The 56,576-nt window shown below is 61.6% G+C and carries 51 protein-coding genes and 1 tRNA gene; 25 read left to right on the top strand and 27 right to left on the bottom strand.

Annotated features, from left to right (window positions below; translation table 11 throughout):
- Positions 1–524: 524 nt before the first annotated feature.
- On the top strand, positions 525–737 hold the full coding sequence (cspE, locus tag ACW5XD_RS20895; protein ID WP_005316548.1) for a transcription antiterminator/RNA stability regulator CspE: 213 nt from the start codon (positions 525–527) through the stop codon (positions 735–737).
- A 398-nt stretch (positions 738–1,135) separates the two neighbouring features.
- A complete protein-coding gene (locus tag ACW5XD_RS20890; protein WP_456496538.1) occupies positions 1,136–3,082 on the top strand; it encodes a ligand-gated channel protein in 1,947 nt (648 codons plus the stop codon).
- Between the two features lie 31 nt (positions 3,083–3,113).
- Here the strand turns inward: ACW5XD_RS20890 and ACW5XD_RS20885 are convergent, their stop codons facing one another.
- From ACW5XD_RS20885 to ACW5XD_RS20875, 3 genes are all read right to left on the bottom strand, one after another.
- A complete protein-coding gene (locus ACW5XD_RS20885) occupies positions 3,114–4,529 on the bottom strand; it encodes a transporter substrate-binding domain-containing diguanylate cyclase (protein WP_456496536.1) in 1,416 nt (471 codons plus the stop codon).
- 174 nt (positions 4,530–4,703) lie between these two features.
- On the bottom strand, positions 4,704–6,095 hold the full coding sequence (locus tag ACW5XD_RS20880; RefSeq protein WP_456496535.1) for an ATP-binding protein: 1,392 nt from the start codon (positions 6,093–6,095) through the stop codon (positions 4,704–4,706).
- A 4-nt stretch (positions 6,096–6,099) separates the two neighbouring features.
- Positions 6,100–6,822 (bottom strand): response regulator, encoded by a 723-nt coding sequence (locus ACW5XD_RS20875; protein ID WP_011707648.1) that lies wholly within the window; start codon positions 6,820–6,822, stop codon positions 6,100–6,102.
- A 179-nt stretch (positions 6,823–7,001) separates the two neighbouring features.
- On the opposite strand from ACW5XD_RS20875, the gene ACW5XD_RS20870 reads away from it, so the two are divergent.
- From ACW5XD_RS20870 to ACW5XD_RS20860, 3 genes are all read left to right on the top strand, one after another.
- Positions 7,002–7,190, top strand: a complete 189-nt coding sequence (locus ACW5XD_RS20870) for a hypothetical protein (RefSeq protein WP_456496534.1) — start codon at positions 7,002–7,004, stop codon at positions 7,188–7,190.
- Between the two features lie 84 nt (positions 7,191–7,274).
- Positions 7,275–7,604: a hypothetical protein gene (locus ACW5XD_RS20865; protein ID WP_456496533.1), complete on the top strand. Its 330-nt coding sequence runs from the start codon at positions 7,275–7,277 to the stop codon at positions 7,602–7,604.
- A 377-nt stretch (positions 7,605–7,981) separates the two neighbouring features.
- Positions 7,982–8,332, top strand: coding sequence for a hypothetical protein (locus tag ACW5XD_RS20860; RefSeq protein WP_456496532.1), 351 nt, complete (start codon positions 7,982–7,984; stop codon positions 8,330–8,332).
- 60 nt (positions 8,333–8,392) lie between these two features.
- On the opposite strand, the gene ACW5XD_RS20855 is transcribed toward ACW5XD_RS20860, so the two are convergent.
- The 3 genes from ACW5XD_RS20855 to ACW5XD_RS20845 form a co-directional block, all read right to left on the bottom strand.
- Complete coding sequence (locus ACW5XD_RS20855) at positions 8,393–8,812, bottom strand: hypothetical protein (RefSeq protein ID WP_043141437.1); 420 nt, start codon at positions 8,810–8,812, stop codon at positions 8,393–8,395.
- A gap of 155 nt (positions 8,813–8,967) precedes the next feature.
- Positions 8,968–9,969, bottom strand: coding sequence for a sensor domain-containing diguanylate cyclase (locus tag ACW5XD_RS20850; protein ID WP_456496531.1), 1,002 nt, complete (start codon positions 9,967–9,969; stop codon positions 8,968–8,970).
- A 202-nt stretch (positions 9,970–10,171) separates the two neighbouring features.
- A complete protein-coding gene (locus ACW5XD_RS20845) occupies positions 10,172–11,095 on the bottom strand; it encodes a helix-turn-helix transcriptional regulator (RefSeq protein ID WP_456496530.1) in 924 nt (307 codons plus the stop codon).
- A gap of 57 nt (positions 11,096–11,152) precedes the next feature.
- On the opposite strand from ACW5XD_RS20845, the gene ACW5XD_RS20840 reads away from it, so the two are divergent.
- A complete protein-coding gene (locus ACW5XD_RS20840; RefSeq protein WP_456496529.1) occupies positions 11,153–11,551 on the top strand; it encodes a VOC family protein in 399 nt (132 codons plus the stop codon).
- A gap of 232 nt (positions 11,552–11,783) precedes the next feature.
- On the opposite strand, the gene ACW5XD_RS20835 is transcribed toward ACW5XD_RS20840, so the two are convergent.
- The 8 genes from ACW5XD_RS20835 to ACW5XD_RS20800 all read right to left on the bottom strand — a co-directional run bounded on the left by ACW5XD_RS20835 (position 11,784) and on the right by ACW5XD_RS20800 (position 24,276).
- On the bottom strand, positions 11,784–12,263 hold the full coding sequence (locus ACW5XD_RS20835) for a GNAT family N-acetyltransferase (protein ID WP_456496528.1): 480 nt from the start codon (positions 12,261–12,263) through the stop codon (positions 11,784–11,786).
- A 423-nt stretch (positions 12,264–12,686) separates the two neighbouring features.
- Positions 12,687–13,439 (bottom strand): hypothetical protein, encoded by a 753-nt coding sequence (locus tag ACW5XD_RS20830; RefSeq protein ID WP_456496527.1) that lies wholly within the window; start codon positions 13,437–13,439, stop codon positions 12,687–12,689.
- Between the two features lie 87 nt (positions 13,440–13,526).
- Complete coding sequence (gene recD / locus ACW5XD_RS20825) at positions 13,527–15,590, bottom strand: exodeoxyribonuclease V subunit alpha (RefSeq protein ID WP_456496526.1); 2,064 nt, start codon at positions 15,588–15,590, stop codon at positions 13,527–13,529.
- A complete protein-coding gene (gene recB, locus ACW5XD_RS20820; RefSeq protein WP_456496525.1) occupies positions 15,587–19,195 on the bottom strand; it encodes an exodeoxyribonuclease V subunit beta in 3,609 nt (1,202 codons plus the stop codon). The genes recD and recB overlap by 4 nt, the downstream gene beginning before the upstream one ends.
- 2 nt (positions 19,196–19,197) lie before the next feature.
- Complete coding sequence (gene recC / locus ACW5XD_RS20815) at positions 19,198–22,545, bottom strand: exodeoxyribonuclease V subunit gamma (RefSeq protein ID WP_456496524.1); 3,348 nt, start codon at positions 22,543–22,545, stop codon at positions 19,198–19,200.
- 248 nt (positions 22,546–22,793) lie between these two features.
- Positions 22,794–23,186, bottom strand: coding sequence for a DoxX family protein (locus tag ACW5XD_RS20810; RefSeq protein WP_043141457.1), 393 nt, complete (start codon positions 23,184–23,186; stop codon positions 22,794–22,796).
- A gap of 40 nt (positions 23,187–23,226) precedes the next feature.
- The gene (locus tag ACW5XD_RS20805; RefSeq protein ID WP_456496523.1) at positions 23,227–23,913 is read right to left on the bottom strand and encodes a pirin family protein; all 687 of its coding nucleotides are present in this window, start codon (positions 23,911–23,913) and stop codon (positions 23,227–23,229) included.
- Positions 23,914–23,943: 30 nt separating this feature from the next.
- On the bottom strand, positions 23,944–24,276 hold the full coding sequence (locus ACW5XD_RS20800; protein ID WP_456496522.1) for a hypothetical protein: 333 nt from the start codon (positions 24,274–24,276) through the stop codon (positions 23,944–23,946).
- Between the two features lie 257 nt (positions 24,277–24,533).
- Here ACW5XD_RS20800 and ACW5XD_RS20795 point away from each other — a divergent pair, with 257 nt between their 5' ends.
- Positions 24,534–25,448, top strand: a complete 915-nt coding sequence (locus ACW5XD_RS20795; protein ID WP_456496521.1) for a LysR family transcriptional regulator — start codon at positions 24,534–24,536, stop codon at positions 25,446–25,448.
- A 437-nt stretch (positions 25,449–25,885) separates the two neighbouring features.
- The gene (locus tag ACW5XD_RS20790; protein WP_456496520.1) at positions 25,886–26,650 is read left to right on the top strand and encodes a helix-turn-helix domain-containing protein; all 765 of its coding nucleotides are present in this window, start codon (positions 25,886–25,888) and stop codon (positions 26,648–26,650) included.
- Between the two features lie 154 nt (positions 26,651–26,804).
- Here ACW5XD_RS20790 and ACW5XD_RS20785 read toward each other — a convergent pair whose 3' ends face one another.
- The gene (locus tag ACW5XD_RS20785; RefSeq protein WP_456496519.1) at positions 26,805–27,599 is read right to left on the bottom strand and encodes a UTRA domain-containing protein; all 795 of its coding nucleotides are present in this window, start codon (positions 27,597–27,599) and stop codon (positions 26,805–26,807) included.
- A 234-nt stretch (positions 27,600–27,833) separates the two neighbouring features.
- Here ACW5XD_RS20785 and ACW5XD_RS20780 point away from each other — a divergent pair, with 234 nt between their 5' ends.
- The 6 genes from ACW5XD_RS20780 (at position 27,834) to ACW5XD_RS20755 (ending at position 33,129) form a co-directional block, all read left to right on the top strand.
- Entirely contained in the window at positions 27,834–28,880 is a 1,047-nt protein-coding gene (locus ACW5XD_RS20780; RefSeq protein ID WP_456496518.1) for an ABC transporter substrate-binding protein, read from the top strand.
- Between the two features lie 9 nt (positions 28,881–28,889).
- Positions 28,890–29,723: an alkaline phosphatase family protein gene (locus ACW5XD_RS20775; RefSeq protein ID WP_456496517.1), complete on the top strand. Its 834-nt coding sequence runs from the start codon at positions 28,890–28,892 to the stop codon at positions 29,721–29,723.
- Positions 29,723–30,622, top strand: coding sequence for an ABC transporter permease (locus ACW5XD_RS20770; RefSeq protein WP_456496516.1), 900 nt, complete (start codon positions 29,723–29,725; stop codon positions 30,620–30,622). The genes ACW5XD_RS20775 and ACW5XD_RS20770 overlap by 1 nt, the downstream gene beginning before the upstream one ends.
- Positions 30,615–31,391 carry an ABC transporter permease gene (locus ACW5XD_RS20765; protein WP_456496515.1) on the top strand — a complete coding sequence of 259 codons (777 nt, stop codon included), beginning with the start codon at positions 30,615–30,617 and terminating at the stop codon, positions 31,389–31,391. The genes ACW5XD_RS20770 and ACW5XD_RS20765 overlap by 8 nt, the downstream gene beginning before the upstream one ends.
- A gap of 5 nt (positions 31,392–31,396) precedes the next feature.
- Positions 31,397–32,404: an ABC transporter ATP-binding protein gene (locus tag ACW5XD_RS20760; protein WP_456496514.1), complete on the top strand. Its 1,008-nt coding sequence runs from the start codon at positions 31,397–31,399 to the stop codon at positions 32,402–32,404.
- A gap of 65 nt (positions 32,405–32,469) precedes the next feature.
- Positions 32,470–33,129 (top strand): HAD family hydrolase, encoded by a 660-nt coding sequence (locus ACW5XD_RS20755; RefSeq protein WP_456496513.1) that lies wholly within the window; start codon positions 32,470–32,472, stop codon positions 33,127–33,129.
- A 15-nt stretch (positions 33,130–33,144) separates the two neighbouring features.
- Here ACW5XD_RS20755 and ACW5XD_RS20750 read toward each other — a convergent pair whose 3' ends face one another.
- On the bottom strand, positions 33,145–34,755 hold the full coding sequence (locus ACW5XD_RS20750) for a sensor domain-containing diguanylate cyclase (protein WP_456496512.1): 1,611 nt from the start codon (positions 34,753–34,755) through the stop codon (positions 33,145–33,147).
- Between the two features lie 109 nt (positions 34,756–34,864).
- Between ACW5XD_RS20750 and ACW5XD_RS20745 the strand changes: the two genes are divergently transcribed.
- Together ACW5XD_RS20745 and ACW5XD_RS20740 are read left to right on the top strand one after the other, a co-directional pair.
- Positions 34,865–35,305, top strand: coding sequence for a DUF2214 family protein (locus tag ACW5XD_RS20745; protein ID WP_456496511.1), 441 nt, complete (start codon positions 34,865–34,867; stop codon positions 35,303–35,305).
- A 178-nt stretch (positions 35,306–35,483) separates the two neighbouring features.
- Positions 35,484–36,383 carry a DMT family transporter gene (locus tag ACW5XD_RS20740; RefSeq protein WP_456496510.1) on the top strand — a complete coding sequence of 300 codons (900 nt, stop codon included), beginning with the start codon at positions 35,484–35,486 and terminating at the stop codon, positions 36,381–36,383.
- Positions 36,384–36,460: 77 nt separating this feature from the next.
- Here ACW5XD_RS20740 and ACW5XD_RS20735 read toward each other — a convergent pair whose 3' ends face one another.
- Entirely contained in the window at positions 36,461–37,318 is an 858-nt protein-coding gene (locus tag ACW5XD_RS20735) for an AraC family transcriptional regulator (RefSeq protein ID WP_456496509.1), read from the bottom strand.
- Complete coding sequence (locus ACW5XD_RS20730; protein ID WP_456496508.1) at positions 37,315–37,800, bottom strand: GNAT family N-acetyltransferase; 486 nt, start codon at positions 37,798–37,800, stop codon at positions 37,315–37,317. Before ACW5XD_RS20730 ends, ACW5XD_RS20735 begins: the two co-directional genes overlap by 4 nt.
- A 161-nt stretch (positions 37,801–37,961) precedes the next feature.
- Here ACW5XD_RS20730 and ACW5XD_RS20725 point away from each other — a divergent pair, with 161 nt between their 5' ends.
- Positions 37,962–39,410 carry a catalase gene (locus ACW5XD_RS20725; protein WP_456496507.1) on the top strand — a complete coding sequence of 483 codons (1,449 nt, stop codon included), beginning with the start codon at positions 37,962–37,964 and terminating at the stop codon, positions 39,408–39,410.
- A 296-nt stretch (positions 39,411–39,706) separates the two neighbouring features.
- On the opposite strand, the gene ACW5XD_RS20720 is transcribed toward ACW5XD_RS20725, so the two are convergent.
- Positions 39,707–40,033 (bottom strand): YnjH family protein, encoded by a 327-nt coding sequence (locus ACW5XD_RS20720; protein WP_456496506.1) that lies wholly within the window; start codon positions 40,031–40,033, stop codon positions 39,707–39,709.
- Between the two features lie 215 nt (positions 40,034–40,248).
- On the opposite strand from ACW5XD_RS20720, the gene ACW5XD_RS20715 reads away from it, so the two are divergent.
- Complete coding sequence (locus ACW5XD_RS20715; protein WP_456496505.1) at positions 40,249–41,220, top strand: hypothetical protein; 972 nt, start codon at positions 40,249–40,251, stop codon at positions 41,218–41,220.
- 152 nt (positions 41,221–41,372) lie between these two features.
- A complete protein-coding gene (locus ACW5XD_RS20710) occupies positions 41,373–42,146 on the top strand; it encodes a substrate-binding periplasmic protein (RefSeq protein ID WP_456496504.1) in 774 nt (257 codons plus the stop codon).
- Positions 42,147–42,204: 58 nt separating this feature from the next.
- On the opposite strand, the gene ACW5XD_RS20705 is transcribed toward ACW5XD_RS20710, so the two are convergent.
- On the bottom strand, positions 42,205–42,585 hold the full coding sequence (locus tag ACW5XD_RS20705; RefSeq protein ID WP_042873285.1) for a hypothetical protein: 381 nt from the start codon (positions 42,583–42,585) through the stop codon (positions 42,205–42,207).
- A 195-nt stretch (positions 42,586–42,780) separates the two neighbouring features.
- Here ACW5XD_RS20705 and ACW5XD_RS20700 point away from each other — a divergent pair, with 195 nt between their 5' ends.
- The 3 genes from ACW5XD_RS20700 to ACW5XD_RS20690 all read left to right on the top strand — a co-directional run bounded on the left by ACW5XD_RS20700 (position 42,781) and on the right by ACW5XD_RS20690 (position 46,211).
- Entirely contained in the window at positions 42,781–44,160 is a 1,380-nt protein-coding gene (locus ACW5XD_RS20700) for a bifunctional NUDIX hydrolase/phosphatase PAP2 family protein (RefSeq protein ID WP_456496537.1), read from the top strand.
- A complete protein-coding gene (gene ydiK / locus ACW5XD_RS20695) occupies positions 44,157–45,245 on the top strand; it encodes an AI-2E family transporter YdiK (RefSeq protein WP_456496503.1) in 1,089 nt (362 codons plus the stop codon). Before ACW5XD_RS20700 ends, ydiK begins: the two co-directional genes overlap by 4 nt.
- 261 nt (positions 45,246–45,506) lie before the next feature.
- A complete protein-coding gene (locus ACW5XD_RS20690) occupies positions 45,507–46,211 on the top strand; it encodes an SDR family oxidoreductase (protein WP_456496502.1) in 705 nt (234 codons plus the stop codon).
- 95 nt (positions 46,212–46,306) lie between these two features.
- Here ACW5XD_RS20690 and ACW5XD_RS20685 read toward each other — a convergent pair whose 3' ends face one another.
- Positions 46,307–47,425 carry an agmatine deiminase family protein gene (locus ACW5XD_RS20685; RefSeq protein ID WP_456496501.1) on the bottom strand — a complete coding sequence of 373 codons (1,119 nt, stop codon included), beginning with the start codon at positions 47,423–47,425 and terminating at the stop codon, positions 46,307–46,309.
- 165 nt (positions 47,426–47,590) lie between these two features.
- Between ACW5XD_RS20685 and ACW5XD_RS20680 the strand changes: the two genes are divergently transcribed.
- Together ACW5XD_RS20680 and dhaR are read left to right on the top strand one after the other, a co-directional pair.
- Entirely contained in the window at positions 47,591–48,490 is a 900-nt protein-coding gene (locus ACW5XD_RS20680; protein WP_456496500.1) for a LysR family transcriptional regulator, read from the top strand.
- Positions 48,491–48,557: 67 nt separating this feature from the next.
- Positions 48,558–50,453 (top strand): dihydroxyacetone kinase operon transcriptional regulator DhaR, encoded by a 1,896-nt coding sequence (dhaR, locus tag ACW5XD_RS20675; protein ID WP_456496499.1) that lies wholly within the window; start codon positions 48,558–48,560, stop codon positions 50,451–50,453.
- A 92-nt stretch (positions 50,454–50,545) separates the two neighbouring features.
- Here the strand turns inward: dhaR and ACW5XD_RS20670 are convergent, their stop codons facing one another.
- From ACW5XD_RS20670 to ACW5XD_RS20650, 5 genes are all read right to left on the bottom strand, one after another.
- Positions 50,546–51,628 carry a glycerol dehydrogenase gene (locus tag ACW5XD_RS20670; protein ID WP_456496498.1) on the bottom strand — a complete coding sequence of 361 codons (1,083 nt, stop codon included), beginning with the start codon at positions 51,626–51,628 and terminating at the stop codon, positions 50,546–50,548.
- Between the two features lie 131 nt (positions 51,629–51,759).
- Positions 51,760–52,476, bottom strand: a complete 717-nt coding sequence (gene dhaM / locus ACW5XD_RS20665; protein WP_456496497.1) for a dihydroxyacetone kinase phosphoryl donor subunit DhaM — start codon at positions 52,474–52,476, stop codon at positions 51,760–51,762.
- Position 52,477: 1 nt separating this feature from the next.
- On the bottom strand, positions 52,478–53,107 hold the full coding sequence (dhaL, locus tag ACW5XD_RS20660) for a dihydroxyacetone kinase subunit DhaL (protein ID WP_456496496.1): 630 nt from the start codon (positions 53,105–53,107) through the stop codon (positions 52,478–52,480).
- A 15-nt stretch (positions 53,108–53,122) separates the two neighbouring features.
- A complete protein-coding gene (gene dhaK, locus ACW5XD_RS20655; protein ID WP_456496495.1) occupies positions 53,123–54,193 on the bottom strand; it encodes a dihydroxyacetone kinase subunit DhaK in 1,071 nt (356 codons plus the stop codon).
- A 230-nt stretch (positions 54,194–54,423) separates the two neighbouring features.
- Complete coding sequence (locus ACW5XD_RS20650; protein ID WP_456496494.1) at positions 54,424–55,782, bottom strand: NCS2 family permease; 1,359 nt, start codon at positions 55,780–55,782, stop codon at positions 54,424–54,426.
- Between the two features lie 227 nt (positions 55,783–56,009).
- Between ACW5XD_RS20650 and ACW5XD_RS20645 the strand changes: the two genes are divergently transcribed.
- Positions 56,010–56,342 (top strand): cupin domain-containing protein, encoded by a 333-nt coding sequence (locus ACW5XD_RS20645; RefSeq protein WP_456496493.1) that lies wholly within the window; start codon positions 56,010–56,012, stop codon positions 56,340–56,342.
- A 143-nt stretch (positions 56,343–56,485) separates the two neighbouring features.
- Here ACW5XD_RS20645 and ACW5XD_RS20640 read toward each other — a convergent pair.
- Positions 56,486–56,562, bottom strand: a tRNA-Asp gene (locus ACW5XD_RS20640).
- Positions 56,563–56,576 lie beyond the last annotated feature (14 nt).

Raw genomic sequence — 56,576 nt, 5'->3', positions numbered from 1 at the left:
ACATGTTCCCCCGCCCGCGATTATTCCGCCATTGTTTTACCACCCCCCCCCCCCCCGCCCCGGGGGGGGGGGGCGTTTGCCGTTAAGGCTCTGCGGCAACCAAGGAAGAGCTCTTCTCTATACCTCTATACCGCCCTTGATCAGGAACACCTCTACGCCAGTCAGAAAACAGTCACAAAAAAACCAGAGCCAATCATAGCAGGCGTCAGCGCTCAATCTCGCCAGTGAACCCCGTGGCTCATGTGACAATATGAAGTTGGTAGCACGTCGATAACCAGAAATTAATATTGAGATAAAGTTTGCTTTAACGAAGAGAGCATGTTTTAATCTCTCTCGATGGTTCGGTAGTTCAGACCTGATTATGTTAGGCAGTCATTTTAGTAAAGCAGTGATTAGTATAAGAGTTATCTACGATAGTTCTTATTAAATAATTCTCCTTCTTTAGTGCTCCCCATACGTATTGCTGACGAAAAATCATAGATTGCCAAATCTTGGCACTTAAAACACTATTTTAGGAAATTATTATGTCTAACAAAATGACTGGTACCGTTAAGTTCTTCAACGCTGAGAAAGGTTTTGGTTTCATCTCCCCGGCTGACGGCAGCAAAGATGTGTTCGTACACTTCTCCGCTATCCAGTCCACCAGCTTCAAAACTCTGGACGAAGGTCAGCGCGTTGAGTTCACCATCGAGCAAGGCCAGAAAGGCCCGGCTGCTGCCAACGTAGTTGGTCTGTAATTCAAGCAAGGAAGCCTTCACGCTCGCTAACGCCTGCAGAGAAGACCTTCTGCAAGAATTAAAAAAACCCGCCCAGGCGGGTTTTTTGTTGCCTGTGATTCAGCATTTCCCCTCCTCCCAGACTCTTTTTCCCCTCTGCTTAGCCATTCCCTTTTCTTCCGTTACCCCTTCTGCATCTCCTGATTGCCTCTAGCATGGCACCACAACCTTAATGAGATTAATTATCGTTTACACATCATCTCATGATCATTACAATGCCAGCCGACAAACGGGAGGATTATCCAATTGAACCTGCCCGGTCCGGGTTTCACGCGGGATGCGGTGAAACCACCCCCATAGATTCACCCAAAGGATGAATGCATCTTCTTACTAAAAGAGTTCAGGCCAACATGATAAAAATGCACCGCAACAAGCTGACCACGCTCATTCTCGCCGCCCTCGCCTCTCACGCCTATGCCGCCGAACAGGAGGTCATGGTCGTGACCGCCTCCGGCTTCCAGCAGAAGATCGAGGATACCGCCGCCTCTATCTCGGTGGTGACCCGCGAACAATTGGAAAAACGTGCCTATCGCGACGTGACCGATGCCCTGAAAGACGTACCGGGCGTGGTGATCACCGGAGGTGGCAGCAGCAGCGACATCAGCATTCGTGGCATGGGCTCCAAATACACGCTGATGCTGGTGGATGGCAAGCGGGTCGACAGCCGTGGCACTCGCCCCAACAGCGATGGCCCTGGCATAGAGCAGGGCTGGTTGCCACCGTTGCAAGCCATCGAACGGATCGAGGTGGTGCGTGGCCCCATGTCCTCCCGTTACGGCTCGGATGCCATGGGGGGCGTCATCAACGTCATCACCCGCAAGACTGCCAACATGACGGCATGGCAGGGGTCGCTGCATGCCGACTCCACCTTCCAGGAGAACAAGGACTCCGGCGACATCTTCCAGACCGATGCTTACACGGCCGGCGCGCTGGTGGATGGGCTGTTGGGTGTGCGCCTGAACGGTCAACTCTCCCACCGTGGCGAGGATCAGTTCCAGAACGGTTTCGCCGAGCAGGAGATGCGCAGCGGTACCGCCGTCTTCAGCCTGACCCCGGACGAGCACAACCGCTTCGATTTCGAGGCCAGCCGCGGCCTGCAGGATCGCAACCGCACACCGGGCGAATCCCTCTCGGCCAAGTCAAAACCCAGCCTGAGTACTTACGAGCGCACCAACTACGCCATCACCCACGACGGCCGCTACGACTTCGGATCCTCCACCAGCTATCTGCAGCGGGAAGAAAACACCAACCCCGGCCGCCAGATGAAGATCATCAACACCATAGCCGATACCCATACCCAGTTTGAGCTCGGGGATCACTACCTGAGCGTGGGCGGCCAGTACCGCTACGAGGATCTGCAGGATCAGGGCAACCAGCTCAACGTGGCCAACCGCGCCAATCAGCTGACCCGCTGGAGCTGGGCGCTGTTCGTGGAAGATGAGTGGGCACTGACCGACACCTTCGCCCTGACCGGCGGCGTGCGCATGGACAGGGATCAGAACTACGGCACCCACTGGAGCCCGCGTCTGTACGGGGTCTGGCATCCGGCCGAATTCTGGACCTTGAAGGGCGGTGTTTCCACCGGCTACCGTTCACCGGATCTGCGTATGTCGGCCGCCAACTGGGGCCAGGCCACGGGGGGTGGCACCCAGGACGGCATGCTGGTCGGCAGCCCGGAACTCAAGCCGGAAACCAGCGTGAGCCAGGAAATCGCCCTGCTGTGGGATGGTCAGGAAGGACTGAGCACAGGGCTGACCCTGTTCAACACAGACTTCGAGGACAAGATCTCCGAGATCCGCCGTTGCAGCAGCAAGAGCGATCCCTCCTGCACCCTGAACGGTCACACCTATGACTTCATCAGCGACCGCATCAACGTCGACAAGGCGAACATGCGCGGGGTGGAAGGGACGGCCAACTGGACCATCAATGAAGATTGGTCGCTGGCCTCCAGTTATACCTTCACCCAGTCCGAGCAGAAGAGCGGCCCGATGGAAGGCAAGGCACTGAACCAGATGCCGCGCCACATGTTCAACACCACGGTCGACTGGCAGACCACAGAAGAGGTCGGCCTCTGGTCGCGGGTCAACTTCCGCAGCAAAACCTCTGATTACCTGAGCCGGGTCAAGATGGCAGAGGGCACGCCTTCATACACCTTCTTCGACACGGGTCTGGTCTACAAGGCCAACAAAAATCTGAATGTGACCGCCGGCATCTACAACCTGTTCGACAAGACGGTGGATTACACCAGCTTTGGCACAGTGCTGGACGGTCGTCGCTACAACCTGGGGATGACCTACAACTTCTGATGATAAGCCGCCGCCCACCCAGGGCGGCGGCCTACTCTTCTGTCGCGTTCTCCTTTTCCTCGGCATAACAGGCCGCCTGCCAGGTATTGCGCCCCAGCGATTTGGCGCCATACATCAGCCTGTCTGCCTGCAACAACACCTGTCGACCATCGGCTTTGACGCCATCCGGCACCCAGACCGCCCCGGTACTGATGGACAGTCCCAGCTCGCCGGCACTGGTCTGCAACTTGCGCAGACTCACTTCCCGACCTATCTGGCTGGCCCAGCCCTGCAGCGCAGCCATATCCGCCATCGGCAGGCTGATACAAAACTCCTCCCCCCCGATACGGGCAAACAGCGCCTCATCCGGCAATACCAGCCGTACCCGTTCGACCAGCGCCGAGAGCACCTCGTCACCGACGCCGTGACCGAAGTGATCGTTGATCCCCTTGAAGCGATCTATGTCGAACAACAGCAGGCCCGAGGCCTGTCCGCTGGCTAGCCGCAACTCAAACTCGGGCAGAAAGGCGCGCCGGTTCAGGATCCCCGTCATGGAGTCCGTGCCGGCGAGGCGCTCAAGCCGTGCATTGGCCTGGATCAGCTCGGCGGTACGGCTCGCCACCGCCCGTCGCAGTTGAACTATGTAGACCAGCAGCACCATGCCTCCCAGCGCCAGCAACCAGGGCCAGAGGTGGAGCGGATAGACGGTCTCGATATGCATCCATTTGCGGATGATCCGCTCCCGATCCGTCTCACTGATGCGAGCAAAACCCTGTTCCAGCGCCTGCAACAGGGCCTGATTGCCCTTGGCGACGGCAAAACGGATCTCGTCGCTGTAGAGGTGGCGCACCGGGATGAAACGGGTAGGATCCACCGAGGTGTAGATATAGAAGTTCGCCACCTGCAGGTCGGCGATGAAGGCATCAAGCTCGCCGCTGAAGGCAGCACGCAGCATGGCGTCGTTGTCATCGAAGGTGCGCAGGCGAGTGGTGGGGAAGTGCTTGCGGGCGTAGTACTCCTCATAGCCCCCCGTCACCACCCCCACACTCTCGTGCTGCAGGTAGTAGTTCACGTCCGACCCGCGCAGGGAGTTGGCGAAGAACAGTTGGGCATCGAGATTAGAGAGCGCCGGGCCATAGTCATAGAGCGGATTGCGCTCCGGCGACCAGAGCAGGCCGCCATGCACATCGGCTTTGCCGGTACGCACCAGGTCAAGCGAGGTCTGCCAATCCACCAGTTTGAACTGGACCGGGCGGCCAGTAACACGACTGTATTCGCGCCAGAGATCGATCAGCAGGCCATCCGGCTGCCCCTCCTCATTGAGGTAGGAGAAGGGTTGCCAGGCCTTGGAGTTGGTCACGATCAAGGGTTTGGGGGCTGGCGTCGCCCAGGCAGGCAGCCACAGCAAACAGAGCAGGAGGCAGCATCCACTGCGCACCCGCCATCCAGAACCAGAAGAGACCGCCATTCCTGCACCAACCTTGCTATTGGCCGTCTATGCGGCCATCAATTATCACCATCTTCAGCATAGAAGAACAAGCATGACCGAGTATGAAATTGGCGTGATTTCAGTCAGATAACAGCAAGATAAACATGGGGAGGGCACCTGGTCGGCGCCCTCCCCACATAGATGTCATGAGGTTCACAGCGGCAGGCTGATCCTTGCCTCCAACCCACCCTGCGCGCGGTTGTGCAGAGTCAACTCGCCACCGTGCTGATGCACCAGGGTACGGGCAATGGAGAGCCCCAACCCCACGCTGCCGGATTCGGTGTTGCGGGCCTCATCGAGCCGCACAAAGGGCTTGAACACATCCTCCAGCCGAGCCGGATCTATGCCAGGCCCCTCGTCACAGACCCGGATCAGCAACTCACTGTCGGTGCGCTCAAGCGACACCTCGGCGCTGCCGGCGTACTTGATGGCGTTGCCGATGAGGTTTTGCAGTACCCGGCGCAGGGTATTGGCGCGGCAGGCATAGACCTGCTTGCCCTCGGCCAGGCAGGTGACCGGCTGGCCGGTGTCGGCATAGTCATCGCACAGGCTCTCCAGCAGGCTGACCAGATCCAGCTCCCGGGTCGCCTCCTGCTGCCCCTCCTCCCTGGCAAAGCTGAGGGTCGCCGCCAGCATCTGCTCCATCTGTTGCAGGGTCTGCTGGATCCGCTCCTTGTCCTCTCCCTCGTCCAGAAACTCGGTGCGCAACCGCAGGCTGGTGATGGGGGTGCGCAGGTCGTGGGAGATGGCCGCCAGCATCCGGGTTCTGTCCTGCACGAAACGATCGAGCCGGGTGTGCATGCGGTTGAAGGCCTGGATGGATTCGCGCACCTCGGTCGGCCCCGCTTCCCGCAGCGGCTCTATGTCCTCGCCACGGCCGAGCCGATCCGCGTTGGCGGCCAGTTGCTTGAGCGGCAGGGTGGCGCGGCGGAACAGCCAGATCATCAGGCCGATCACCAGACTCGCCACCAGCATCAGGTTGAGGGTGGTCTGCCAGGACCAGCTGGCCGACTCTTTGTCCACCAGCGAGCTGAACTGCAGCCAGCCACCGCGCGGCAGCTGGATGGAGCCGTACAGCCGCATGTCCTGCGGTGGCGGCATCCCCTTGCGATCCTTCATCATCCGGCTGTGGTGCTGCCAGGCACGGCTGCGCTGGGCATCCTGCTTGAGTTCGGCGCTGATCTCCACCATCAGGGTCGAGGGGTAGCCCAGCCGGGAGCGCACCAGCTGCTCGAAGCGGGGGCTGCGGTTGTCCGGTTGCAGCGGCTCGTCCGCGATGCGCAGCAGCAGGGTCTCGCTGCGGCTCGCCTTGATGATCTCGTCATAGAGGGAGGGGGGCGAGAGGGCCAGCAGCCGCACCACGGAGACGATGCGCTGCATGGCGTTGCGGCTGTTGATGTAGCCGAGCGCCTCCTCCCGATCCGTACGGTAGATCTGGATGCTGAGCAGCTGGATCAACACCAGCCCGGCCAGCGCCACCAGGATGATCTGGCCGGTCAGCCCCTTGGGCCACAGTTTCGACCAGCCACGCTTGAGGATCCCCACGGCCTTATACCTGGGTCACATCGGCGGCGAACAGGTAACCGCCGCCCCAGATGGTCTTGATCAGCTCCGGGTTCTTGGGATCCCGCTCCAGCTTGCGCCGCAGCCGGCTCACCAAGGTGTCGATGGCCCGGTCGAACGCCACCGCCTCGCGGCCACGGGCCAGATCCAGCAGTTGATCCCGGCTCAGCACCCGCTGCGGCCGCTCCAGAAAGACCCGCAGCAGGTCGAATTCGGCGGTGGAGAGGCTCAGGCCCACCCCTTCCTCATCCACCAGCTCGCGCCGGTTGATGTCGAGCAGCCAGCGATCGAAGCGCAGATCCCGGGTCAAGGTCTCGGCCGCCGGCTGCGGCTCGACCTGGGTGCGGCGCATCACCGCCTTGATGCGGGCCAGCAGCTCGCGCGGATTGAACGGCTTGGCGAGGTAGTCGTCGGCCCCCATCTCCAGCCCTATGATGCGGTCGGTCTCCTCCCCCATGGCGGTGAGCATGATGATGGGCAGGCTGGACTTGGCCCGCAGCTCGCGGCAAAGGGTCAGGCCGTCTTCTCCCGGCATCATCAGATCCAGCACCAGCAGATCGAACTCCCGCTCCTCCAGCAGCCGCTTCATCTCCTTGCCATCCCGGGCACAACTGACCCGCAGGCCGTGTTGTTCCAGAAAACGCTTCAGCAGATCGCGGATCTCGCTGTGATCGTCGACCACCAGAATGTGGGTGCTGCTTTGGTTCATGAGGCCTCTCCTGTTAGAGCTGGCACGAGTATACGAAAATCTGCCGGACGGTTTGTGTCAAAGTGTGCCAGATCAGCAAGATGCCACACTCTGCTACAAAAAAGCGCCCGTTCGGCAAAGTTCAGACACAAGGCAGTTGTTTACTGTGGGTACCCCATAGCCCCACGAGGAGACAGGCCATGCTGGCCCTCACCACGCCCTTCATACTGGCCTATGCTGCCAGCGAAGCCCTTGCCAGAACCGCAACCGGCAAATCGCGCCAGCCGGATAACACCACCAGTCGGGTACAGGCACCACCATCGGATGCCAACAGCACCACATCGGCCGAGATCCCCCCGCCCGGCGGGAAACACTTCCCTTCCCCATGATGCGACACAGCGCTGCCTCTGAGCTGTGCCTGACACCATGGCATACCACGCCGGCATCCTTCGGCGAGCCATACCAAGGAGACAATGATGATGAAAAATACCCTGGCCCTGTTCATGCTGGCCGGACTGGCCCACGTCGGCATGGCACAAGCCGCCATTCCGGCTGACGTCAGCGCCGCCCCCGGCCTGCTGTTCGTCAATTGGCACGATGACGCCAGCAGCAGCAGCGCCAACCCGACCCTGATGATCCGCAACGATTCCGGCGATGTGCTCAAGCAAGTACCCGCCGAGCTGAAAGGGATGCAGCAAGTCCGTCTGCCGATGCGAGTTCAGGGCAACCTGACCCTCAGTCTGGACAACGAGAGCAGCAGCTATCGTATGCCTTATGGCATCGGCAGCGGCCGCCAGCGCTGACCAACTTATTAATTAACCTGGTAGTTTTACTACCACCATGATGCAGCCTGACTCGCAACATACAAATACTCCACCAGAGACACTCTCCGGTGGGGTATTTTTATTTTCTGCAACCACATGACATATATGTCGACTAATGGCCACTGATTATTTTACCAACCAGATTAATGCTGGCTTTTTATGGTAACGGGCCTATTCTCGATAACTGGCGCACATTATTACCGACCCGATTTTCGTTAACGCTGAATACAAGGTCCCCGTGTCACACTCTGCTACAAAATAGGCTCCAGCTGGCAAAGTTCAGACACCAGTCTGGTGTTTACTTAAGGTCAAGGCGAGCAAGCCGAACCCGAACTCAATCCGCAAGGAGATAGACCATGAAAACCCTGACCAAAACCCTGCTGACCGCTACCCTGATCCTTGGCCTGCCGCTCGGCGCCTATGCCGCCAGCGAAGCCGTCACCACCGCCCAGCCCGGCATGATGACCGACTGCCCGATGGACGGCAGCGGCATGATGGGCGGCAAGCACCATGGCGGCCGCCACGACAAGATGGCCCGCATGCAGAACATGACGCCGGAGCAGATCCAGAGCAACCTGCAACAGCGTTATGACAAAATCCAGGACCCGGCCAAGCAAGCCGAGTTTGTAAAGAACCTGACGCTGCGTGCCGATGGCATGACCAAACACGCCGAAGCGATGAAGCAGTTCGCCGAAGCGCACCAGTAAGCGTATCGCCAGCATGAAAAAGGGGCCCGAGGGCCCCTTTTTCATGCACGTCGTTCAGACTCAGGCCTTGGCTTTGTCGGCCAGGTTCAGGGTCTTGACGGTTTCGCCTTCAAACTTGATGACGACACTCTTCTGAGCGGCTTCGGCATCCTTGAACAGGGTCTTGGAGGTCTCTGCCAGCATGGGCGATACCTTGTTCAGGGCGCTCAGGTCATAGGTCCACACTTCCAGACCGGCTTCGGTCTTGGTGCTGGCCGGGGCGCCCAGCTTGTCCTTGATGGCCTGCTTGTTGGAACCGCCTTCCTTGATATCCAGTGCCTTCTTGATCGCTTCGTTGGAGGCGCTGTCCATGGCGGTACCGGCCATCTCTTTGGCACTGCTGGTGACGCTGCTGGTCACTGTATCAGTCAGGGAATCCATCAGGCCGGCGTGGGCGAACAGGGGCAGTGCAGTCAGGGCAATCAGGATGCGCTTTTTCATCGATTCATGTCTCGTGGGGATTAAAGAGCGCGCATCAGACCAGTGCCCTCAGGCGGAGTCAAGGCAATCGATCGGTCAATACGCATTCGGGGGGGAAAAGAGAAAAATCCGACGACAGGCAGACCGGGGGCAACCCGATGGCCCCACGGATCCGGCTATTCGCAGATCTGGTTTTTGCCCGCCAGCTTGGCCTGATAGAGCGCCCGATCCACCCGAACCATCAGCTGGTCCATGGGCTCGTCCGGCAGGTATTCGGCCAGCCCGAAACTCAGGGTAATGTCGAGGTGTTCGCAGACCCGTGACCGCACGATCAGCTCTCGCAGCTTGTCGGCAACCAGCCTGCCATCGACCAGACCCGTATTGGGCAGCACCACCATGAACTCGTCGCCGCCCCAGCGCGCTATGAGGTCAATCTCGCGAATGTGCGTCCGCACCAGCGCCACTATGTTGACCAGTGTCTGATCCCCGGCGCTGTGGCCGTGGTTGTCATTGATCTGCTTGAAGTCATCCACGTCCATGGCGATGACGGAGAAGGACTGATGAAAGCGCCTGGCGCGCTCGCACTCCAGCTTGATGACCCGCTCCAGCCGATAGCGGCTGGCTGCCCCGGTCAGGGTATCCGTCTCCGCCAGTTGGCGGTTCTCCTCCGCCTTCTGCTGCAACACCCCGTTGAGCCGCACCAGCTCGGCGGTACGCTCGGCAATCTGTTGTTCCAGCGACTGGTTGCGCGACTCAAGCTGTTCATACAGCAGCTTCTGGGCATGGATATTGCGATGGGCGCCTATCATGCGGGCCACAGAACCATCCGGGTTGCGGGCAATGACGCGGCCACAATCCTCAATCCAGATGAAGAGGCCCTCCCGGCTGCGGCAACGATACTCGACCCGATAGTCGGCTGCCGCGCCACTCAGATAGGCATCGAAGCAGGCCATCACCCGATCCATGTCATCCGGGTGGATCACGCTCTCCCAGGTGAAGACGTTGTTGCCAAGGGAGTGGGGCTCGTAACCCAGCATCTGATACCAGCCGGGGTTGCGATAGACAAAACCCGTGTTGGCGTTCCAGTCCCAGATCCCGTCGCTGACCACCTCCAGAATGCCGTGTACCACGGCTTCGCTGACGTCCGAGATCCTGATCGTGTCACTGTCTTGCAGCATAGAGACCATCCTTGCCCTCTAGCCCCGCCGACGCGGGGGATTCAAACCTGATTATTGGAAAACGACAACGAAGAGACGACAACCATGAAGCGCAACCCAATATCTGCTTGTCGGCACACGCCCCACCTCTGGTTAACAGAATTATCGGCCGCTATCAGGTTCGTATGAACAACAACAGTAGCAACCAGTGTGGCTCAGGATCTCACCCTTGTCCGGTTTTAAATCCGGGATGATGCAGGCTGCGATAATGGCTGGGAGCCAGGCCATGCTGGCGTTTGAAGGCGGTGGAGAAGTGGTACTCGTTCTTGAAGCCGCACAGCTGGGCCAGCTGCTTCACCGGCTCGCCGCGACTGGCCAGCAGCAGAGCCGCCCGCTGCAACCGCAGCCGTTGCAGCAAGGCCATGGGAGCCAGCGCGAAGTGCTGCTGGCAGAGGCGATAGAGCTGGCGCTGCGAGAGATGCAGCACATCGGCCATCCGCCCTATGTCCCAGCACTCGGCCAGCGATTCTTTCAGCATCAGCTCGAGACGCAGCGCCAGCCGCTCGCCGCGACTCTGCCCCTCCCCCTTTTGCAGCAGGCGGCGCAGATAAAAGCCGAGCTGTTCTACCAGCAGCGCACTGAGCAGCGGGTCCTGGTGGCGCTCCTGCTCCGCATAGAGGTTCTCCAGGGTGTGCAGCAAGCTGGCCTGCTGGGAGGTACAACCCAATCTGGAGTGGCTGGCGAAGGCATCCCAAGGGGAGTCCTTGTGCAGCAGCAGCCACACCAGATCCCAGCCGCCGCCCGGCGCTGACGACGATCTATCCGGCAACTGCGGCTCAGGCAATTGATAGCAGAGCGGTTCCCCCGCCGGGATCAGGGCCCACTCCCCAATCTTGAGTCGCTCGAGGCGATCGCCTATCAGCACTGCCCCCTCGCCCCCCAGAGTAAGCAGAAAACAGTGCACGTCCGTCAGGCGGCGCTCGATCCGGTAGTGGCTGCGCAGACATGAGTAACCCGCCAGCCACACCTGCTCTTGTGCAAGGGCGGGCAACAGGCTGTCACAGCAGATCTGCTCGCGGCAGTCAGGGGAGACGTCAATGACTTCAGGATTGGCAGTTTCAGACATCATCAGGACGGGCTCAGCCATGTCGAACATTCAAGGACCAGCATAGCATTTAGGGCATCAAGTCATAGGAGACCAGCCATGCACATACATCACGTCGCCATCTGGGCGCAGGATCTGGAAGCGCTCAAGGCATTCTACTGCACCCTGTTTGGCGGGCAGGCGAATGAGCGATACCACAACCCGACCAAACAGTTTTCATCCTACTTCGTGCGCTTCGAGGGGGGTGTCAGTCTGGAGCTGATGCACAGCCCTATCCTGTTTCCGGCAGATCTCAGTCTGCCGCACCCGTTGCAGGGGCTGGCCCATATCGCCTTCTCCCTCGGCAACGCGGAGGCGGTAGACAAGATGACGGCGCGCCTCAAGCTGCTCAAGGGCACCGAGGTCAAACACCTGGACGGCCCCCGCTGGACCGGCGACGGCTATTACGAGAGCACCTTCCTGGATCCCGAAGGCAACCGACTGGAGCTGACCATCTAGCCCCTTGATTGGCCCCTCACCCAAAAGGAGAGGGGCTAAAGCAGCATCGAAGATATTCTGACCAGCCACGCGAGTTAAATTAACGAAGCGTAAGCGGAGCTGGTAAAGGCGACCTTTATCCCCTTCTCCCGTTTATTAAAAAAGGAGGAGAAGGGCTGGGGATAAGGGGGCAGGTAAGTAGCGTATTTCTCGATAAACATTGGGCTGAGCCTGCGAAGCCCAATAGCAGAGTTTACTTTTCCAGTTCAAGTCGATAAAAATCCGTCTCTGCGTGTTTTGGATTGTGGCGAAAGAATACCCAGCCAAAGCGCAGGTAATGGTTCAGCGCCCGCAAGTTGGTACGACTCACTGAGAGCACGACCCATTTACAACCCGCCCCCAGCAACTGCTGGCGGATATAGGCCTGCAACTCGGCGGCCAGACCGCTGCCACGATATTCGGGGAGCAGATAAATCAGCTGCACATAGCCGGTCTCGGCTTCATCGGAAAAGCTGCGAAACTCCAGCTGGCCCACCAGCTGTTCACCCGCCCAGACATGAATGTAGTGCCATTGCGCTTGCCCCAGCCTTTCGCGGATCCGCTCCCGATAGCCGTCGATAAAGTCGGCAAATCCATCATGGGTATGAAAGCTGCAAAAATAGGCATCCCTGCGTGCCTGCACACAGAGCTCGTAATCCCGCTCCAGATCGATGGTGTTAAATTCAAGTCTCAAGCAATGACATCCTGTCGTGTGTAGGTAGGGTGTAATAAGCGAAGCGCATTACATCTTTTGGCAGAGAAATATGGACGGTGCAATTCACTTCGTTCATTGCACCCTACCCGATTGTACGAAGCGGGAGAAATGGGCTGTGTGGCAGTCCGCGCCCCTCACCTTGGCCCTCTCCCAAAGGGAAAGGAGATCATCCAGTATCGGAGATACAGCGCTGGCAATGGCGTGTGAATTCTGGATATAGCCACGGAGCCAAATCTCCCTTCTCCTCTTGCGGGAGAAGAGTTGGGGATGAGGGGTAGGAAAATAATATCTTTCACGGTAAACATTGGGCTTCGCTACGCTCAGCCACAACCTACATAATCGGTAGATTGTGGCTGAGCCTGCGAAGCCCAACATAAGAGAGAACCTACAAGCCATGAAAAATCAGAATGGAATATCATCATCCCATACATAAAATTTATTTCTAACATCAGATATTTCATTTCTAATCTTTTCTATTTCATCAAACTTTGCATCACTTACAATTTTATTTTCCAGTGAGTTCAATGCTTTATCGAGATTGGTAACAACCCTCCCAATATAATCTCTTTGTTCTGAATCTTGCGCTGACAAGCGTTTATTGGAATGTTCCAATTGTGTAATAGAAAGACTTAACTTATTGTTCTCAGCGCGGAACTCTTTCGATTTAAGTTCGAAGTCAGAAAGCAATTTAGAATACTTGCCCTTAAGGTTTATTATTTCACGAATGAGCTCTAATTTTTGCTCTGCCCATAGTTCTAGCTCCTTGTCCTTTAACTTAACAACATATTCATCTGTTGACTCAATTTTTGCACACACCGTCTCCTTTCTTCTAATAAAGGCGTCTTTCTGTGCTTTATTGCTATTTCTATCTCTAACTTTATCAATGCAATTATCATGTATAAAGCTGTAGATCGTATTTAAAAAAGGAAGTATTACTAAATATCCGACAGATACTGAAAATGGGATTAATAGATCATCTGTAAACCCCCAACTTTTGCTCTTTATAATGTCAAGCTTCCCTTGGTTACTTTCCAATATAAACCTAGCCACTCCATTTATATTCAAAAACATCCAAGACAAGACGAAAGCGCCGATAATAGGATTGTTTAGTCTAGATGTTGCATTATCTTTCAATGATTTAAGTAAATCCTTCATCAATAACCTCTAATCTGAATCGATTCATGATAATGAGTAGCAAACTTAATTTCCCATGGCGGTAAATCCCTTTACCTCTGCCATCAATCACTCCCCCAACCTCTCCGCCAATCCGGAATAACGCTCGGTTTTTTTCCGAACCGCTTGGGCCAGCAGGGCGCGATCGCCGTAGAGATCAAGGCGGGCCTTGGCGCGGGTGATGCCGGTATAGACCAGCTCGCGGGTCAACAGCGGGCTGGGGCTGTCGGGCAGCACCAGCACGGTATGGGCAAATTCCGAGCCCTGGGATTTGTGGATGGTCATGGCGTAAACCGTCTCGTGGGGGGGCAATCGGCTGGGCAACAGGGCGCGCAGGGTGCCGTCCGGCTGCTCAAACCATACCTTGAGCCGCCCGGTTTCATCGGGCAGGCAAAGCCCCATATCGCCGTTATAGAGGCCGACCCCGTGGTCGTTGCGCACCACCATCACCGGGCGACCGGCATACCAGTCCCCATCGCGGGCAATCAGCCCGGCCCGTGACAGGGCCAGTTCGAGCCGCTCGTTTAGCCCCAGCACCCCGAACGGGCCATCGCGCAGGGCGCAGAGGATCTGGAAGCTGTTGAATGCCTTGAACACGGCGGCGGGCTCTTCCCCCGCGCGGGCCGCCTTCAGATAGCTGCCGTAACCGGCCACCCCCTGGGCAATCAGGGCATCGTAGGCCTCTCCGGCCCAGGGGTGCAGGCTGATATCGGCAAAGCCCATGCCCCAAACTGCCTCCACCGCCGTGGCATCGCCGCTGTTGCAGGCGCGCGCCAGCTGGCCGATGCCGGAGTGTTGATCAAAGCGCCAGCTCTTGGAAAGCAAACAGAGGCTGTCGCGCACCGGTGCCCCAGCGGGCGTACCCTGCAAGCGGTAGCCGGTCTGGCGGGAGAGCCAATCCGCCTGCGCCGGGCTGATGCCCTGTTCGATAAAGCTGCAGATATCGCCGAGCACGGCCCCCGCCTCCACCGAGGCGAGCTGATCCTTGTCGCCGAGCAGGATCAGGCGGGCGTGGCTCGGCAGTGCATCGAGCAGGCGCGCCATCATCGGCAAGTCGACCATGGAGGCCTCATCCACCACCAGCAAGTCGAGGTGCAGCGGGTTGCCCGCGTGGTGGCGGAACTGGCTGCGCCCCGGGATCACCCCGAGCAACCGGTGCAAAGTGCCCGCTTCGGTGGGGATCGCCTCCACCCACTCGGGGGGCAGATCGAGGGCCTGCAGGGCAGAGCCGATACTCTCGGTGAGGCGCGCCGCCGCCTTGCCGGTGGGGGCCACCAGCCGGATCGCCGGTGCCTTGCCTGCTTGCAGGCCGGTCTCCACCAGAATGGCGAGCAATTTGGCGACCGTGGTGGTCTTGCCGGTACCGGGGCCACCCGAGATCACCGCAAAAGGGCGCGCCGCCGCGGTGGCCGCCGCCAGCTTCTGGCCGTTGCAGCAGAGCGCCTCGGGCACCAGCGCATCCAGCTTGCCAAGATCGCTCGCCGCCTGGGCGCTGGTCAGCAGCCCTTCGATGGCGGGCCAGTCCACCTCGCTCGGGAACACCAGATCGAGATACTTCTCGATAAAGTGGCGGGCCGAGAAGTCGGGGGCGAGACGGGCCTTGAGCAGCGCTCCAAACACCAGCCCGTAGTCGCGGGCAAACAGCCGCGACAGGGCCGGGGCTATCTCCGGCCATTCGGCGCGTTCACTCAAGGCGCGCAGATGACGGGCCACCCCTTGCTCGTGATCGTGGTAGCGGGTGAGGTAGAGGCGCCCGTGCCACAGCCGCAGCGGCCAGCGCGGGGCGAGCCCCTCATCCTGTTCGGTACCAACCAGCGGGCTTGCCGCAAACAGGGCTGGCCAGCGGGCAGGATCCGCCAGATCCAGCAGCAGATCCCGACTCTGCTGGGGATCCAGCCCGAACGGGCGCAGGGATCCGGCTGCCAGCATCTCAAGCGGCAGGCAGACATGGCCGCGCCCCAGCTCGAAGCAGGCGAGCGCCGCCCCCAACACCAGCTCGGGGCTGCTGCCAAGATCGGCCACCAGCTTGGCAAATTGCAGATCCAGCTGGCGAATGCGCCCCGTCAGTGCCAATGCTTTCAACCGTTCGATCATGATGGCGCTGGTCGCTGTGCTGATCATGGTGTCGCTCATGCCTCTACCTCACTCAATGCTTGGGATCCCGCTGCTGGCGGCTCACTGCCTTCGCTAAACAACCGATCCAGCCCCAGCACCAGTTCACGGCTCGGGCGGGTATGGAAAATGCCCCCCTGCGGCATGCCACGCAGGAACAGATAGAAGACGCCGCCAAAATGCTGCTCGAAGTCGTAGCCCGGCAGGCGCAGGGTGAGCAGCCGGTGCAGCGCCAGCGAGTAGAGCTGGTATTGCAGGTCGTAGCGGTGCTCCGCCATCGCCCGCTCCAGCGCCGGACGGCTGTAATCGGCGGGGCTCATGCCGAGGTGGTTCGATTTGTAGTCGAGCAGATACCAGCGCCCCTGCCACTCGAACACCAGGTCGATAAAACCCTTGAGCATCCCCTGCACGGTGGCAAAGCCGAGCGGCTTGTTGCCCCGCGACAGAGGGTCGTGCTGCTGGCAGAGGGCGGTCAGCGTCGGTGCCGTCACCCGCCCCATGGGCAGGAAGAACTCCAGCTCCACCTGTTTGCGCTCGGGGGCCAGATCCCGCAGCCGCACCGGCTCACCAAAGCCGGTTTCCAGCGGGGTATCCAGCACCGCCTCCACCTGCTGTTGCAGCACGGAGGCCCAGCTTTCGTCGAAGCCATCCTGCGCCAGCAGGGCGGCGATATGCTGCGCCAGCGAGTCGCCAGCGGCGTTCTGAAAATCGATGGTCTCGAACAGGCTGTGCAGCAGGGTGCCGGGGCGCGCGCCCTTCGGGAAGGTGAAGATGGAGGGCTGGGGCGCCTCCTCAGGTTGTTCCGCAGCCAGTGCGGCCGCCTCGGTCACTACCTCGTCATCGAAACCGGGATTGGCGAGCACGCCCTTGCTGTGACCGTGACCCTGCGCCGCCAGACCGGAGTAGGAGCTGATCCACCAGTCCCGCTCAAGAGAACCGGTAAAGCGGCGCACCTGCGGCTCGCCCAGCTGCTCCTCCTCTGGCGGCAGCGGGGCCGGACGGGTGAGCGAGGGCTCACAGACGGCCACCCCGGGCAGCGCCTGCGCCAGCTCGGTCAGGGCTGTCGCCAGCGTGGCGGCATCCCCCTCTTCGCCCTTTTGCAGCAGGTAACCGATGGCGGTGTGGTGCAGCTCTGTCTTCTCCGACTTGCCGTTGCCCGAGCGCACCGGCGCCAGCCCCAGCCAAGTGGCGTAAACGCCCCGGGTCAGCGCCACGTAAAGCAGCCGCAAATCTTCGGCAAGGCGCTCCTTGTCCGCTTCGGCCAGCGAATGGTCGGCGCCGGTCAGGTCGAGAATGGTGCGATTGCCCGCCTCGTCAGCCTCGTGATAGAGCGGGGTCTCGGCGGTTCTGTGGCTGCAGATGAAGGGCAGGAACACCAGCGGGTACTCCAGCCCCTTGGATTTGTGGATGGTGACGATCTGCACCAGCTTGCGCTCGGATTCGAGGCGCAGTACCTGCTCCGCATCCTGACCGTTGGGGCGGCTCACCGCCTCCCCCAACCAGCGCAGCAGGGCATATTCCCCGTCCAGCTCGCTGCTCACCTGTTGCAGCAACTCACCGAGATGGAGGAAGTTGGTCAGCCGCCGCTCGCCGTAGGGGCTCGCCAGCAGGGAGGAGGCGAGATTGCGCCGGTGCAACAGGGCCCGCAGCATCGCCAGCACGCCACGGCGATGCCAGATCTTGCGGTACTCCATAAACTCCTGCACCGCGCTCTCCCACGCCCGCTCGTCCGATGCCAGCGCATCAAGCGCCCTGGCATCCAGATCAAACAGGCCAGTCGCCAGCGCCGCTCGCAGACTGCGCTCCTCGCTCGGGTTCTGGCAGGCGTGCAAAATCAGCAGGATCTCCCGCGCCTCCACCTGCTCCAGCACGCTCTCGCGGTTCGACAGATAGACGGAGGCGATGGCGAGCCGCGCCAACTCTTGCTGCACCAGCTTGCCCTCGGCGCCAGTGCGCACCAGCACGGCGATATCTCCGGCCTTGACCGCCTTGTCCCCGATCAGCGCCTTGCCCTCGCGAGCGAGCGTCAGCAGGCGGTGGATCTCGGCGGCGGTGGCCCGGGCCATCTTGCTCTGGTAATCCCCCCGATTGAAGGTGGGCTGGCCGGTCAGCTGCCAGCAGTGGAGCACAGGCGCGGGGGCGCCATCGAGCAGCAGCGCCTTGCTCTTGCCCTGCGCCTCCACCGGCAGGAAGGGGATATCCGCCTCGTAGATAAAGGGATCCTTGGCCCGTTCGAACAGGCCGTTGACCGCCCCCACCAGCGCACTGCTGGAGCGCCAGTTGCGCCCGAGGGTGTAGTGGGCGCTCACATTTCGCCGCGCCTGAATGTAGGTAAAGATGTCGGCGCCGCGAAAGCCGTAGATGGCCTGCTTGGGGTCACCGATCATCAGCAGCGCCGTGTCTGTGTGGCCGCCGTAAAGACGGTGGAAGATGCGGTACTGCTGGGGGTCGGTATCCTGAAATTCATCGATCATCGCCACCCGATAGGTGGCGCGGATCCGCTCACAGAGCCGCTCGCCCAGGCTGGAGCCAAGCGCACCATCGAGATCTTTCAGCAGGTCATCGAACGAGAGTTGATGGGCTTGGCGCTTGCTGGCCTGCATCCGGCTGCGCACTACCTTGGCCGCCCGTTGCAGGATAAGGTCGCGAATACCGGGTCGGCTCGCCAGCAGCTCGTCGATCTGGCTGAACAGTGGCAGGGTTGGTAACTCCTTCCCCTTGCTCAGCTTGGCTTCCAGGGTTTCCTGGCCGAAGCGCTCCAGCTCCTTGGGCAGCGCGTAGCCGCTCCCCTCGTCCTGCGCCCAGTCGCTTATCTTGGCGAGCCAGCCCTCGTAGTTTTTGCCGGTATAGAGCTTTATCTGCCCCTCGGTCTGGCGGCGGATCTCGTCTCCCTGTGCCAGCCAGGCATCTTTCACCGCCCCGATGCGGGCCATGGCCGCCTGATGGCGAGCGGCGAGGGTTTCATTCCCCAGCGTGGGGTGGATCTCCAGCTCGCTGTTGTCGAGCCAGCTGCCCATCTCCCGCAGCAGGGCGGCGGGGCTCGGCCAGAGCGCGCGCACCGAGCTGGCGAGGGTCTTGTCCACCGGATAAAACTCGGCGCGCCAGTAGTCGCTCACCGCCTGCAGCCTGAGCTGGCTGTCGTCGGTGAGAAATTCGGTTTCAAAGAGGGCGCCCGACTCGAAGGCGTTCTGCTTGAGCATCCGCTGGCAGAAGCCGTGGATGGTAAAGACCGCCGCCTCGTCCATCTGCCGTTCGGCGGCCAGCAGGCGACGGGCCGCCAGCTCATGATCCTCCACCTCGTCCAGCAGCTGGGCCAGCAGGGTGTCACTGCTATGGCCGCGCATAAAGGCGAGCCGCGCCTCGTGGATGCGGCCGCGGATCCGCCCGCGCAGCTCGGCGGTGGCTGCTTCGGTAAAGGTCACCACCAGGATCTCGGTTACCGACAGCGGCCGTTCGTGGGCACTGGGCTGGCCCACATCGGCGCCCTCCTCGATCAGCGGGCCGTGGCCCAGCAGCAGGCGCAGGTAGAGACCAGCGATAGTGTAGGTCTTGCCGGTACCGGCGGAGGCTTCGATCAGTCGTTCACCATGGAGGGGAAAACGCAGGGTATTGAGTGAGTTAGCCATGATTACATCATCTCCATGGTAGTCAGCAGCGGGGTCAGGTGTTCACGGGCCAGCGCCTGCAACTGCCCCAGCACGGCGTCGTCGAGTTCGGGGAAGCAGCGGGCAACGTAAGCGTCTTGCCCTTCCCCATTGATCATCCAGCCACCGTTGAAACGGGTGAGCGCCGCCTTGTCGGCCGCCTCCGGCTTGTCCGGATCCTTCTCGATCGCCCTGAGCCACTCCCAGGCGGTGTTGGGGAAAAACGGCAGCGGCCGCTTCATCCCCTGCGCCCAGAGCGCCACCAGCGCCGCCAGCTTGGGCCGCGCCTCGTCGGCAGCGAGCTTGGCTAACCGCAGACTCTGTTTGGCATCGAACAGCAGGGTGTCGCCGGGGGCGCCGCTCAATGAGAGACAGAGGTGCTGGATCCAGCCCAACAGCAGATCCTTGCCGTTGAAGCTGCCGGGTTTGACCACCAGCAAGCGCCCTTTCTGGGTGTCGATCCACCCTTGCAGCTGGCCCTGGGTCAGGGAGATGTCGATCTCCACTGCCTGCTTCTCGGCAACCCAGGGGCGCAACCGATCCGCCAGCTTGCCCATCTCGGCATCCAGATCGTCCAGCAGCAGGCTGCCGAACCACCCTTGCGGCAGTAGGCCGGTAAGCTGCAACCGCTCGCGCCGCACTGAACTGTCTCCCTCAACCAGATGGGAATCGAGCAGCAGCGCCTTGAGCTGGTAGTGCTGCAGGCCATCCAGCTCGAACGGCTCGCTGTCCTCGATGTTGGCCTCGTTGAGTTCAAACCACACCTTGAGGCGGCGGTTGAGAAAATACTTGGTGGGCTGACGATAGAAGCGCAGCAGCTCCGCCAGCTCCAGCCCCTGCTCCTTGCCCCATTCGGGGGGCAGCGGCAGCTCGCCGCTTTGGAAATTGGCGGCGCCGCGCACCGGATTGAGGGCGGGCAGCCAGTCGGCGGCATAGGTAAAGAGGCGTGAGCCCGCTTCCGGGTAGAAATAGTTGCGACTGTAGGGGGTGAGCGGGTGCGCCACCATCAGGTGCTTGAGCAGCCGCTTGCCGGAGGTCTCGTCATCGAGGCTCTCATCCCCCGCCAGCACGAAGCCCTGCCGCACATAGTCGATCAGTTCCGCCAGCAGTACCGACGGCACTTTGTCGCTGTTGTCCTGAGCGCTGAAGCCCTGATAGCTGATATAGAGCCCCTGCTGGGCGCTCAGCAGCGCCTCAAGGAACAGGTAGCGGTCATCATCACGACGGGAGCGATCCCCGCGCCGCGACGCCACCGCCATCAAGTCAAACCCCATGGGGGCCAATGTGCGCGGATAGACGCCATCGTTCATGCCAAGCAGGCAGACCTGCTTGAAGGGGATGGAGCGCATCGGCATCAGGGTGCAGAAGTTGACCTGACCGGCGAGGAAGCGCTGGCTGGAGCGGGACTCTCCCAGCACGCTGCCGAGGTAATCCTGTAACAAGTCGGCGGTAATGGGCTGCTCGAAGCGGGCCTCGCCAAGCTGGCTCTGCCAGTCTGCCAGCTGGCTGCGAATAAGCTGAAGCTGACGCTCTTCATCCTCGTCGGCCAGATAGAAGCGCTCCAGCAGCGCCAGCAGGCAGGCATTCCACTGTGCCAGCGGCTGCGCCTGTTGCAGGCGGGGCAGGAATTCGGCCAGCGAGTCGACAAACCAGGCGAGCTTGCCGAGCGCCAAGCCCTGCTGACCCTCGATATCGGCGTAGGGCAGGATACCCGCCACCGGCTCGCCATCCCCCATGGCAAAGCCGAGCAGCATGCGGCGCAGGCCGAACAGCCAGCTGTTGCCGGACATGGGCGGCAGCTCGAAACGGACGGGGTAGCCGTCATCCAGCCCCCAGCGGATACCGGTCTCCTGCACCCAGACCCGCAGCTGGTTGAACTCGTCGTCATCCAGCTCGAAGCGGCGCAGCACGGCGGGCACCTCGAGAATGGCGAGCAGTTCCCCCGCCCCGAAGCGAGCGTTGGGCAGTCTCAGCAGGGCGAGGAAGCTTTGCAGCAGCGGGCTCTCCTGACTGGCAGCACGATCCGAGACCGCGAACGGGATCTGGCCCCGCGCGCCAAACACCGCCTGAATATAGGGGCCGTAGCTGTTCACATCCGGCATCATCACCACCACATCTTTCGGGGTGAGGGACGAGTCCTGCTCGAACAGTGCCAGCAGCCGGTCGTGCAGCACTTCCAGCTCGCGCATCGGGCCATGGCAGGCGTGGATCTGCAAGGATCCATCCGCCGGATCGAGCGGGCTCTTGTGGTGGCTGCTGTCGAGATCAAACTGACCCTCGCCCCGCGAACCTAGCTCCAGCACATCCTTCTGGATGGCGCGCAGCAGGCTGACATTGCCCTTGGCATCCACCTCGTCGATATCGACGAAGGCCTCTATTTGAGGCACCTCCAATTCCATCAGCTGATGCAGGTAGTCGCGCCCCAGCTTGCCCATGGAGGCGAGCAGCGGGTTGGCGGGCCCCTGCAATGTCTCGATATCGGTGCCGGGTTTGAGCTTGTTCTCCAGGCGCGCCAGCGTCTTGCGATCCAGCAGATCTCCCCAGTAGTAGCGGCAGGGGTTGGTAACGAACAGGTGCACCTCCACCTCCGGCCGGCTGCCGAGGGCCAGCAGCGCCTCCACATAGCGCGGCGGCAGCGCCGAGATGCCAAACACGAACACCCGCTGCGGCAGCTTGCCCGGCAGATCGGCGGTGCGCGCCAGCTCGTGGATAAACTCCTCGTAGAGGTTGGCGCGATGGTAGCCGCTCGGGGAGAGCGCCAGGGTGCGGGCCACCAGCTCGCGCCACAGCTCCGGCTGCCAATCCTGACCGCTCACCCCGGCCAGCTCCTGACTCCCTGTACCGACCAGTCCCTCCCCCTCTTCCCAGCGGGCGATCCAGTCCGGCCGGTACACCAGATACTGGTCGAACAGATCCGCTACCTTCTGGCAGAGCTGCCACAGCCGCACCTGTTCTGGATCCCCGGCAGGATCGTGCTCATCCCCGCCCAGATAGGCGGCGAGCGGTGCAAAAGTGGGACGATCGAGCAGGGCGGGCAAAATGGTCATCAGCTGCCAGCTCATGGATCCCTTGTTGTAGGGGCTCTGGCGCGGGACGTCCGCCAGCACCTGGGTGAACATATCCCAGATGAAACTGGCGGGCAGCGGAAAGTCAATATTGGCGGCGATGCCGAAGGCCTTGGCCAGCTCCAGCTTGAGCCACTGGGCCATGCCCGGACTCTGCACCAGGATCTGCTCCCGATCGAAGGGGTGAGAGAGAGGGGCCTGCCGGATATGGTTGACCAGCAGCTCCTTGAGCAGATCCAGCTGATTGGAGTGGTAGAGGGTAAACATGGACGACTCCCGCCAATTCACAAGAGGGGATGAGCGCCGGAAAAGACGAGCCATTTCCGTCACTTCACAGGAGTGGGAATTGTCGGGGATCGGGGGGGAAGATGCAAAAGGCGCTTGCGGCCAGCGACAGGCAAGGAACGGAATCATGAGGGGCGCCGCAGATTTGGCTTCCCCTTTCTCACAGATAGAAAAAAGCCGGTGCAGTTGCACCGGCCAAAAGGCGTTGGAAAACTTGAATCTTCAGGGCATTACCAGTTCTTGCCGAGACGGGCATCCAGACTGAAGGCCCCTGCACCGGCTGCCGCCAGGGCCAGAAAACCACCGGCCACGGAGACGTTCTTCATAAACATCAGCATCTGCATCTGATCCGCAGGCTGATAGTGGAAAATAAAGGCGGCCATCAGGGTGAAACCGGCCATCAGCACAGAGATGCTGCGGCTGAACAGACCCAGCATGATGGCGAGGCCACCACCCAGCTCCAGCAGTATCACCAGCGGCAGAATGAATCCGGGCACGCCCATGGCTTCCATGTAACCCTGGGTACCGGCATAACCGCCGATCTTGCCCCAGCCCGCAATCACAAACATCAGTGCCAGCAGTACGCGACCCACCAGCAGTGCCACATCTTTCATCTTGTCCATTTCAAACTCCTCGTTTTGTGTCACATCACCGCTGACTGCTTCAGGGTAGGTCAAATAACAGGGCTTGGCTGGCACTCATTGCCACCAGATCCCATTTGGGTTCATCACGACTCAGTACCCCGTCGCCGGGTCGGGCAGCCAGACCGTTGGCGGTCAACTCCCCTGAAATCATCTGCAGGTAACCGTGTCGGCCGGCCAGCGCCCAGGCGAGGCTCTCGCCGGGTTCAAGCTGCAACCGCCATACGCGGGCCTGCTGGCGGATCCTGAAGGACCCCGCTTCGCCGTCCGGTGACGCTACCAGCGTCATGCCCGGTTGGGCTTCAATCTTCTTCTGCTGATAGCCGGGTGGCGTGCCGAACTCGTTCGGCTCGATCCAGATTTGCAACAGGGAGAGCGGCTCGGTCTGCGAGGGGTTGTACTCGCTGTGCCGGATGCCGGACCCTGCGCTCATCAGCTGGAAATCCCCCGCCGGGATCTGCTCGGCGTGGCCGAGGCTGTCCTTGTGCTCTATGGAGCCTTGCAGCACGCAAGTCAGGATTTCCATGTTGGCGTGAGGGTGGGTCGCGAAACCGCCACCCGGTGCCACCAGATCCTGATTGATGACCCGCAGCACCGAGTGCCCCATCCAGTCCGGGTCGTAGTAGTGCCCGAAGGAGAAACTGTGGCGCGCATCCAGCCAGCCGAAGTTGGCTTTGCCGCGCGCTTCTGCGGCTCTCAATGTCATCATGATGTGCTCCTCACGTACCGATACGGTTGATTAACGCTGCTTGCCGCTACCGATGCCGAACGGAATGCGGTAGTCGCTGCTCTGATCCCCGAGGCTCACGGTCAGTGTGCCCTGAGTGCGGCTCGGGATCTGCACCTGCTGGCTGCCAATCAGGTTGGCATGGACCGATGCCAGCACATCGCCAGACTCGTCACGCACTTCCAGCATGGGGTTGGCTTTGCCATCCACGGCGGCGGTCGCGTTCCAGTTCACAAACAGCACACCCGGGGCGGCGTTGATGTCGGCTGGCACGGCAGCCTGGGCGAAACCGGCGGTCATCAGGCCTGCAACGGCCAGCATCTTGATTACGTTTTTCATGTTCATTCACTCTCTTGGTTTTTATGTCATTGCCAAGGCCGGTTCGGCCAGAATCAATGCATCCATGCAAGAGGTTATTCAAATAGTGTGTTGTTCTTTCACCGACATCAGACATCACTCTTTGTGATGTCATAGCCCGGAACTACTGTTTATTTGGCCGCTTGACCTTCCTGCCTAAGCGTTGATTGAATATTAAAGACACTTGGCCTAACTTGTTAGCGAGATAAACTGGCAAACATGTTCAAAAAAATTGAAGGTATGAAATGGCCAAGGAATCGAACAAGGAAAGGGCGCTGACCCTGGAAGCCATCCGGGTGCTGGATGCCATCGATCGCCGTGGCAGCTTCGCGGCGGCGGCCGACGAGCTGGGCAAGGTGCCCTCGGCGCTGAGCTACACGGTGCAGAAGCTGGAAGACGAACTGGACGCCATGCTGTTTGATCGCAGCGGCCACAGAACAAAGTTTACCCCGGCCGGTCGCATGCTGCTGGAGCGTGGCCGGTTGCTGCTGGAAGCGGCCGAGCACCTGGTGGGCGAAACCCGGGCACTGGCCCGCGGCTGGGAGACCGACATCACAATAGCCGTCGATGCCCTGGTGCCGCTGCAGGCCCTCTATCCCCTGGTCGAAAGGCTGGCCGAGCTGACGGACACCCGGCTGAGGTTTCGCGCCGAGGTACTGGCAGGCAGCTGGGAGTGTCTGGAAGATGGCCGGGCCGACCTGCTCATCTCCTCCCTCAATCCCGACATCATGATGACCGGCATCAAACATCAGGCGCTGCAGGAAGAGGTGATGCTCTATGTCGCCCACCCGGATCACCCGCTGCACCAGGAGCCAGAGCCCTTGGCGGACGAAACCCTGCGCCGTTACCGCGCCATAGCGGTAGCCGACTCTGCACTGCGCAAGCCGGTGCTCACCTATCGCCTGCTCGACAAGCAGCCGCGTCTCACCGTCAGCACCATGGCGGAGAAACGCGATGCCCTGCTGGCGGGGATAGGGGTCGGCACCATGCCGCTGAGCTGGATAGAAGAGGACATCAAGGCGGGCCGCCTCAAGGTGATCAGCCCAGAGTATCGTCACCAGATCCAGGTCGTGCTGGCCTGGCGGCGCGATACCATGGGCAAGGCCAAGAGCTGGCTGGTGCGGGAGATACCCAAGCTGTTTCCCTGCAAAGGGGAGTAAGGCCGGGGAGCCTCAGGCATGACGGATGGAGGCGGCGCTCGCCTCCGCTTGACGGCGGGCGCAAATTCGGGGAAAAGAAAAAGCGGCCCTCTTGCGAGTTCCGCTCAATGCCAGGAAAGAATAAAAACCTTTCGGTTTAAAAAACCCTTAAATTGGAAGCAAACAATCGATTTCTCAACCAGGAAGGTCTTGAATCCGATTCGTTTTGAATTATGCGCGATGTTTTATGCGCCACCAGCAAAATGTTGAATGGTTGAAGGATATGCACCGCAGAGTATCACTATCTGCACCCTTAACCCTTGACTGGTCTGGCCATTTCAACCGATTACGCCGGGTTTATTTCCTCTGGTTTTTTTAAGTGTCAGTATCTGAGCCCGCAACGACAAAAACTCTCAGTTTCTGACACAACATAAAGATGCAGATAAAGGAATAGTTGCATGACCTACAGCCAGACCCTGGCCAACAATATTCTCGACACCCTGAAGAAGACCCTGACCGACAAGGGGATCCGCTACCAGACCCTGGCAGAGGCCATGGGGGTCTCCATCGCCACCGTCAAGCGGATGATGAACAAGCCCTCCCTGCCGTTCGATACCCTGCTGGAGATCTGCCATCTGGTGGGACTCTCGTTCGAGGAGCTGCTGGACCGCACCCAGGATGCCCAGAGCCGCCGCGCCGTCTTCACTCAGGAGCAGGACGAGGCATTCCACAAGGAGCCCGGCCTCTACGCCTTTCTCGCCAACATCTTCTGGCGCGACAAGACCCTGATCGATCTGAAGCGGGAGTACGGCCTGACCGATGCCTCCTGCTACCTCTATCTGCGCAAGCTGGAGAAGCTCGGCATACTGCAGCTCGGCATAGACAACAGCTACCACTTCCTCATCAGCGAGCGCATCAGCTTCGAGCAGCACAGCCGCTTCGCCCGTCAGCAGGCGCGCCAGGCCATGTCCGTGCTGGGGGACTACCTGGTGGAGAACATGCACAAGTCCAACAACTACATGGCGCTGTGCCAGCTCCATCTGGACGAGCCCGAGGCGATGGCGCTGATCGAGCGGATGAAGGAGTACTGGCACCAGGAGCTCAAGCTCAACCGCCCCGCCATCGGCCAGCGCGAGGGCAGCAAGACCTACACCATGTCGCTGCAGCTCGCGGACTGCGGCTACCAGAGCTTCGATGACCTGATCCCCAATATCGACAACTGATCCCGGCGGATCCTGCAGGATCCGCCCATTTTTGTTGGCCCGAACGTTAGCTTGACACCGGCCATTCCGACCGTCTTGCAGCCATCGGATGCTGCGCCCGTGTATCGAGACAGATACGGATCGCCACTGTGCCCGCCAGAGCGCTGGATATTCCCTAATCGGCGAGCGGGGTTTGCTGCAGTTTGCCTGCGACCGGCTGCAATACTCGTGTATCCAGACAGATGCGGATCGCATCCGGCCGCCAGTGCTCGATATCGCAATCCACCAGCGCCCCCCGTTCGTCATAGTTGACCCGCACCAGCCGCAGCACGGCGCTCCCCTGTGCCAGGTTGAGGGCGCGGGCGATGGCACCCCGTGCCGCCGAGGGGGTGATCTCGATGCTCGCCCCGCCCTGGCCTATGCCATAGCACTGCTGATAGAGCTCGGTGAGGGAGCTGGCCAGCGGCGCGTTAGCGATATCGGGGAAACGGCTGGCCAGCAGGTGGTGGCTGACATGCAGCACCGGGCGGCCATCGATCAGCCGCAGGCGGCAGATCTCATAGAGCGGAGTAAAAGGATCCAGCCCCATCCAGCGGCACAGCTCGCTGCTGGCAAGCTCGCTGCCATGGGCCAGTACCCGGGTTTCGGCGGTGCGTTGCTGCTCGCCGATCCACTGGTGAAAGTGGGTATGGATGGCGGGATCGTAGGTGAGGCGGGGCGGTGCCACGAACCAGCCGCGCCGCTCGGCCCGGTAGATAAGGCCATCCGCTTCGAGGCTGGAGAGCGCCTCCTTGATGGTGATACGGGTGGTAGCGAAACGCTCGCTCAGCGCCCGCTCGGCGGGCAACTGCTGTCCGGCCCCCAACTGGCCGCTGCCGATATAACGGCGCAGGGTCTGGCAAATCTGTTCGCACTTGGAGGAGATGCGGCCATCGGCCACCCCCTGCTCGCTCAACCTCGGCTCGGTCACGCTCTTATCCCTGTTGCTTATTCAGAAGACGGGTGGCTGGCGTCGCCCTTGTTGGCTCAGTCCGTATTGGAATAGTCCAGCCTCACTCGGGTTCAGAGTTGTAACCGCTCAGGATGACAGCGGCGTGACAGGATGACTGTCATCAAACTGCCATCAAAGTGCCCCGCCACCGTCATATTTCCCCTCTAGCATCCCTTTCGAACCTTAACTGACCTAGTCCAGAGGGATGGGATGATGAAAAGCGTGATCGCAAGTGCACTGGCCCTGGTGGCCATCAGCCAGCCACTGTTTGCCGCCGAGAACATTGCGGATCTTGAGAAAGCCGCCCGTGGCGAAGGGCAGCTCAACAGCATCGGCATGCCCGACAGCTGGGCCAACTGGAAGGATACCTGGCAGCAGCTCGGCAGCATCTACGGCATCAAGCATCAGGATACCGACATGAGCTCGGCGCAGGAAATCGCCAAGTTCGCCGCCGAGAAAGCCAATGCCACCGCCGACATCGGTGACGTGGGCGGCGCCTTCGGCCCCGTAGCGGTCAAGCAGGGGGTCACCCAGCCCTACAAACCCTCCACTTGGGCCGATATTCCCAACTGGGCCAAGGATGCAGACGGTCACTGGATGCTGGCCTATACCGGCACCATCGCCTTCCTGATCAACAAGGATCTGGTCAAGACCGCCCCCACCAGCTGGCAATCCCTGCTGGGCGGTGACTACAAGGTGACCCTGGGTGACGTCGGCGTCGCCTCCCAGGCCAACAACGGCGTGCTGGCGGCGGCTTATGCCACCGGCGGCAGCGAGAAAAACCTCAAGCCCGCATTGGAGCTGTTCGGCCAGCTGGCCAAGCAGGGCCGCCTGTCGCTGAACGACCCCACCATCGCCAATATCGAGAAAGGCGAGGTGGAAGTGGGCGTGCTGTGGGACTTCAACGCGCTGAACTATCGCGACCAGATAGACCCCAAGAAGTTTGACGTGGTGATCCCGAGCGACGGCTCCATCATCGCCGGCTACACCACCATCATCAACAAGTGGGCCAAGAACCCCAACGCCGCCAAGCTGGCGCGGGAGTACATTCTCTCCGATGCCGGCCAGATCAACCTGGCTCGTGGCTACGCCCGCCCCATCCGCAGCAATGTGGTGCTGCCGGATGACGTCAAGGCCAAACTGCTGCCAGCCGAACAGTATGCCAACGCCAAACCGGTCAGTGACAACGCAGCCTGGGAGCAGAGCTCCAAGGCCCTGCCGCGCCAGTGGCAGGAAACCGTCATGATCAACATGCAGTAAGGGAATCCAGTGCAACACAAGGTGATAGTGGTACTTGTGGATGGCCTCTCTGCCGAGGTAGCCCATTGCATGGGCTACCTCGCAGGCATGGTGGAGGCGGGACAGGGTCTGCATGCAACCCTGAGCTGTGCCCTCCCCTCCCTCTCCAGGCCCCTCTACGAGTGCATCCTGACTGGCATGTCACCAGTGATGAGCGGCATCACCCACAACGGGGTTAGTCGACTCAGTCAGCATGACTCCATCTTCCACCTGGCTCGGACGGGCGGCAAACGTACTGCAGCGGCGGCCTACCACTGGGTGAGCGAGCTCTACAATCGCAGCCCCTGGCTCGCACCACGGGATCGCTTCACCCACGACGAGCAACTGCCGATACAGCATGGCTGCTTCTACTGGGATGACGGCTACCCCGACAGCCATCTGCTGATGGATGGCGAGTGGCTGCGAACCCAATATGACCCCGATTTTCTGCTGATCCACCCGATGGGGGTGGACGATGCGGGTCACCGCTTTGGCCTCGATTCTCACCAGTACCGCAATCAGGCGCGCCGGATGGACAGTCTGCTGGCCGACCTGCTGCCCCAGTGGCTGGCACAGGGCTATCAGGTGCTGATCACCTCGGATCACGGCATGAACAACGACCTGAGCCACGGCGGTACTTTGCCGGAAGAGCGCACTGTGCCGCTCTGGCTGTTTGGCGATGCCTTCATCAGCCAGTGGCCGGCCGGCCCCGCGATGCAGCAGACCCAGCTCTGCGCCCTGATGGCCGATCTGCTGGGCGTGCCCCACGACAAGCCGATCAGCCCTCCCCTGCTCAAGGCAGCCTTCTTGCGCGAGGTACACTGATGATGCCTGCAACGACCCGGACCCCGACGGCTCAACCCACGGCACCCCTGCGCAGGATCCGCCGCCACTGGTTGCCCGTGCTGGTGCTGCTGCCCTTTGCTCTCTTGATGATCCTGTTTCAGCTCGCCCCCATGGTGTGGGTACTGGTGGGCAGTTTTCAAACCCCGGAGGGCTGGGGGTTCGATTACTATCGGGAGATCCTGGGTTCCCCCTTCTACCTGCAATCCTTCACCAACTCGCTGCGTATCGCCGGCATCGCCAGCCTGGCGGGGCTCGCCATCGGCGCCCTGGGGGCGGCCGCGCTGCGCCAGAGCGGCGAGCGGGTAAAACGGCTGTTGCTGGCGTTTGTTACCATGACCAGCAACTTCAGCGGGGTACCGCTGGCATTCGCCTTCATCATCATTCTCGGCATCAACGGCGCCGTCACCCTGTTGCTCAAATCCTGGGGCTGGATCGACGGCTTCAACCTCTATTCGGGGTCGGGTCTTATCCTCATCTACACCTACTTCCAGATCCCGCTCGCCCTGCTGCTGCTCTACCCGGCGTTCGATGCATTGCAGGATGACTGGCCCCAAGCCGCCGCCCTGCTGGGGGCCAGCAGAGGGCAATATGTATGGCACGTGGCGCTGCCGGTACTGACTCCGGCGCTGCTCGGCACCCTCATCATATTGTTTGCCAACGCGGTGGGCGCCTATGCCTCTGCCTACGCCCTCACCACCGGCAACTTCAATCTGGTGACCATACGAGTGGCCAGTCTGGTCTCCGGCGACATCTTCCTCGAGCCCAACATGGCAGCGGCGCTGGCGGTGATCCTGATGGTGCTGCTGGGGGTAGTGACAGCCGCCAACCAGTGGCTGCTGAAAAAGAGCTATCTGAACAAGGGGCAATCCCATGCATGACCTGACGCCGCGCTGGCCCAAGTGGGTGCTGGGGGCGCTGGTCGCCACCCTGCTGCTGCCGCTGCTGGCTACTTTTCTCTACTCCATCTCCACCCGCTGGGGGGCGACCCTGCTGCCGGACGGCTTGACCCTCGACTGGTATCTGCAACTGTGGGGCGACCCGCGCTTTCTCGCCGCCTTCGGCCGCAGCCTGTTTGTCTGTTTCGCCACCCTGTTGCTGGGGACGCTGGTGCTGGTGCCCACCGTGCTGGTGGTGGCCTACTACTTCCCCAAGCTGGATCCCTGGATGAACCTGCTGATCCTGCTCCCCTTCGCGGTGCCGCCGGTGGTCTCCTCGGTGGGGCTGCTGCAGATCTACGCCGACGGCCCTCTGCCCATCGTCGGCACGCCGTGGATCCTGGCGGGTGCCTGGTTCACCATAGTGCTCCCCTTCATGTACCGGGCGCTGGCCAACAGCCTGCAGGGTGTGCCGCTGAAAGATCTGATGGATGCCGCCCATCTGCTGGGGGCCAGCAGTGCCCGCGCCTTCGCCCTAGTGGTAGTGCCCTGTCTGCGCAAGGGGTTGCTGGCGGCGCTGTTTCTGTCGCTCTCCTTCCTGCTCGGCGAGTTCGTGTTCGCCAACATGCTGGTGGGCACCCGTTATGAGACCCTGCAGGTCTACCTCTACAACATGCGCGCCACCTCGGGCCACTTCACCAGCGCGCTGGTGATGAGCTACTTCCTGCTGACCCTGCTGCTCACCTGGGCGGCCAACAGATTTCATCGGTGATCCAGATGTTTCATTTAGAAGTCAATCAGTTGCACAAATCCTACGGTGACACCAAGGTGTTCGAGGGGATTGAATTCGGCATCCGCAAGGGGGAGCTGGTGACCCTGCTCGGCCCCTCCGGCTGCGGCAAATCCACCCTGTTGCGAGCGTTGGCCGGGCTCACCGCGGTGGATGGTGGTCAGGTGCGGGTGGCCGGTGAGGACATCACCTGGCAGGCGCCCCAGAAGCGGGGCATCGGCATGGTATTTCAGAGCTACGCCCTCTTCCCCAACATGACGGTATGGGACAACGTGGCCTTCGGCCTCAAGATGAAGCCTCAGCCGGGACGGGAGCTCGCCACCAGCGTGCAGGAAGCGCTGGAACTGGTGGAGCTGACCGGCTTTGAGCGCCGCTACCCGGCCGAACTCTCCGGCGGCCAGCGCCAGCGGGTCGCCCTGGCCCGCGCTCTGGTGGTGCGGCCAAGGATCCTGTTGCTGGACGAGCCGCTTTCGGCCCTTGATGCCCGCATCCGCCGCAGCCTGCGCTTGCAGATCCGCGAGATCCAGCAGCGACTTGAGCTCACCACCATCTTCGTCACCCACGATCAGGAAGAAGCGCTGACCATGTCGGACCGGGTATTCCTGATGAACAAGGGATCCATAGTGCAGAGCGGCACACCGGAGCAGATCTACACCCGCCCCGCCAGCGAGTTTGTGGCAAGCTTTATCGGCAACTACAACCTGCTGAGCGCGGAGCAGAGCAAGTCACTGTTTGGCCCGCACGCCCATGCCAGGCTGGCGCTGCGGCCGGAGTCCATTGCCTTGCTGCCGGCTGGGGTGCAGAGCCTTGATCCCAGCCTGCCGGGCGTCATAGCCCAGCAGCAGTTGCTCGGCAACGTCATTCGCTATCAGGTGACATGCGAGGCGGGGCTCTTGACGGTGGACTGTCTCAATCGCTCGGCCCGCGATCTGCTGCCGGTAGGCACGGCTGTCACCCTGGTGGTGGCCCGGGATCAGCTGTGTGAGGTAGCATAAAACCATGAACGACTTTCTTTTTTCACCCGGTATCACGATGCCGGTAGCCCACGCAAGGAGCAAGCATGGCACTGGCACTGTTTGATTTGGACGAGACCCTTATCGCGGGGGATTCTGCCAGTCTCTGGCTGGAGTACATGGTGGCCGAGGAGCTGGCTCCGGCAGACATGATTGCCGAGGAGCAGGCCCTGATGTCCCTCTACCATCAAGGCAAGATGGACATGCATCAGTACATGGCCTTCACTCTGCAACCGTTGGCAGGCAAGTCGCGCCAGTGGCTCGACCCGCTCTGTATGCGCTTTGCCGAGCAGGTGCTGCGCGATCGTATCTACCCCGAGGGGTTGGAGCGTATCGAGTGGCACCGCCAGCGTGGCGACGAGCTGGTGCTCATCTCCGCCTCCGGCGAGCATCTGGTGGCGCCGATGGCGCAGATGCTGGGGATGGATCACTGCGTCGCCATCCTGCTGGATGAGGAGGAGGGAATGCTGACCGGTCAGACTCGCGGCACTCTCAGCTTTCGCGAGGGCAAGGTAGCCCGCATCAATCAGCTCTTTGCCGGAGACGACGACCTCTGGCAGGAGAGTCATGGTTACAGCGACTCCCACAACGACCTGCCGCTGCTGCGAGCCGTGACTCATCCCCATGCGGTCAACCCGGCTCCCGGTCTGCGGCAGGTCGCTGCCGAACACGACTGGCCTACCCTCGACTGGCAGCTGACCGGCTGAATGAAGAAGAGGCCCTCAGGCCTCTTCGTTACTTAACCGGCTGCCTGTTGGCAATATTGCCTCTTCAGCCATCGGCGCCTGCGGGTTGCCCAGGTAGATGCGGTTCTTGCCATCACGCTTGGCGCGATAGACCTCGGCATCGGCCACCTCCAGCAGCGTCTTGCCGTGCGCCACCCCATGGCTGGCCACCAGCCCGCCACTCAAGGTGAGTTTGAGGCCAGGCTCGCGCCAGTCCAGTGACTCCACCCCCTTGCGGAACTGCTCCAGCAGCATCAGGCAGAAGTGGGTGTCCGGATTGACCATCAGCACCACCAGCTCCTCCCCGCCGTAACGGCAGACCCAACCATGATCTCCCAGTAACCGCATAGCCAGCTTGGCCACCCGCTTGAGCACCACATCCCCTGTCTGGTGACCATAGTTGTCGTTGACCCGCTTGAAGTCATCGAGATCGACCATGGCCAGACAGAAGGGCTGCTGTTCGAGCAACAACCGGGTCAGGCGTTCGTCGAAGAAACGGCGGTTGTAGAGACCGGTCAGCTTGTCCAGATTGGCCTGCTGGCGGGCCTCGTGATAATCCTTGCTCGCCTCGGCCAGCTCGGCGTAAACGTGCTGGAGCTCCCGCATTCCGCCCTGGGGCACATCATCGGGTTGGGTCCGGCTGGCCCGGATCATGGAGGCAATCTCGTCAAGCATGCGGCGGAAATAACGAGACCACACCAGCGCCAGCACGAAATAGAGCACACAGGCCAGCGCCACCAGCAACTGCACGTTGAGGGAGACCCTGTCGATCGCGGCCTGCACGCTGGCCGCCGGTTGCACGCTGATCAGCACCCAGTTGCGCTCGGGCAACTGGCTGTAGGCCACAAACAGCTGGGAGGCCTTGTCCAGAAAGATGCCGTCTTCCAGGCTGAAACGGGAGAGCCACTCAGGATGGGCCATGGGCTTGAGCAACTGGGCGGGATCCGGGTGCACCAGCACCTCGCCGGAGTGGTTGACGATCATCTGGTAACCGTTGTCGGCCTGGCGGTTCAGCTGGGCCGAAAAGGGCGCCAGAATGGCATCGACCGCAAACACTCCCTGCACCTTGCCGCTGGCATCGGTCAAGGCCCGCGCCAGGGCGATCACCAGATTGCCATTGGTGTAGTCGTAGTAGGGCTCGGTCCAGACCATCTTGCCCACGTGCTGATTGGCCAGCTGATACCAGGGGCGCACTCTGGGATCGAAACTGGCATCTGCCTCCCACTTGGGATAGATCAGCATCTGGCGCTCGGCCGTGCCGACATAGATGTAGATCAGGTCGGCCATCATCCCTTTGTAGAGCCGCCACTCCTTCAGATAGGTCTCGGTATTGTGCAGCCGGGGACCGCTGATATCTTCCACCTTCACTTGGTCGTAGATAAGCGTAAACTGCCGTTCCATCTCGTGGAGATAGGGTTCAATGAAGACGTGACGCAACTGGTGATTGGTGGCGAGCAGACGCTGCTGCAACTCGTTTTGCAGGCTGCGTTCCATGTGCAGATAGTAGATGGCGCCCAGCATCAGTACGGGAATAAACAGCAGCAGCAACCCCAGCCGCATCCGGGCAACCAGGGACCAGGTTTTCTTGGAGACAACACGCTTATCCAACCCGGACTCCTGCTACCGTCAGACATGATGTAGTGTCAGAATATCAGCACCACAGGATGGCGTCCAAACGGAAGCTGGTTATGTGCTCAATAAGAGGTAATCGACACGGATGTTGAACCCGGATCTGCTGATGGCGCTGCACTATTGCGCCGTGATCACCCTGACCGGGGCCATCACCTCGGAGTATTTCCTGTTCAGACGTGGCATGTCCATCGAACAGGTGCGCAAGCTGCTGCTGGCCGATGGCCTGGCGGCGCTGGCCCTGCTGCTCATTTTCATCACGGGCGTGTTGCAGGTACTTGCCCACCCCGAGCAGCCCGCCGTGCTGCTCGCCAACCCCGGCTATCGCACCAAGCTGCTGCTGTTTTTCCTGATGGCTATCAGCTTTGGCTACCCTAGTCGTCTCTTCTATCGCTGGCGCCGCTCCCTGCGCCAGGGCCGGGCCCCCATGGTCTCCACCCAGCAGCAGTTCTGGGTGATCTGGATCCTGCGCGGCAACCTCTTGCTGCTCGCCCTGATCCCCCTGCTGGCCAAACTCGCCAGTAGCTGAAGGCCATCGCCACTGAACCGCAATAACGGCTGTTTCTCAGCCGGGCGTGCTGCTCGCCCTCCCCTCCCTTGCTGGCCAAACTCGCCGGCGCTAAAGACAAATCCCCCTGCACACGGTTATCTTGAAGGCTGGCGCTTTGCGGAACGGTCCTGCCCGTCCGTCTTTCAGGGATGAATCTATGCGTTCGAACATGATGTTATTGATGGCCGCCGCCATCTGGGGACTGGGCTTCGTCGCCCAGCGGCTCGGAATGGACCACATGGGGCCCTACACCTTCAACGGCCTGCGCTTTCTGCTGGGGGCCCTCTCTCTGCTGCCGCTCTTGTGGTGGCTCAAGTCACGACAGCCCACGGGTCAGTCCGGTGATCGGCGCCTGCTGCTGACCGGAGGCCTGCTCGCCGGGGTCGTGCTGTTCAGCGCCGCCTCCCTGCAGCAGGTGGGGCTGCTCTATACCACGGCCGCCAAGGCGGGCTTCATCACGGGTCTCTACATCATTCTGGTGCCCGTCATCGGCCTGGCCCTGCGCCACAAGACCGGGGCCAATACCTGGATCGGCGCCCTCATCGCCATGGCGGGGCTCTATTACCTGAGCGTGACCGAGGAGTTCACCATAGGCTACGGCGACCTGTTGCAGGTGATCGGTGCCCTGTTCTGGGCCATCCATCTGCTGGTGCTGGATCACTACTCGAGCCGGGTCGCACCGATCCGCCTGGCTGGCGTCCAGTTCCTGGTGTGCGGCCTGCTCAGCCTGGGGGTCGCCTTCACCATGGAGACGCCGACCATGAGCGGCGCCATGGCGGGTTGGCAGGCACTGCTCTATGCCGGTCTGGTCTCGGTCGGTATCGGCTACACACTGCAGGTGGTGGGGCAGCGCGGTGCCCATCCGGCCCACGCCGCCATCATCCTCAGCCTGGAGACAGTCTTCGCCGCCATCGGCGGTGTGCTGCTGCTCGGCGAGACTCTGGATGAACGCGCCATGGTGGGCTGCGCCCTGATGCTGGCAGGCATGTTGATCTCCCAGATCCGCCTGCGCTGGTGGTGGAAATCGCGTCGGGACAAGGTGCCGAGCCAGCCCTGATGCGGCGGGCATGCCGGAACGCCAGTGACTCCAAACAAAACGAGGCGCCCAGGGCGCCTCGTTTTATTGCCGCACGCCTAGCGCACGCTGGAGCAGAAGCTCACGTCGTCGCGCAGGGGATCGTTGCTCACGCTGTGGTAGAGCTCGAAGCAGGGGCCGCTGCCAAACTCCAGCCCGGCAGCCACTATGTCACCCACATGCTCCTGCCAGCGCGGCCCGTACTGGTTGCGATCGGTGATGAGGTAACGGGACTGGGCATAACGGCCAGCCGGGATGAGCTGGGTCTCCACCTCGCCCTCGCCCCGGGTCTGGGGTGGCACAGTGATGCCGATGTCGGTGCGGCACTGGGCCGGCGGCGTCACCTCCGGGTTGTCGTGGTAGATGAAGATCCACTCCCCGCCCTCCAGCCCGCGCGCAGCGGCCCACTGGTGCAGGCGGCCGCAGACGGCATCATAACCCTCGCCATAGGGACCGGTGACCCGCACATAGGCCAGAGTGCGGGCGTCCATCTCGACAGTTTTCATGGTGTTGCTCCTTGCTGATGAGTGGCCTTCAGCATAAGGGGACGAGCCTTCCCATGCGTGTCCATCCTTGCTCTCCAGGTGTCCATTCTTGCTCTTGTCACTGCGAAACGCGCCCGGTGTGCAGCCATAGTAGCGACGAAAGGCCTTGGCAAACGCCTGGGAGCTGCCTAGCCCCGCCCCCAGCGCGATGGCGGTGATGCTGGCATCGGTGTAGCAGAGCTGCCAGGCCGCCCGCTGCATGCGCAAGCGCCGGCACATCTCCCCCGGCGCCTCGCCCGCCACGGCGGTGAACACCCGGTGAAAATGGTAGAGGGAAAGACAGGCCCGCTCCGCCAGCGCCTCGATGGAGAGATCCGGATCCTGCTCCAGCGCCCGCAGCACCGGGATGAGCCGGCGGCGGTAGTCGATCATGGCCGGATCCTCGCCATGTAGAGGGCATCCACGTACTCACCCTGGCGAAAGGCGTAGCCACGGGCCAGCCCCTCCTCGACGAAACCGAACTTGCGATAGAGCGCCAGCGCCCCCTGATTGTCGGTGTAGACGGTGAGTTCGACGCGTTGCAGGTTGAGCCAGTTGTCGGCCATCTCCAGCGCGGCTCCCAGCAGAGCCGAACCAATCCCCTTGCCAGCCCAGTCATCCCGCACCCCCATGCCAATGCCGGCCACATGCTTGCGTCTGGGGTTGGGCTCCACATGCAATGAGATCTGGCCTACCAGCAGGCTGTCGACCTCGGCCACCAGCGCCACCACGCTGCCGTTCTCCAACCGCGTCTGCCAGACGCCCAGAGTCGGATAAGGCAGTTGCAAGGTGCCCGCCTGGGCATTGGGCATGGCGTAGAGATCCCGCAAGGCGGGGGCATCGGCGGGTTCGGCATGACGGATCTGGATCTGCATAGGGGCTCCTTTGGCAAACCCTCATCATGCCGTATCACCGGGGGCCGGTCATCCCCCCGTCACACTCATTTGCGATGACTATCAAAGGGCGAGGGAAGACCCATTGGTCTCGGGGTTTTTCCTTGTTATAGAATCAAGGCTCACCAACAAGGAGAAGCACCATGAACGACAAGACCCTGCACAGTGCCAATGGAGCCCCCGTTGTCGACAACAACAACAGCCTCACCGCCGGTCCCCGCGGCCCGGTGCTGATGCAAGACATCTGGTTGATGGAAAAGTTGGCTCACTTCGATCGGGAACGGATCCCGGAGCGGGTGGTTCACGCTAAAGGCTCGGGCGCTTACGGCACCTTTACCGTGACCCATGACATCAGCCAGTTCAGCAAGGCGGATCTGTTCAACGCCATCGGCAAACAGACCCCCGTCTTCCTGCGCTTCTCCACCGTGGCCGGTGAGAAGGGCGCAGCCGATGCCGAGCGCGACGTGCGCGGCTTCGCCCTCAAGTTCTACACGGAGCAGGGCAACTGGGATCTGGTGGGTAACAACACCCCTGTCTTCTTCATTCGCGATCCGCTGAAATTCCCGGACTTCATCCATACCCAGAAACGGGATCCGCGCACCAACCTGCGCAGCGCCACCGCCGCCTGGGATTTCTGGTCCCGCCATCCGGAATCCCTGCACCAGGTCACCATCCTCTTCAGTGATCGCGGCATCCCCAAGAGCCTGCGCGAGATGAACGGCTATGGCAGCCATACCTTCAGCTTCATCAATGACGCCAACGAGCGCTTCTGGGTCAAGTTCCACTTCAAGACCGAGCAGGGCCACAGCTTCTATACCGATGAAGAGGCCGCCAACGTCGTCGGTCAGGATCGGGAGACCAGCCAGGCCGATCTGTTCAATGCCATCGAGCAGGGCGACTTCCCGCGCTGGAAGGTCTATGTGCAGGTGATGCCAGAGGCCGACGCCCAGACCTACCAGATCCACCCGTTCGATCTCACCAAGGTATGGCCGCACAGCGACTACCCGCTGATCCCGGTCGGCGTGCTGGAGCTCAACCAGAACCCGGACAACTACTTCGCCCATGTGGAACAGGCGGCGTTCACCCCGGCCAACGTGGTGCCCGGTATCGGCTTCTCGCCGGATCGCATGCTGCAGGGACGACTCTTCTCCTACGGCGACACCCAGCGCTACCGCCTCGGCGTCAACCACGGTCTGCTGCCGGTCAACGCGCCGCGCTGCCCGTTCCACCATGGCGCCCATCGTGACGGCGCCATGCGAGCCGACAGCAACGGCGGCGCCAGCCCCAACTACCAGCCGAACCGCTTCGGCACCCAGCAGCCGAGCGAGCAGCACGAACCTGCACTGAGTCTGGAAGGCGCCGCCCTGCACTACGATTTTCGCGACTACGATAGCGACTATTACAGCCAGCCGGGCAACCTGTTCCGCATCATGGACGAGGGCCAGCGTTCGCGCCTCGCCGCCAACCTGGCGCGCTCCCTCGTCAATGTGGAGGATGACGCCATAGTCGCGGCCCAGCTCAAGCACTTCGAGCAGGCCGACCCCGAGTACGCCAAGCGGGTCGAGCTGGCACTGGCCGCCTTGCAGCGCTAAGCCGCAAACACACAATAAAACGGGGGCCTGGGGCCCCCGTTTTCGTTATGGTTGTGCGTGATGAATAAAAAACGGAGCCCAAGGCTCCGTTTTCACTGCTGTATCAATCCCGGACGGAACGCGCTTCGCGCTCTTCCCGCTCCCTTGCCAACAGGCGTTTGTACCACCAGCTACTGCGACGACGTTGTGCATTGGAAGAGCGACGAGCCATTTCTTAGGTTCCAGCCAAGAGAGGAAAAGAGCCGCATTATGCGATAGAGATCACGCCCATGTCTTTAGCTGGATCAAGAAAAGCCTCACTGGCCCACGGTAATGGTACTGCTCGTCGCCGCTTTGCCGGCTACATCCGACGCCCTTTCAGATTCACGCCAGGCCAGTGGCCCGTTGCTCTCCAGCGCGTTTTGCGGGGCGCACTCCAGCCAGCTGTCGCCCTGCTGGATCCTGGCCCCCAGCGAATATTTCTGATCCTGATACCAGCAGACTCGCTCCGGCAGCGAGCCCAGTGGCAGCACCAGTTCGGCTCCCACTTCCGCCCGCTTCGGCTCTGCCGCCACGCCAATGCCGGTCGCCCCGCCCAGCAGTGCCAGCAACAGCCAGCCACCTACCCTCTTGCCCAGATACATGATGTCACTCCTTGCTAGATAGAAGGTTCAGGCGACCGGAAACGGCGCAAACTTGATTAATAAACCGCACGCCGACTGGCATTCCCAAGCCAATATGATAGCCTGCCAGCGCCTGCTCACGCCCATCAAAAACGGCGCAGGAAAACCCCGGTGGATTTGTCGGTTCTCGACGAATATAACCTTATTAATCAAATCGTTATTTGGATGTTATCCCAATGCGTATCATGCCGTTGCTCCAGGCGGCCTGCCTGAGCCTGATGTTGTCCGCCTGCGTCGCCCCCCTCTTGATGATGAGTCCCACCAGTCAGTTGATGTGGGCCCTGCTCAAGCCGCTGGTCGGTTTCGACCCCAACGAAGCCAATCTGTTCGAACAGCCGATGATCAAGGATCGGATGACCAGCATTCTGGGTCCCAATTACGACAGCACCATGCAGTTGCTCAAGACAGCCAACGAGCTGCAGCAGGAGGGTCCGCTGTTCTACGTGGTCTCCCGCTACGCCCCCGTGCCGGACGTGGCCAAGCAGGCCGGCATGGTGTGGAACTCACAGACCAACCAGATGTCCGTCATGCTGCTCAAGGGCGATGGCACACCCCAGGTCTTTGGCGAAAACCTGGCCGCGAGCGCACCGACCTGGCCAAGCGAGATGCAGAACTGGCAGGCTCAGGCCAACCCGACGGCCACCGCACTCTCCGACGCCAACAAGACGTTGGCCGGAGCCGGTGCCACTACCTCGGTACTCGACAGTGTGCTGGGCTCGATCCAGCAAGGTGCCAGCAAGACCATGACAGATACCACCAAGCAGGTGGTCGGCAGCGCCACCGCCTCGGCCCAACAGCAAGCCAGCAAGACCGTGACAGATACCACCAAGCAGGTGGTCGGCAGCGCCAGTGCGACCGTGCAGCAGCAGGCGACCAAGGCCGTGACCGAACCCGCCAAACAGACGGTCAGCAGCGCCAGTGCGACCGTGCAGCAGCAGGCGACCAAGGCCGTGACCGAACCCGCCAAGCAGGCGGTCAGCAGCGCCAGCACCACAGTGCAGCAACAGGCCACCAAGGCCGTGACCGAACCGGCCAAGCAGGCGGCCAGCAGCGCCAGTGCGACCGCAACGATGGCGGCAGATTCGGCCGCCAAGGCCGAGGCCGCACGCGCCGCCGCCGAAGCCGAGATGGAAGCCCTGCTCAAGTAAGCCACACCGCCACAGGCCATCGCAGGATGGCCTGTTTTCCCTCCCCCATTGCTCACCGCCCAGCCACACATCCTATCCGCACAGCGGAAACCATGAACTTCTCGGCATAGCCCCCTAAACTGGAAGGACGCTTTGTTGCAAGGAGTGCTGCCATGTCGCGTCTGCTCAGCCTGATGCTCTGCTGTTGTCTCGGTGCGGCCCTGCCCGCCTCGGCATTCACCTATTACTCCGAGCAGAACATGCCGTTCAACGGCCAGGATGAGAAGGGCAACAGCACCGGCCTGGCGGTGGAGTTGCTGAGACTGATGTGGCAGGAGATGGGCGAGCCGGAGCAGCCCATTCACTTCATGCCCTGGGCCAAGGCCTGGTACCTGCTGACCCAGCAGCCGGATGCGGTGCTGTTCACCACAGCCCACACCCAGGCGCGGGATCCCCACTTCCTCTGGGTTTGCCCCATCAGCCACTCGCGGGTCTCTCTGGTAGGCCGCAAGCGGGATGCCCCCAAGGTGACCGGCAAGGCGGACCTGGCCAAGCTGCAGATCGGGGTCATGCAGGCGGACGTGGGGGAGCAGCTGCTGCTCAACCGGGGCATCAGCCCCGCCAACCTGATGTCGGTGGAGCGGATGGATCAGGTGGTGCGCCAGCTCATCATGGCCCGCACCGATCTGGTGGCCGGCAACGAGGTGATGCTGTTCCATCAGGCCAGACAACTGGGCTTTCCATCGGACACCTTCGTCACGGTCGCCACCCTGGCGGATCAGGACAACTGCTTCGCCTTCAACCCGGCGGCCGACAGACAGCAGGTCGCCCGCCTGCAGCAAGCGCTCGACAAGGTACGAAAAGGAGATGCCTTCAAACGGCTGCTCGCCCGCTATCAGGATGTGGTGCAGTCCCCGCCGGCGGACCAGCTGCCACTGATCGAGTAAGTAAAGATTCAATGCAAACAGGCCACCCCGGGGTGGCCTGTTTCATGGCGTCGTCTGCTTACTGGAAGTGGTTGTCGTGCTCGGACTTCTTGGTCTGGGCGCTCTCGCTGTGCTCGATGGCGGTACGGATGAGATCCACCCCGGCACGGATGATCAGCACGCCCATGTTGACCAGCTTGACGCAGACCCACATGAAGGTGATGAGCAGTATCAGCTTGAGTACCGTCTGGAACGCCTCCAGGAAGTTCTGCTCCAGCTGACCGGTGAGGCCGCTGGCGCTGGTCATCAACCAGGTGTAGACCTCGCGCACGAACGGGATGCGACTCGGCATCTCCAGCACGTCCAGGGCGGCGGGCAGGGCCTGGAAGATGACTATGCTGCCGAACAGGATCAGGATGACGCCGATGGCGATGCCCAGAAAAAAACCAAACTGTTTCATGGAAGGTCCCAAGGTTTGCTGCATGAAAATAACATAGCTGCCAATACTAGGGACTGCCTCACCACAGGGCAATCCTTGTCCGCAGGCTGGGCCAGAGCCAACCCCGCCATCCGGTGGACCCCAGGCAGGAAACCATTGCCCAACTATCTGATTTCTGTGACCCTTGCGCCCATAGTCCTCCAACTCTCAGGCACCATGTTCCGCTCCTGTTTTTTACTGCTTTGCACCCTGCTGCTGACATTGCCGGTCGCGGCCGCCCCCACGGCGGCCGTCTGCGTGGTCAAGCATCAGCAACAGCTGCTGCTGGTGCAGGACAGGGTTTCCTCCCGCTACAGCCTGACCGGCGGTTACATAGATGCAGGAGAGACCCCCCGACAGGCAGCGCTGCGCGAGCTGTTTGAAGAGACCGGCCTGCGAGGCCGGATCATCGCCGAGCTGGGGCCATGGCAGCGCGCCGTCCTGTTTGCCTGCCAGACCCTGGAGCCCATCCGGGCGCAGACAGACTCGGGCTTCGTCTCCCTGCTGCAGGCGCCCAATCTGGGCGGCGAGATCCTCAACGCCAGGCTGATAGCACCATCCCGGCTGCCTGATGCACAGCGCCGCTTTCCGGCGCAGCTCGACTGGCTGGCCCCCCGGCTGGCCGACATCCCCGACAGCCCAGTGCTGTGGCTGCCGGATTTCAGCGGCGAAGGCCATGCCCTGCACCGGATGGAAGTCCCGCTGATACAACGCTTGCAGGGCTGGATCGGGACCAGTGCGCCCTGGCTCGACGCCAGCAATCTGTTTGGTTCAGCCGCCTTTCAGCTTGCCCTGCTACCTTTGCTGCTGCCACTGCTGGGCTGGCCCCGTCTGCGTCAACTGTTGCTGGCCATGCTGACTCTCACCCTGCTGGTCCAGCTAGTCAAAGAGGGCTTCGGCTGGCCCAGACCCTTTCATCTCGATCCCGCGCTGGCGCAAGGGAGTGCACAGGGGTTTGGCATGCCAAGCGGTCACGCCGCCTCGGCGTTGCTGTTTTGGGGCCTGCTGCTCAGGTGGTACTGGCCCTCCGGCGTCTGGCGCGGCGCCGTGCTGGCACTGCTGCTGGCGGCTCTGACCGGGTTGGCCCGGGTCTGGCTCGGCGTCCACTTCCTGTCTGATGTGGCGGCGGGACTGCTGCTGGGCGGTCTGATGCTGGCGATCCATCCCAGCTTCTCCGGCATGGCGATCAGGACGTGGAGCTGGGCCGGACTTACCCTCGCCTACGCACTGGCCGCCTGGTGGAACCAATCCTCGGTGCTGGCAGGCCTGGCCATGTTCAGTCTGGGTTTGACCCTCGGCATGCCGCTGCCATTGTCGAGGGAGCGGCGAAAACCCTGGCACACCCTGGCGATCACCCTGTTCGGCGGCCTGCTCCTCGGGGTACTGCTGTGGGCGCTGCCATTCTGGCTGACCAGCTCCTGGCTCATCCTGCTCGGCCAGTGGCTACTCTATTGTTGCCTGGGGCTCTGGTTGAGCGCCGGCCTCTGGTGGATACTCTCACTCATGAACTCTGACCCGCTACCCAAGGGCTCCGGCCCCGACAAGGGATTGCTATGAATATGAAAAAAGTGGATTTGGCCAAGATAACTCTGGGGGTACTGTTTCTCAGCATCCTCATCATCTCGTGCTTTATGGTACTGCGCCCCTTCCTGCCCGCACTGGTGTGGGCCACCATGATCACCATCGCCACCTGGCCGCTGATGCGGATGGCCCAGCGCCTGTTGTGGGGCAAGCGCGCCCTGGCCGCACTGTTGATGACCAGCATTCTGCTGCTGATCTTCGTCATCCCGCTGTTCATGGCGCTGGCCAACCTGGCAGAGAAGGCGCCCATGCTGATCGATCTCGGCACCACCATCAGCCATTCACCGCCGCCCGAGTTGCTCTGGCTGCAGCAGATCCCGCTGGTAGGCACCAAGCTGTATGAGTTCTGGCAGCAGATCCTGGCGAGCGGTGGTCAGGTGCTGTTTACCAAGCTGGCCCCCTATTTTGGCCAGACCGCCCGCTGGCTCGCCTCCCAGGCCGGCAATCTGGGTTTGCTGTTCGTCCACTTCTTGCTGACCGTTGCCATTTGCGGCCTGCTCTACCACTCGGGTGAGAAGGCAGCTGACGGGATCCGCCGCTTCGCCCACCGCCTGGCGGGGGAGCGCGGTGACAACGCGACCGTGCTGGCCTCCCAGGCGATCCGCGCCGTGGCCATGGGGGTGGTGGTGACCGCCCTGGTGCAATCCTCGGTAGCCGGGGTCGGCCTGCTGATTGCCGGCATCCCCTACACCATGATCCTGGTGGTGGTGATGTTCCTGCTGATCGTGGCCCAGATCGGTCCCTTTCCCGTGCTGCTGGCCTGTGTCGGCTACCTCTACTGGAGCGGCGACACCACCTGGGGCACCTTCCTGCTGGTCTGGTCGCTGCTGGCGGGCACCATGGACAACTTCCTGCGCCCCTTCCTCATCAAGCGTGGTGCCGATCTGCCGCTGATCCTCATTCTGGTGGGGGTTATCGGCGGCTTGCTGGCGATGGGGATCATCGGTCTCTTCATCGGCCCGGTCGTACTGGCGGTGGGGTATACCCTGCTGGATGCCTGGATCCGGGAGGGCGAGCAAGTTGCCGTCATAACGCCGGCCACGATCCTCAAGGCCGATTGAACCACTTCATCCGCCAAAAACGCCGCCCACCGGGCGGCGTTTTTATTGGCTTCAGTCAGTGGATCGTCTCCATGCCTCAGCCATGAGCGGCAGCGAGGCCATGGCTGACAAGGCGCCGGCCGCGGCACCATCCCCATCATCGAACCAGGGTTCGAATCTGAACGCCAAAATCCGAACCAAGGTACGAATCCGCCGCCTCCCTCCTCTACTCTCCCCTGGCTCATACCGACACAATGCGGGTTCACTCAGGAGGTACACGACATGAACGAATTGAGAGCAAAACGCGCCCTGATCAGCGGTGGCGCCAGTGGCATAGGGCTGGCTATCGCCGAGGCGCTGGCCGCGCAGGGGATCGAACTGGTGCTGGCTTCTCGTCGCCAGCCCTTGCTGGAGCGAGAAGCGGCACGCCTCAGCGCACAGTACGGTGTGAGAGTCCTGCCGCTGGTGCTGGATATCTGCGACAGCGCCCAGGTACGAGCCCAGCACGCCCAGGCCAAGGCCCTGCTCGGCCCCATCGATCTGCTGATCAACAACAGCGGGGTCGGCAGCGACCATCTGGTGCAGGACCTGCCGGAATCCGAATGGGACAGGGTGATGAACACCTGCGCCAAGGGCAGCTTTCTGCTGACCCAGTCCTGCCTGCCGGACATGCTGGCCCATCAGCACGGTACCATCATCAACATCGCCTCCCAGGCCGCCAAAAATGGCTATGCCAGGGCCAGCGTCTACTGCGCCGCCAAGTTTGCCGTGCTGGGGTTTGCCAAGGCGCTGCGGGAAGAGGTCCAGCACCAGGGCATTCGGGTGCACACCCTCTGTCCCGGTCTGGTGCAGGTGCCGCCACCAACCTGCCCGGGCGATCGCAAACCCGGCTGGTTGCAGGTCGAGGATCTGGCCGAGGCCGTGCTCTACACCCTGCGCCAGGGTGCCCATGTCCAGCTCGACGAGATCGGCATGACAGGGATCTGAGGTTATCGGCGGCCTGACCATCTCGCCACCCGGGCGGACACGCTTGTTGACATGGGGCGTCGCAACGCCCCGGGTCATGAGTCGATAGAGGAGGTTCAGGCTGGTTGGTGCAGAGTGATGCAGTGAATGCCGCCGCCCCCGGCGGCCACCGGATCAATGTTTATCTGTACGATTTTTCGGCCGGGGTAGAGACGGGCCAGCAGATCATGGCAGTAGCGATCTGCCGCCTTGTCGCCAAACTCGGGGACGATCACGGCGTCATTGATGGGCAGATAGTTGATATAACCGGCGGCAAAATCCCGGCTGCGGCTGAAGCGGTTGTCCCGTCCATCGAGCGGTGGTGGCAGGATATGCAGCTCCAGCTTGTTGCCGTCCGCATCGGTGGCCTGCTTGAGGATGGCCAGGTGCCGGCGAGTCACCTCGTAGTCGTGGGATTCCGGGTCGTTGTCCAGATTGACCACCACCACCCCGGGGCGCACGAAGCGGGCGTAAAAGTCGACGTGGGCATCCGTGATGTCCTTGCCCCTGACGCCCGGCAGCCAGATGATTTTGCGCACGCCCAGATTGGCTTTGAGCTCCGCCTCCAGTTGCACCTTGCTCACCCCTGGGTTGCGGTTGCTGTTGAGCCAGCAGCTCTCGGTCATGATGGCGGTGCCGTTGCCATCCACCTCGATGCCGCCTCCTTCGCCAGTCAGCTTGCTTTGCAGATAGTGAGCATCCGCCTGCCGGCTCACCAGTTCGGCCACGCCAGCATCCTGCTGGTGCTCCTGCTTGTCGCCCCAGCCGTTGAAGTTGAAATTCACCAGCCCCAGCTCCCCCTCCTCGTTCTGGACGAAGACGCCGCCGGTATCCCGCAGCCAGATGTCGTCCAGCGCGGCAATGACGAAGCGGGTGTTCTGCTCGCCGCAGAGCTGGCGGGCCAGCGCCTCTTCCTCCTTCCGGCAAAGCACGCTCACCTCGGTATAGGGCGTCATGGCCTGAACCAGCCGCCCTATGGTGGCCTGCACCTCCTTGTAATCACGGCCCCAGATATCGGCGCTGGCGGCAAAAGCGACCCAGACCCGGGTCTGAAATGTCGACTCCTCCGGCATGTAGAAGCGGGCATCGGCCGGGCTGGCGACGGTTGCGGCGGCATTGGCCCTTGGCAGCGCGCCCAGCCCGGCCAATGCGCCGAGGGCGGCCAGCTGTTTCAGAACATGGCGACGGGATGACATGAGATAACTCCTGTGAAAACGGGCTCCCACCTGAGAGGCCGGGGGAACAGAAAGAGGAACAAAACAAACGCTGTTAATCAGATCACGCTGAGTAATAGACTAGCCGCCGCGAGGATGGCGGACAAACGATCGATTTTCGGCATAAGTGATAAGCGGAGCTAATCAATGATGTTCAAACACTGGCCCCCGCTCAATGTGCTGCGGGGCTTTGAGGCAGCGGCCAGACTGGGCAGTTTTCATCAGGCGGCGCAGGAACTGCACCTGACCCAATCCGCCATCAGCCAGCAGATCCGCTCGCTGGAGGAACTGCTCGGCCAGCCGCTGTTTCACCGGCAGGGGCGCTCGGTCGTTCTGACCGATGCGGGGCAGGATCTGCTGGAGACCATCCAGAGCGTGCTGTTGCAGCTGGCGGTGGGGATCCAGCGGCTGGAGCAGTACCGCAAACCGAACCAGCTGGTGCTCAACACCAGCACCGCCATCGCCCGCCACTGGCTGCTGCCCCGACTGGGGGAGTTTCATCGCCAGCATCCCGACATCGATCTCTGGCTGTTCACCAGCGACGAAGAGCCCGATATGGTCGAGCAGAGCATCGATCTCGCCCTGCGCTGGGATCTCGGGCCGCAGGCCGAGTGTCGCCATCAGCAAATGGTGGCGGATCGCTTGCTGCCGGTCGCCACCTCCACCGTGCTGGCGCAGCCTGTGACGGAGCGCACCACGCTGCACGGTGAGCGGGAACTGGATTGGCATCACTGGACGCTAAAAGGAGGAGAGGATCTGCAGCTGCAAACTCGGGGACTCAATTTCTCCGATCCCGGTCTGCTGCTGGAGGCGGCCAGTGCCGGACTCGGCGTAGCGCTGGTGAGCGAACTGCTCTCCCGTCCCGCTCGCCAGCAGGGGCAGCTGTTGCCGCTCTCCGCCCGTCGGGTCAAGGGACCGCAGTGGAATCTGCTGGTGCATCAGGAGAGCGAGGCGATGCCTGAGTGCCGCGCCTTCTGCCACTGGCTCGATCAGCAATTTGCCGATGGTGAACCTGACCGGGATGAAGACGGGGTTGCCACCCTCTGAGGCAGGTCACTGAATCTGCGGGGGGAGCATGGTTAAATGACGGCTTCTCCTTTTGCCGGACATAGCTGTGACCACGCCATCTCACCTCCAGCCGCTCCAGCCCTGGCCCGATTATCTGCAGGCCTCCTGGCTGCGCTGTGCCCACCAGACCAGCCAGATCCTCTGGCATCCACCCCATAGCGCCAAGGGGCAGACCCTGCAGAGCCTGCGCCAACGCAAGCGGGATCTGCTCACCACCGGCGAGATGGCCCTCGAAGATCTCTACGAATTTATGGAGGGGCGCCCTTGCGCCCTGCTGCTCACCGATGAGAGCGGCTGCCTGCTGGCCCGCACCGGCCATCGCGAGACACTGGCAGAACTGGAGGCGCTGGGCTTTGGGCTCGGCGCCTTCTTCAGCGAGGGGCGCATCGGCACCAATGCCATCAATCTGGCGGCGCTGGAAGGGATACCCCTCTGCATCAGCGGCGCCCAGCACTTCAACCAGACCCTCCACCCCTGGCACAGCTGCGCCAGTCCGGTCTACAACAGCAATGGCCGTCAGGTCGCCATCATGGCGCTGGTCTGCAAGGTGGAAGAGGCAACGACGGGGGATCTGGCGCTCACCGTCAGCGCCGGTCGCGAGCTGGCCCATCTGCTGCAGATGGAGACCCTGATGCAGGAGTCCCAGCACCATCTGAGCGAGCTCTACGCCCTGCTCGATGGCATGGATGACGGTGTGCTGGCCTGGGATCCGCAGGGCAGGCTGCGCTACCTCAACGGGCTCGCGGCCAGTCGGCTGCGACTCGATCCCGCTCTCTGCCTCGGCCAGCCGCTGGAACAGCATCTGCTGTTGCCCCAACGCTTGCAACTTGCCATCCGGGGCCAAACACCACTGAGTCACGTGGAAGTGACGCTGGAGCGTGCCGGCGAGTTCATCAATGCGCTGATAAGCCTCAAGCCACTGCCCGGCCCGGACGGGGTCGGCTTCATCGCCCTGCTGCACCCGCTGGACAGGCTCAGGGCCATCAATCAGCTGCGCCAGGCGGTGCCCGACCTCTCCGCCCTGGTGGGCGAATCGAGCGCCATGCGCAAGCTGCTGCGCCATGCCCGCCAGGCGGCACGCAGCCAGGGCCCCATGTTGCTGCGTGGAGAGGAGGAGGTAGGCAAGGCCCAGCTGGCGGAGGCCATTCACTTCGCCAGCGAACAGGCTGCCGGGCCGCTTATTACCCTCAACTGTCAGGCGCTGCCGAACGATCGGATGGCGCTGGAGCTGATGGGTTCCGACGAGGCGGGACAGGAGCGAGCAGGCAAGTTCGAACTGGCTCACGGCGGCACACTCGTGCTGGAGCAGGTGGAGTGTCTCTGTGCCCCTATGCAGGCGGCGCTGCTGCAACTGCTAAAGACAGGCCGCATCCAGCGCTTCGACTCGGCCCGCATCCTGCCGCTGAAGGTGCGGATCATAGCGACCAGCAGCGCGGCGCTGGAGCAACGGGTGCAGGAGGGACAGTTTGGGCGCCAGCTGCTCTACGCCCTGCAGGCATGCGAGCTCTGGCTGCCGGGACTGCGGGAGCGCGGCGCCGACTTGCCAGCCCTCATCAGCCAGCAGCTGGCGGCGCAGGGACGCGAGCCGGTGCGCCAGTTCAGTCCGGCGGCCCTCGACTGCCTGCTCGCCTACCCCTGGCCCGGCAATCTGGGGGAACTGCGCAGCGCGGTTGAATATGCCCTGCTTCACTCGAGTCATGAGCTGATCCCGCCGGAGGCACTGCCCGCCGCCATTCGGCACGGTTATCGGCTGGTGGAAAACGAGGTGGTGGGGCAACCGCTGCTCACCCTGGCCGAGCTGGAGCGTCAAGCCATCTTGCGCTGCGCTCACGCCTGCAAGGGGCAGGTGAGCCAGATGGCCCAGCATCTGGGCATCAGCCGCACCACCCTCTGGCGACGGCTGAAGCTGCTTGGTATAGATCCCGCCGACTATCACGGCTGACGCTGACCCGAATTGTCGCCAACCGGCCCGCGAAAATGAAACGGCCCCGCAGTTGCGGGGCCGTTTTATATGCAAAGTAATGAGCGATGCGGTTACAACCCTAGCTGGTGGGCGGTGACGATGGCCGCCAGCACATCCTCGGCGGTGACCCTGAACGGCATGTTGTGGATGGTCTCCCCCTCGGCGGTGGAAGCCTTGGCCACCTCCATCAGACGCGCCATGTCCAGCTCCTTGACTCCCATCATGTGCAGGTTGGTCGGCAGGCCGATCGCGCGGCAGAAGGCCAGCACGGTGTCGATCTCCGCCATGGGCGCATTCTCCAACACCAGCTGCACCAGGGTACCGAACGCCACTTTCTCGCCGTGATAGAGGTGATGACACTCGGTGAGCTGAGTCAAGCCGTTGTGAACGGCGTGGGCGGCAGCCAGCCCGCTGCTCTCGAAGCCGATACCGCTCAGATAGGTGTTGGCCTCGATGATGTTCTCCACCGCCTTGGTGCAGAGCCCCTGCTCCACCGCCAGCTTGGCCTTGTAGCCATCGGCCAGCAGAGTCTTGTAGCAGAGTTCGGCGATGGCCTGGGCCGCCAGGGTAGAGGCGCCACCGGCCATGGTCTTGCAGCCGGAGACTTTGTTGGCACGCGCTTCGAAATAGGTGGAGAGCGCATCCCCCATGCCGGAAACCAGCAGCCGCACCGGTGCACGGGCGACCACGCCGGTATCCATGATGACCATATCGGGGTTGGTCGGGATCATCAGGTATTCACTGAATTGCCCTTCCGGGGTGTAGATGACCGCCAGCGCACTGGTGGGAGCATCGGTGGAGGCAATGGTCGGCACTATGACCACAGGCACCTTCTGATAGAAGGCAACCGACTTGGCGGTATCCAGCGTCTTGCCGCCGCCGATGCCGATGACGACGTCAAACGGCGTCTGGTTGCAGCGAGCCCGCAGCCGGTCGATCTCGGGACGAGAACACTCGCCATTGAAGCAGTCAAATTCGGGCTGGATACCTGCCTCATGGAAGCTGGTAGCCACGGTGTCACCGACCAGCTTGGTGACGAAGGCGTCCGCCAGGACGAGCGGCTTGGCGCCGAGTGCCTTGACGTAGTTGCCTATGTTGGCGAGGGCCCCGTTCCCTTGTACATATTTGCTGGGGCTGATGATGATACGGTCCATTTTCTATCCCTCTCTTTTCTTTAAGAATGGGGCGAAGGGGCGGCCATGCCGGGGAACCCTTCGTCTTGAGTGGCACGTCAACCTGCCCATCGAGCCGGTGCCGCGCCTTGAAACAGGCTGGCGAGCGGCGATCAGTCGCCGAAGCGCTCAAGGGCCAGCTGTTTGAAACAGGTCAGGGCGGCGTCGGCATCCACGCCACGGGCCAGCAGGGTGAGACTCTCCCCGTGACGCACGTTGAGCATGGCGAGCCGGGTCAGGCTGCGGGGATTGGCCTCTTTATCTCCCTTTTGCAGTTTCAGTTCGGCGGCAAAGGGCTTGAGGGCCGCCACCAGCCGGGCGGCGGGGCGCACATGCAGGCCATGGGGGTTGTCGACCACCACCTCGCAGCGCAACCAGCCCTCGTCGGCTACCGGTGCGGTGTCAGTGGCTGCCAGCTCTGCGGTGGCAGGCAGCATCGCCTGCTTCAGGCCCAGGGAGCTGAGCGCTTCGGCTGCCACCTCGTCGAGGCTCATACCGGAACCGGCCGCCACCACGGCGGCCAGAGTACCCTCGACCAGCGGGGCCGGGCAGAGCCGCACCCGGGCACTCAGCTCGGGGGGCAGCAGTTCGAGGGCGGTTTCGGCGCTGAGCAGGGCACTGCCCAAATCCATCAGTACCAGCACGCCGCTGCCGTCGTCCGCTTCTTCAATCGCACTCATCACGGCGATGGCATCTGTGCCGATGGGGTGGTCGGGGTCATCGACCCCGGCCGCCAGCAGCAGGCGAGCCTGGCTACCCAGCTGGTCGGCCAGCGCTTTCAATCCGGCCGCCAACATGGCGCTGTGAGAGACAACTACGATTCCGATCATGTCATAACCTCGCTCTGTCACGCAGGGCGGTCAGTAGCAACAGGGTCGAGGTGGCCCCGGCATCCTGATGGCCGATGCTGCGCTCGCCCAGATAGCTGGCCCGCCCCTTGCGGGCCTGCATCTGTATGGTGGCCTCGGTGCCAGCCGCAGCGGCTGCCACCGCCTTGTCCAGCGCCTCGGGCAACGGCAGCGCCTGCTGCTGCGCCTGTTGCAGGGCGGTCAGCGCGGGCCACCAGGCGTCGCACATGGTCTTGTCGCCTGGCTCGGCTCGACCGCGAGAGACGATCCCCTCAATGCCATCACTCAACATTTTGCCAAGCTGTTCCAGAGACAAACTCTGGCAGGCGTCCGTGCTGGCTGCAGCCCGAATGAAGAAGGTGCCGTAGAGCGGGCCGCTGGCACCGCCAACCGAGGAGAGCAGTGTCATGCCGGTGGTTTTCAGCACCTGGCCAATATCCTTGTCCGCCACCGCTGGCAGCTTCTCGGCAACTTTGACGAAGCCACGCTGCATGTTGAGACCATGGTCGCCATCGCCGATGTCGGTATCCAGCGCAGTGAGATAGTCACGCTGCTCGGTGAAGATGTGCTCGCAGTCGAGCAGCCAGTTGACGATTTGATGTTTGCTTAGCATGAGAATGAGGGCTCCTTAGCAGCCACGACGCAGGGCAGGTGTATGAACGGGAGCATCCCACAGGGTCATCAATTCATCATCAACCTTGAGCAGGGTGATGGAGATGCCAGTCATGTCGAGGGAGGTGCAGTAGGGACCAATCAGGTTGCGCACCAGATGGATGCCTGCCTCTTCACACAGGACCGCGAGGCGACCATAGACACCGTACAGTTCTGAAATCGGGGTGCCACCCAGGCTGTTGACCAGCGCGATAACCCTATCACCCTTGTTGAGCTGCTCGATAAAGGTGTGCTCTTCCTGCCAGCTGCCGGAGGCTCTGTCCCAGTGGCGCAGGGTGCGGCCATAGGGGGTGTTGTCAGCCAGTTCGCTGAACATGTCGCCCACCAGGGTATCGAGATCGGTGAAGGGGCGGCGCGCTATGCCGGGCTCACCGTGGATGCCCACACCAAACTCCATCTCGTTATCCGCCAGGGTGAAGGAGGGTTTGCCGGCAGCAGGCACGGTACAAGCGTGCATGGCGACACCTATGGTGCGGCTCTGGTTGTTGATACGACGGGCCAGCGCCTCGCAACGAGCCAGGTCGTAGCCGGCTTCGGCTGCGGCGCCCACCAGTTTTTCGCACAGCACTGTGGTGGCGACGCCACGGCGACCCGCGGTATAGAGGCTGTCTTTGACCGCCACGTCGTCATCGATCAGCGAGAAGCCTACTTTGATCCCGTCGCCATGCAGCAGCTCGACTGCGGTCTCGAAGTTGAGCACGTCGCCGGTGTAGTTCTTCACCAGAAACAGCACGCCCGCACCGCCATCAACGGCCTGACCGCACTCGTACATCTGATCCGGGGTTGGGGAGGTAAAAATCTCGCCGGGGCAGGCGCCATCCAGCATTCCTTTGCCCACCAGACCGCCGTGCATCGGCTCGTGGCCGCTGCCACCGCCGGAGACCAGCGCCACCTTGCCCATCACGGGGGCGTCGGCGCGGGTGATGTAGTGGGGCTCGATACGGACCTTGAGCTCAGGGTGGGCGGCAGCCATCCCCATCAGTTGTTCACGGACCACCGCATCGACGGCATTGATCAGTTTCTTCATGGCTCACTCCTTGGCTTGCCACCGCACGGGTGGGCAAATGGTTGATGGAGCCAGTCTAACGGGATAAAGCGGGAGAAAAATGACGGCCTGTTCGGTTCGGATTTGAAACAGGAGAAGAGTCATTGATGTTTCAATATGAAACCGTGCAAGGCAAACGAGAGGAAAACTGCAGGCGGCCTCACAGCCATGAAAAGGGCCCCCGCAGGAGCCCTTCTCGTTAACCGGCAGCCTTAGATGGCCCAGCCCCCGGCATAGAAGACCACCAGTGCCACGGCAATGATGACAGTGCCGACGTTGAGTTTCTTCCATTCGGCGGCAAACAGACGACCCACGACCAGCGCCACGAAGCCCAGCATGATGCCGGTCACTATGTTGCAGGTGAGTACGATGAAGACGGCACACAGCATGCCGGCCAGCGCATCGACCGAATCGCTGAAGTCCAGCTTGGTGACGTTGCCCAGCATCAGCAGGCCGACGTACATCAGCGCCGGCGCAGTGGCGTAAGCCGGCACCAGATAGCTGAGCGGGGAGAGGAAGATCATCAGCAAGAACAGCAGGCCGACCAGGGCTGCGGTCAGACCCGTCTTGCCACCGGCTGCGGTGCCGGCGGCGGATTCGATATAGACGGCAGCCGGAGCCCCGCCCACGACGCCAGCCACCATGCTGCTGACGGAGTCGGCAGTCAGCGCCTTGCCACCGCTGATGATGTGGCCACGCTCATTGATGAGCCCGGCCTGGCCCGCCACGGCACGGATTGTGCCGGTGGCGTCAAAGACGGCTGTCATTACCAGCGCCAGCACTGTGGGGATGACCACAGGGTTGAGGGCGCCTAGCAGATCCATGCTGCCAACCAGAGAGCCCTTCTCGCCGGTCAGGCTCGGCATGGCAAAGAAGCCCTGCCAGGTCACTTTCGGGTCGAACATGAGGCCGAGGATGGAGATGGCAATGATCACCATCAGGATGCCGCCCGGCACTTTGCGGCGCTCCAGACCGAAGATGGCGGCCAGACCCAGCACCGTCATGATGACGGGGAAGGAGGTCACGTCACCCAGTTGAACCAGCAGACCGGCCCCTTCGTTCTTGATCACCATGCCGACGCCGTTGGTGGCGATCAGCAGCAGGAACAGACCGATACCAATGCCGGTGCCGTGGGCGATACCGGAGGGCAGGTTGTCCAGGATCCACTGGCGCACGCCTGTGATACTGATAAGGGTAAACAGTACCCCCATCAGGAAGATGGCGCCGAGGGCGACTGGTATGCTCAGCCCCTGACCCAGTACCAGGCTGAAGGCAGTAAAGGCGGTGAGGGAGATGGCGCAACCAATGGCCATCGGCAACTTGGCCCAGAGCCCCATCAGCAGGGAGCCAAAGGCGGCGATCAAACAGGTGGCCACGAAGACGGGCCCCTGCTCAAAGCCGGCAGCGCCCAGCATGTTCGGCACCACTATGATGCTGTAGACCATGGCCAAAAAGGTGGTCAACCCGGCCAACAGCTCCTGGCGCACACTACTGCCGCGCGCGGAAATGGAAAAATAAGAGTCCAAAAAGCCGCCGTTCCCTGATTGGGCGGCCATATCTTGCTTTGCCATAACTTGTCCTGAAAGTGTGAAGGAAATCGTTTGCTTTCGTGGCGCGCAAAATAGCAAGAATTTGTCGAAATTGCAGTGAATTCCCTGATTTTTTCATCAAAATGGCAGGAATTGTTCTCGTTCGGGCACGAATTTACATACCAGCTTGCTGCTGATCTCACCTGCATCCACGGGGCACGCCTCTATACTGCAGAGAACCATTCGCACTGCAAGACGGGAGATGACCCATGCACACGCGCAATCTGTTGAACGATATTCCCTCGCCACTGCCTACCGAACTCTTTCAGGATCTGGTCAGCACCAACCACCTACGGATCGAGCGCATTCTCTCCCACGGCCATCAGACAGCACCGGGAGAGTGGTACGATCAGGATGAACATGAGTGGATCCTAGTCGTGCAAGGAGAGGCCAGCCTGTTGTTCATCGATCCACAGACTCAGGAGCAACAATCGGTACAACTGGGCCCAGGCGATCACATCAATATTCCCGCCCGTCAGAAACACAGGGTAGAGTGGACTCATCCCGACGTGACCACAGTCTGGCTCTGCGTGTTTTATTGAGGTTGATAAGAAAGGGACGGCAAGGGCCCTTGAACGAGGTTGAATTGATACAGCAAAGGGAAAATGGGCATAGTTGAGCAGGTGAACTTGAGGTATCAGAAAAGCAAAAAGGCCTTCCCGGTTGGGAAGGCCTTTCAATTTACTGGCGGAGCGGACGGGACTCGAACCCGCGACCCCCGGCGTGACAGGCCGGTATTCTAACCAACTGAACTACCGCTCCGCTGTCTGGTTAGC

Source organism: Aeromonas enterica (assembly GCF_054052465.1).
The sequence above is the reverse complement of the archived record's forward strand: the minus strand, read 5'-3'. Positions and strand labels throughout refer to the sequence as shown.

Excerpts from the sequence above, each read along its gene's own strand:
- ACW5XD_RS20730 (WP_456496508.1), bottom strand. The coding sequence starts at position 37,800 with ATGCAGATCCAGATCCGTCATGCCGAACCCGCCGATGCCCCCGCCTTG.
- ACW5XD_RS20805 (WP_456496523.1), bottom strand. The coding sequence starts at position 23,913 with ATGATGACATTGAGAGCCGCAGAAGCGCGCGGCAAAGCCAACTTCGGC.
- ACW5XD_RS20870 (WP_456496534.1), top strand. The coding sequence starts at position 7,002 with ATGCTGGCCCTCACCACGCCCTTCATACTGGCCTATGCTGCCAGCGAA.
- ACW5XD_RS20690 (WP_456496502.1), top strand. The coding sequence starts at position 45,507 with ATGAACGAATTGAGAGCAAAACGCGCCCTGATCAGCGGTGGCGCCAGT.
- ACW5XD_RS20795 (WP_456496521.1), top strand. The coding sequence starts at position 24,534 with ATGGCCAAGGAATCGAACAAGGAAAGGGCGCTGACCCTGGAAGCCATC.
- ACW5XD_RS20650 (WP_456496494.1), bottom strand. The coding sequence starts at position 55,782 with ATGGCAAAGCAAGATATGGCCGCCCAATCAGGGAACGGCGGCTTTTTG.
- recC (WP_456496524.1), bottom strand. The coding sequence starts at position 22,545 with ATGTTTACCCTCTACCACTCCAATCAGCTGGATCTGCTCAAGGAGCTG.
- ACW5XD_RS20770 (WP_456496516.1), top strand. The coding sequence starts at position 29,723 with ATGATGCCTGCAACGACCCGGACCCCGACGGCTCAACCCACGGCACCC.
- ACW5XD_RS20720 (WP_456496506.1), bottom strand. The coding sequence starts at position 40,033 with ATGTATCTGGGCAAGAGGGTAGGTGGCTGGCTGTTGCTGGCACTGCTG.
- ACW5XD_RS20850 (WP_456496531.1), bottom strand. The coding sequence starts at position 9,969 with ATGCTGCAAGACAGTGACACGATCAGGATCTCGGACGTCAGCGAAGCC.
- ACW5XD_RS20875 (WP_011707648.1), bottom strand. The coding sequence starts at position 6,822 with ATGAACCAAAGCAGCACCCACATTCTGGTGGTCGACGATCACAGCGAG.
- ACW5XD_RS20645 (WP_456496493.1), top strand. The coding sequence starts at position 56,010 with ATGCACACGCGCAATCTGTTGAACGATATTCCCTCGCCACTGCCTACC.
- ydiK (WP_456496503.1), top strand. The coding sequence starts at position 44,157 with ATGAATATGAAAAAAGTGGATTTGGCCAAGATAACTCTGGGGGTACTG.
- ACW5XD_RS20830 (WP_456496527.1), bottom strand. The coding sequence starts at position 13,439 with ATGAAGGATTTACTTAAATCATTGAAAGATAATGCAACATCTAGACTA.
- ACW5XD_RS20745 (WP_456496511.1), top strand. The coding sequence starts at position 34,865 with ATGTTGAACCCGGATCTGCTGATGGCGCTGCACTATTGCGCCGTGATC.
- ACW5XD_RS20865 (WP_456496533.1), top strand. The coding sequence starts at position 7,275 with ATGATGATGAAAAATACCCTGGCCCTGTTCATGCTGGCCGGACTGGCC.
- ACW5XD_RS20810 (WP_043141457.1), bottom strand. The coding sequence starts at position 23,186 with ATGGACAAGATGAAAGATGTGGCACTGCTGGTGGGTCGCGTACTGCTG.
- dhaL (WP_456496496.1), bottom strand. The coding sequence starts at position 53,107 with ATGCTAAGCAAACATCAAATCGTCAACTGGCTGCTCGACTGCGAGCAC.
- ACW5XD_RS20755 (WP_456496513.1), top strand. The coding sequence starts at position 32,470 with ATGGCACTGGCACTGTTTGATTTGGACGAGACCCTTATCGCGGGGGAT.
- ACW5XD_RS20710 (WP_456496504.1), top strand. The coding sequence starts at position 41,373 with ATGTCGCGTCTGCTCAGCCTGATGCTCTGCTGTTGTCTCGGTGCGGCC.
- ACW5XD_RS20725 (WP_456496507.1), top strand. The coding sequence starts at position 37,962 with ATGAACGACAAGACCCTGCACAGTGCCAATGGAGCCCCCGTTGTCGAC.
- dhaK (WP_456496495.1), bottom strand. The coding sequence starts at position 54,193 with ATGAAGAAACTGATCAATGCCGTCGATGCGGTGGTCCGTGAACAACTG.
- ACW5XD_RS20765 (WP_456496515.1), top strand. The coding sequence starts at position 30,615 with ATGCATGACCTGACGCCGCGCTGGCCCAAGTGGGTGCTGGGGGCGCTG.
- ACW5XD_RS20890 (WP_456496538.1), top strand. The coding sequence starts at position 1,136 with ATGCACCGCAACAAGCTGACCACGCTCATTCTCGCCGCCCTCGCCTCT.
- ACW5XD_RS20855 (WP_043141437.1), bottom strand. The coding sequence starts at position 8,812 with ATGAAAAAGCGCATCCTGATTGCCCTGACTGCACTGCCCCTGTTCGCC.
- ACW5XD_RS20715 (WP_456496505.1), top strand. The coding sequence starts at position 40,249 with ATGCGTATCATGCCGTTGCTCCAGGCGGCCTGCCTGAGCCTGATGTTG.
- ACW5XD_RS20860 (WP_456496532.1), top strand. The coding sequence starts at position 7,982 with ATGAAAACCCTGACCAAAACCCTGCTGACCGCTACCCTGATCCTTGGC.
- dhaM (WP_456496497.1), bottom strand. The coding sequence starts at position 52,476 with ATGATCGGAATCGTAGTTGTCTCTCACAGCGCCATGTTGGCGGCCGGA.
- ACW5XD_RS20845 (WP_456496530.1), bottom strand. The coding sequence starts at position 11,095 with ATGGCTGAGCCCGTCCTGATGATGTCTGAAACTGCCAATCCTGAAGTC.
- ACW5XD_RS20735 (WP_456496509.1), bottom strand. The coding sequence starts at position 37,318 with ATGATCGACTACCGCCGCCGGCTCATCCCGGTGCTGCGGGCGCTGGAG.
- recB (WP_456496525.1), bottom strand. The coding sequence starts at position 19,195 with ATGGCTAACTCACTCAATACCCTGCGTTTTCCCCTCCATGGTGAACGA.
- ACW5XD_RS20790 (WP_456496520.1), top strand. The coding sequence starts at position 25,886 with ATGACCTACAGCCAGACCCTGGCCAACAATATTCTCGACACCCTGAAG.
- ACW5XD_RS20780 (WP_456496518.1), top strand. The coding sequence starts at position 27,834 with ATGAAAAGCGTGATCGCAAGTGCACTGGCCCTGGTGGCCATCAGCCAG.
- ACW5XD_RS20760 (WP_456496514.1), top strand. The coding sequence starts at position 31,397 with ATGTTTCATTTAGAAGTCAATCAGTTGCACAAATCCTACGGTGACACC.
- ACW5XD_RS20700 (WP_456496537.1), top strand. The coding sequence starts at position 42,781 with ATGTTCCGCTCCTGTTTTTTACTGCTTTGCACCCTGCTGCTGACATTG.
- ACW5XD_RS20740 (WP_456496510.1), top strand. The coding sequence starts at position 35,484 with ATGCGTTCGAACATGATGTTATTGATGGCCGCCGCCATCTGGGGACTG.
- ACW5XD_RS20800 (WP_456496522.1), bottom strand. The coding sequence starts at position 24,276 with ATGAACATGAAAAACGTAATCAAGATGCTGGCCGTTGCAGGCCTGATG.
- ACW5XD_RS20840 (WP_456496529.1), top strand. The coding sequence starts at position 11,153 with ATGCACATACATCACGTCGCCATCTGGGCGCAGGATCTGGAAGCGCTC.
- ACW5XD_RS20885 (WP_456496536.1), bottom strand. The coding sequence starts at position 4,529 with ATGGCGGTCTCTTCTGGTTCTGGATGGCGGGTGCGCAGTGGATGCTGC.
- cspE (WP_005316548.1), top strand. The coding sequence starts at position 525 with ATGTCTAACAAAATGACTGGTACCGTTAAGTTCTTCAACGCTGAGAAA.
- ACW5XD_RS20705 (WP_042873285.1), bottom strand. The coding sequence starts at position 42,585 with ATGAAACAGTTTGGTTTTTTTCTGGGCATCGCCATCGGCGTCATCCTG.
- ACW5XD_RS20685 (WP_456496501.1), bottom strand. The coding sequence starts at position 47,425 with ATGTCATCCCGTCGCCATGTTCTGAAACAGCTGGCCGCCCTCGGCGCA.
- ACW5XD_RS20680 (WP_456496500.1), top strand. The coding sequence starts at position 47,591 with ATGATGTTCAAACACTGGCCCCCGCTCAATGTGCTGCGGGGCTTTGAG.
- recD (WP_456496526.1), bottom strand. The coding sequence starts at position 15,590 with ATGAGCGACACCATGATCAGCACAGCGACCAGCGCCATCATGATCGAA.
- ACW5XD_RS20670 (WP_456496498.1), bottom strand. The coding sequence starts at position 51,628 with ATGGACCGTATCATCATCAGCCCCAGCAAATATGTACAAGGGAACGGG.